The following is a 48,353-nucleotide window of genomic DNA, read 5'->3' as shown; positions in this document are numbered from 1 at the left end:
GCGTCGAGGTGCGGCCGGTTCTGCCGCCCCCGACGAACGCCCCTGCATGAGCGACGGCGCGGCGGCGGCGGCGGCCGAGCGCGTCGCTCGTGAGAGCTACGGCCGTCTCGTCGCCCGCCTCGCCTGGCAGTGGCGCGACCTGGCCGCCGCCGAGGACGCCCTGGCCGACGCCTTCGCCGCCGCGCTGCGCCACTGGCCCGAACAGGGCGTTCCGGATGCGCCGGAAGCCTGGCTGGCTGCGGCGGCGCGGCGGCGTCTGTTGCACAACGCCCGCCACGTCCGGCTGACACTGGACCCGCGCGTCGTCGCCGTGCTCGACGACATCGAACCCGAGGCGGCCGGGCGCCAGGCCGTACCCGACCCGCGACTTCAGTTGATGTTCGTCTGCGCCCATCCGGCCATCGAGGCCAACGTCCACGCGCCTCTGATGCTGCAGGCGGTGCTGGGGCTCAACGCCAAGGTGATCGCCAGCGCCTTCCTCGTCTCGCCCGCGGCGATGGCCCAGCGCCTGGTTCGGGCCAAGACGAGGATCCGCGAAGCCGGGCTGCGTTTCGAGGCGCCGGACGCCCGCGAGCTGCCCGCACGCCTGGCCGCCGTGCTGGAGGCCGTCTACGCCGCCTACACCCTGGGTCGGCACGCACTGGACACCCCGGCCGAGGACCTGCGCGAAGAGGCCTTATTCCTGGCGCGCCTGGCGGCGCAGCTGCTGCCCGGGCAGGCCGAGGCCCTGGGGCTTCTGGCCCTGCTGCTGCATGCCGAGGCGCGACGGGCGGCGCAGTTCGACGCCGAGGGCCGCTTCGTGCCCCTGGCGGCGCAGGACCCGGCCAGTTGGCGCGACGACCTGATCCGCGAGGCCGAGCGGGCGCTGTGGACCGCCGCCGAACTGCGTCAGCCGGGCCCCTTCCAGATCGAGGCGGCCATCCAGTCGGCCCATGCCCAGCGCCGCGCCACGGGACAGACGCCCTGGCGCGCCATCGCGCACCTCTACGGCCTGCTCGTGCAGCACCACCCCAACCTCGGCGCGCGCGTGGGCCAGGCCGTGGCCCTGGCCGAATCCGGCGAGCCCGCGGCCGCGGTGGCGCTGCTGGACGCCCTGCCGCCCGAGGCCGCCGGCTACGCGCCCTACTGGGTGGCGCGCGCCCATGTGCTGGGTCTGGCCGGAGCCCCCGGCAGGCAAGCCGCCGTCCAGCGCGCCATCGGCCTAACCGACGATCCGCGTCTGCGCGACTTCCTCGTGGCCCAGCTGGACTGAAACGCCTCGCTCGCCGCGGACGGCGGTCGATCAGGTTCCGGAGACCTCGGGGCGTCGCACCGTCCCGATGCGCAGGTTCTCGCAGAGGACATGGGCGGCGATGCCGCTGGCATGGGTGCGCAACAGGGCCTCGGCCTCGATCAGGGCCTCGGCGTCGGTCTCGGCGGCCAGCGGCTCCATATGGGGCGTGCCCAGGATGTCGCGTTCGATGAAACAGAAATAGGTCTTCACGCCGCGCCCTCCTCAGCGAGCTTGGGCATAGCACAACCGGTCTCACGGCTAAGCCCGCCCGCCGACACAGGCGGAACAAGATCGCCCTTCCGCAGCCAAGCGGAGCCTTGAGCGTTGCAGGGGGATGCAGCATCCCGATCCCCAGCCCGACAATCGCTTCCTCGCCACGCTCGACGCCGAGGAGGCCGCCGCCCTGCGCCCGCTGCTTCGTCGCGTGTCCGTGACGGTCGATCGGATCGTCGTCGACCAGGGCGCCGCCATCACCGAGGTCCATTTTCCGATCGACGCCCAGTTCGCTAATCTGGTCCGCTTCCCCGACGGGGGCGCCATCGAGACGGCCGTGGTCGGCCATGAGGGACTGACGGGCCTGGCGCCTTTCATGGCCGATCGCCCCAGCGCCTGGGAGATCGTCTGTCGGGCCTCGGGCGAGGCCTGGGTCGCCAGCGCGGCCGCCCTGCGCGCCTTGGCGGCGGAACGTCCGGCCCTGATGACCCGCCTTCTGGCCCTGACGGACCTCTATCAGGCCCAGGCCGCCCAGACGGCCGCCTGCAACGCCCTGCATCCCATCCCCGCCCGGATCGCCCGCTGGATCCTGACGGCGCGCGACCTGTCGCCCAACCCGACCCTGATCTTCCGGCAGGAGGAGCTGGCCCGGCTGATCGGCGCCCGGCGTTCCACCGTCAGCGAGGCGGCGTCCCAGCTGAAACGCCGCAAGTTCATCGCCTACGGCCGGGGCGTCATCCGCATCATCGACCGACCCGGTCTCGAGGCGGCCGCCTGCGACTGCTACCGCATGCTGCGCCCCCGGCTGGACGACCTGATCGGCATGGAAGGGCGGAGCTAGGTCGCCTTCCCGACATAGGAACCTCCGTTCTCCGAGGGGCTTCCTGTGGCCTGCCTCAACGGAGAATCCTCATGGCCGACAAGACCCTCGACACCCTGTTCCACGACACGCTCAAGGACATCTATTACGCCGAGCGGAAGATCCTGAAGTCCCTGCCCAAGATGCAGCGCGCGGCCCAGTCGCCCGAGCTCAAGGCCGCCTTCGAGAAGCACAAGAGCCAGACCGAAGGCCAGATCGAACGCCTGCAGCAGGTGTTCGAGATCATCGGCAAGCCCGCGCGCGGCAAGACCTGCGACGCCATCGAAGGCATTCTGGCCGAGGGCGACGAGATCGCCGAGGAATACAAGGGTTCGCCCGCGCTAGACGCCGGCCTTCTGGCCGCCGCCCAGGCCGTCGAACACTATGAGATCACCCGCTACGGCACCCTGAAGCGCTGGGCCCTGGTGCTCGGCCTGAACGACGCCGCCGCCCTGCTCGACGAGACCCTGCAGGAAGAGAGCCAGACCGACGAGGACCTGACCGGCATGGCCGACGCCGCCGTCAACGCCGAGGCGATGAAGACCGCCGCCTGATCCACCGGCGTTGGTTTGGCTGTGAGGCGCGCTCCGAAAGGGGCGCGCCTTTCGTCTTTCAGATCATCAGCCGCGCCGGCGCATGAGGGCCCAAACCGTGACCGCCACCGGCACGGCCAACAGCCCCGCGCCGATCCAGTCCCACGCCCCGTCATCCAGCAGGGCGCCCACGAGCCCGATCAGGCTGAGCGCCGCTACGACCATCGGGATGGCGAAGATCGCCCACAGCGACAGGCCGCGCCCGGCGCCCCTGCCCTCCTTCGGGCCCCTCATGCCCTGCGCCTCCGCTTCGCCACCCAGAGGTAGAGGCCCGAGATCAGGATCACGATCATCGCCAGATCCAGGATCGCCCACAGGATCTTGAGCGGCAGACCGCCGTAGTCGCCGAAATGCAGCGGCTGCGACAAAGACAGGGTCTTCACATACCAGGGCATCTGAGCCACCGCCGCCAACTCGCCCGTGCGCGCGTCGATCAGGGCGGGAGTGGTCATATGGGTCGTCAGCGGCGTGTCGCCGTGGAAGAAGACGGCGTAGTGATTGTCGGTCGAATAGGTCGAGCCGGGGAAGGCCACGAACTGCAGGGTCATGCCCGGCAGGGCGTGCTTGGCCCGCTCGACGGCGGCGTCCAGCGAACTGCGCCCGGTCAGGGCGACCGGGCCGTCATACTGCCGTGTCAGCGCCGCCAGCGACGTGTCCTTCCAATAGGCGATGATCGGCACGGCCAGGGTGTTGACCACCCCGGTCACGCCCACGACCAGGACCCAGGCGGCCGTCACGATCCCCAGCAGGTTGTGATAGTCCAGCCAACGGGTCCGCGCCGCCTTCGACGCCCGGACCGTGCCGAACGGCAGCCTCCGCATGAAGGGCGCATAGAGCACCATGCCGGACACCAGCGCCGCGACCAGCATCAGCCCCATCAGGCCGAGGAACAGCATCCCCGTCAGACCCAGGAACATGTCGGTGTGCAGCTGGAGGATGAACTCCATCACCGGGTGCCCGGCGACGGGCGGGGCGGCCGCGCCGGAGATCTGGTCGATGGGCTGGAAGGTGTAGTTTTCGGCGGGACCGCCGGCGTCGATGGTCGTGACGTTCACGACCGGCCGGTCCTCGTCGAAACTCATGAACATCGGCACGCCGCCCGCATGGCGCGCCAACGCGACGTCCAGCACCTGATCCAGGTTCAGACGCGGGCCATCCGCCTGCATGGGCCGCTCATCGTGGCCCAGCAGGAGATGATCCAGCTCATGCGTGAAGACCAGAGGCAGGCCGGTCAGGCACAGCATGAGCAGGAACAGGGTCGAGACCAGGCTCGACCAGGTATGGACCCACGACCAGGCGCGGAGCGTCGAAGCCTTCATCCGACGTCAGAAATCAGCGGAGACCGAAAACAGCAAGGTCCGGGGGGCGCCGAGGGTCAGATAGTTGGCCCCGGGGTATCCCCCCGTCGCCGCCCAGTAGTCCTCGTCCGCCACGTTCTCGACCCGGGCGCGGAAGGTCACGGGCCGACCGGAGATGTCCATGGCATAGCGGGCGCCGACATCCAGCCGGGTCCAGGCGTCGATGTGGGCGGCGCCGGCCGTGTCGATCGGCTGTTTGCCGGTATGGACCACACGGCCCTCGACAGTCAGACCCTGCACGGCCGGCACGTCCCACTCCAGGTTCAGATTGGTCTGGAAGTCCGGCACGCCGATGGGCTCGCGCCCCGTCCCGGCCGTCTGAACCAGTTCGCCGTCCAGCCAGGTCGCGCCGCCCAGCAGGCGCAGGCCGGGCGCGATCTCCCCGTGCGCACTGATCTCGACGCCGCTGTTCTCCTGGTCGCCGTCGGCGGTGAAGCGGTTGTTGACGATCAGGGCGCTGGGCTGGGTCGTCCGGAACAGGCTTACCGTGCCGCCCCAGCGACCCGCGTCATACTTGACCCCGACTTCGCCCTGTCTGGCGCGGAAGGGCGACAGGACCTCTCCGGCGTTCACCACCGGCACGCCGCCCGACACGGCCGGGGCCGTCTGGCCCGGCTGCAGCGCCTCGGCGTAGTTGGCGTAGAGCGAGATCTGCGGCGTGGCCTTCAGCACCAGCCCGAAGGCCGGGGTCGTCGCCTCGCCGGTATAGCCCGAGCTGAAGGCGCCGGAGTTGTAGTCATAGGTCTTGGTCTCGATCTTCTGCCAGCGCAGGCCGGCGATCGCCAGAATGCGGCCGTCCCAGAAGGACAGCATGTCCGCCACGGCGACGCTGGTGTTCTCGACCCGCTCGGTCACGTGCGGATCGTCCAGATCGCCGCCGATGAAGAAGTCGGCGGCGGGCCGGGTCGCCGCGACCGGGGCGGACAGGGTCCCGGCCGAAAACCCGGCGAAGCTGGAGAAGGCGTAGGCGTTGCGCGACGATGACCGCACCGTCGAGGCCGAGGCGACCAGGCGGTGACCCACCGATCCGGTCGTCACCTGCCCCCGAATCCCCACGTCGGCGGCGAAGACGCGGTCCTCGCGGGCGTTGTCGAACCGATAGGCCGACAGGGCGCCGGTCGCGCTTGCCGAGGGATTGGCCAGAACGTTCTCCTCGCGCCCGTCGCGACCGCCCACGGCGGCCCAGGTGGTGACGTCCGGCGTCAGGTCGAGCTCGCCGCGCGCCACGCCGAACAGCTGGCGCTCGTCCGTATAGGTCCAGGGCTGGGCGAAGTTGACGTCGCCCGACGGCGCCTCGGGCACGGCGCCGAGAGGCGTCACGCTGGGGCGCGGGGCGTCGATGCGGTGATCCTGCCAGCCCAGGTCGGCCGAGAACCGGGCCAGGTCCCCGCGCCGGTCCACGCCGAGGCCGAAGACGGTCAATTCCCGATCCTGCCCGTCCACCGAGGACTCGCCGTCGCGCCGGGCGATGTTGGCCCGCACCCCCCACCGGTCGTCGGCGAAGCGACGGGCCACATCTCCGGCCAGATAGAGTTCGCCACCGCCCTCCAGCCCGGCCGTGACGCGGTTCAAGCCGCCCGAGGGCGCGCGCTTGGGCATCAGGTTGATCGCCCCGCCGACGCCGCTGCCGCCGGGCGTGGCCCCGTTCAGGAAGGCGCTGGCGCCGTGCAGCACCTCGACCCGCTCCAGAAACTCCGCCGCCACGAACTGGCGCGGAAGGACGCCGTAGACGCCGTTATAGGTCATGTCGTCCGAATAGATCGGGAAGCCCCGGACGACGTAGAGCTCCTGGAAATTGCCGAACCCCTTGGAGACGCGGACCACCGGATCGTTCTGCAGCACGTCGGCGACGCTGCGGGCCTGCTGGTTGCGCGCCAAGGCCTCGGTGTAGCCGGTGACATTGAACGGCGTATCCAGCGTCTCCAGCGCCCCGAACAGACCGACGCGGGCGCCCGTCGCCACCTGCCCGCCCGGAGCCGGCGGCGGCAGATCGACCTGCGAGCCCGTGACCACCACGTCTTCGACCCGATCGACCGGCTGCGCGCCGCTCTGGGCCTGGGCCAGCCCCGCCGAAAGCAGGGCCGCGACGGCGACGGAGGAGGACAGGACGACACGGACGAGGGACACAGACGCACTCCAATAATGAGAATGCGTCGCACTACATAGCTAAACGACCCACCGCAAGCGCCGCAGCGTCGCAGGTCGGGTTGGGAAGGCCCATTGCCGATATTACTTGACGTTGACGTAAACGTCGGGTTTGTGGCGGGCACGCTCGAATCCGCCCGTCCCTCAAGCAGCGAGGCTCCGCGAGCCGAGCGATAGGGACAAGAAAAGGAACGCTCCATGGCCGACGCCTATATCTTCGACGCCGTTCGCACCCCGCGCGGCAAAGGCAAGAAGGACGGGTCCCTGCACGAGATCACCGGCCTCAGCCTGGCCTCCCAGGTGCTGGAGGCCCTGCGGGACCGCAACGATCTGGACACGTCCAGGGTCGATGACGTCATCCTCGGCTGCGTCTCCCCCGTGGGCGAACAGGGCGCGGATATCGCCCGCACCGCCGTGCTGAACGCCGGCTGGTCGCAATATACGGCGGGCGTCCAGATCTACCGCTTCTGCGCCTCGGGTCTGGAAGCCGTGAACATGGCCACCGCGAAAGTGAAGTCCGGCGAGGCCGACTTCGCCGTCGGCGGCGGCGTCGAAGCCATGAGCCGCGTGCCGATGGGTTCGGACGGCGGCGCCTGGCCGACCGATCCGTCGATCGCCTTCCCGGCCTATTTCGTGCCCCAGGGCGTGTCGGCCGACATGATCGCCTCCAAATACGGCTTCAGCCGCGACGACGTGGACGCCTATTCGGTCGAGAGCCACAAGCGCGCCGCCCGCGCCTGGGCCGAGGGCCGGTTCAAGAACTCGGTCGTGCCGGTCAAGGACCAGCTGGGCCTGAACATCCTCGACCATGACGAGACCGTGCGTCCCAACTCGGACATGCAGTCCCTGGGCGGGCTGAACCCCTCCTTCGCCATGATGGGCGAGATGGCCTTCGACGCCGTGATCGGACAGCGCTATCCCGAGGTCGAGAAGGTCAACCACGTCCACACCCCCGGCAACTCGTCCGGCATCGTGGACGGCGCTGCGGGCGTGCTGATCGGCAGCCTTGAGGCCGGCAAGGCCCTGGGCCTCAAGCCGCGCGCCAAGATCCTCGGCGGCGCTTCGATCGGTTCGGAGCCCTCGATCATGCTGACCGGACCCGAGTATGTGACGCGCAAGCTGCTGGGCAAGCTGGGCATGACCACCGCCGACATCGACGTATGGGAGCTGAACGAGGCCTTCGCCGCCGTCGTCCTGCGCTACATGCAGGCGCTGGACATCCCTCACGACAAGATGAACGTGAACGGCGGCGGCATCTCGATGGGTCACCCGCTCGGCGCCACCGGCGCCATGATCACCGGCATCGCCCTGGACGAGCTGGAGCGGTCCAACAAGTCGACCGCCCTCATCACCCTGTGCATCGGCGGCGGCATGGGCACCGCCACCGTCATCGAACGCGTCTGAGGATCACACCCAAGGAAAACTTCAAGATCGACGTCGACGCCGACGGCATCGCCCTCGTCACCTTCGACGTGCCGGGCCGTTCGATGAACACCCTGACCTCCAGCGTCATGGCCGAGATGCCGCAGCTGGTGGAGACCATCAAATCGGACGACGCCATCAAGGGCGTGGTCATCACCTCGGGCAAGGCGTCCGGCTTCTGCGCCGGGGCCGACCTCGGCGACATGGCCGGCGGCATGCTGGCGGGCGGTTCGCTGCAACAGGCGTTCGACGCCGGTTGGCGGATGAACGGCGCCCTGCGCGCGCTGGAGACGTGCGGCAAGCCGGTGGCGGCCGCGATCAACGGCCTGGCCCTGGGCGGCGGCCTCGAGCTGACCCTGGCCTGCCACTACCGGGTGGTCGGCGACAGCCCGAAGATCCAGCTGGGCCTGCCCGAGATCAAGGTCGGCCTCTTCCCCGGCGGCGGCGGCACCCAGCGGCTGACGCGCCTGATCGGCGTCCAGGCGGCGATGATGGCCATGAGCGAGGGCAAGTCCTTCCGCCCCAACGACGCCAAGGGTGCGGGCATCGTCCATGAGGTCGTGCCGGTCGGCGGCGAGGTCGAGGCGGCGAAAGCCTGGATCAGGAATGGCGGCAAGGCCGTCCAGCCGTGGGACGACAAGGGCTTCAAACTGCCCGGCGGCGGCCCCTACCATCCGGCGGGGATGCAGAACTTCGTGGTCGGCAACGCCATGCTTCGCAAGCAGTCCTTCGGCAACTATCCGGCGGTCGTGAACCTGATGAGCGCCGTGTTCGAGGGCGTTCAGGTGCCGATGGACGCGGCCCTGCGCATCGAGACCCGCTACTTCATCAAGACCCTGATGACGCCCCAGGCCCAGGCCATGATCCGTTCGCTGTTCCTGTCCAAGCAGGAACTCGACAAGGGCGCCGTGCGCCCGGCGGGCGTGCCGAAGTCCGATCCCAAGAAGGTCACCGTCATCGGCGCGGGCATGATGGGCGCCGGCATCGCCTATGTGCAGGCTCTGGCCGGCATCGAGACCATCCTGATTGACCGCGATCAGGAGGCCGCCGACAAGGGCAAGGCCCATGTCGAGGAGCTGCTGAAGAAGCGCCTGTCGCGCGGCCAGATCGATCAGCCGAAATACGAGGCCCTGCTCGGCTCGGTCACCGCCACCACCGACTACGATCTCATCAAGGGCTCGGACCTCGTCATCGAGGCGGTGTTCGAGAACCGCGAGATCAAGGCCGACGTCACCAAACGCGCCGAGGCCCAGCTGGCCGAGGGCGCCGTCTTCGGCTCCAACACCTCGACCCTGCCGATCACGGGCCTGGCCGAGGCCAGCGTCCGTCCCGAGGACTTCATCGGCATCCACTTCTTCTCGCCCGTCGACAAGATGATGCTGGTCGAGATCATCATGGGCGAGAAGACGTCCCAAGAGGCCCTCGCCAAGTCGCTCGACTATGTCCTGAAAATCAAGAAGACCCCGATCGTCGTCAATGACTCCAGAGGCTTCTACACCTCGCGCTGCTTCTCCACCTTCCTGATGGAGGGCATGGCCATGCTGGAAGAAGGCTACGGCCCGGCCCTGATCGACAATGTCGGCCGCATGACCGGCATGCCGCGCGGCCCGCTGGAAATGCACGACGACGTGGCGCTCGACCTCTCCTACAAGATCGCCAAACAGACGGCGATCGACCTGGGCGACAAATACGTCCCGGCCGAGGGCGCCGACATCGTCGCGAAGATGGTCGAGGGCGGGCGGTTCGGCCGCAAGAACGGCATGGGCTTCTACGACTACGCCACCAAGCCCAAGACGATCTGGGCGGGCCTGGCCGAACTGGCGCCCACCACCAAGGGCATCGACCGTCCCGAGGAGCCGACCGCCTTCGCCCAGATCGACGAGCTGAAGACCCGCCTGCTCTATCGTCAGGCCGTCGAGGTGGCGCGCTGCTGGGAAGAGGGCGTCATCGACGATCCGCGCGAGGCCGACCTCGGCGCCATCCTGGGCTGGGGCTTCGCGCCCTGGACCGGCGGCCCGATCACCCTGATCGACCAGACCGGACTGGCGAACTTCGTGGAAACCGCCGACCGTCTGGCCGCGACCTACGGCGACCGCTTCAAGGTTCCGCAACTGCTGCGCGACATGGCGGCCCAAGGACGCACCTTCTATGGTGACTTCGCCGGCAAGCAGGAGGCGGCGGCGTAAGCCTTCGCGACAACACAGACGGAAAAGGCCGGGAGCGATCTCGGCCTTTTTCTTTTTTCCTTCTCCCGGCGGGAGAAGGTGGCTCGCGAAGCGAGACGGATGAGGGGTTGGCGGGTCAGTCGGCGCGAGCCGTCACCCGGGCGCGCGTGCACCTTTCATGCCCGCCTCAGACGCCAACCCCTCACCCTTTCGCCTGGCCGATCGCTTCGCTCCCGGAGGCTCAAGCCCTCTCCCGCCGGGAGAGGGAAGGTCAGATCATATCCAGCGGCTGGGCCGTCTCCGGCGGCGGGAAGGCCGCGTCCAGCCGCTCCAGATCCTCGGCGTCGAACTGAATCTCCAGCGCATCGGCGTTCTTCTCGACATGTTCGACGGACGACGCCTTCGGTATGGCGATGACCCCGTCGTGCAGCAGGGTGAAGGCCAGGGCCACCTGGGCCGGGTCGGCGTCGTGGCGGTCGGCGATGTCCACGATCAGCGGGTGCTGCAACAGACCGCCGCGCCCCAGCGGCGAATAGGCCATGACCGGCATGTCCCGCGCCCGCATCCAGGGCATCAGGTCATATTCGATGCCGCGCGAGCCCAGATTGTAGAGCAACTGGTTGGCGGCGCAGAGGTCACCGCCGTCCACGGCCTCCAGCCTCTGCATGGCGTCCAGATCGAGGTTGGACACGCCCCAGCGGACGATCATCCCCTCGTCCACCAGTTCCTGGAACGCCTCGACGGTCTCCTCGATCGGGACGTTGCCTTCCCAGTGCAGCAGATAGAGGTCCAGCCGGTCGGTCCCCAGCCGCTCCAGCGACCGCTCGCAGGCCAGCATCATCTTCAGCTCCGAGGCGTTCTCGGGCCGGACCTTGGAGACCAGAAAGACCTCGTCGCGGCGACCCTTGATGACCTCCCCGACCAGTCGCTCGGACCTCCCGTCGCCATACAGTTCGGCCGTGTCGATCAGGGTCAGGCCCAGGTCGATGCCGCGCGACAGGGCCGCCTGTTCGGCGTCGCGCAGGGCAGGGTGATCGCCGATCTCCCACGTGCCTTGGCCGAGGGCGGGAACGGTCGTACCGTCAGCGAAAGAGACGAGGCGGGTCATGCCGCCTCAAATGCGCGCCGGATCGAATGGCGCCAAGGGGGGATGATGCGGACGCGGAAAATCACCACCGACGGCCTGACCCAACAGGTGCTCGAGGCCGGCCCCGAGGACGGCGAACTGGTCGTCCTGATCCACGGCTTCCCCGAACTGGGCATCAGCTGGCGGGCGCAGGTCCAGGCCCTGGCCGAGGCCGGCTATCACGCCGTGGCCCCCGACATGCGCGGCTATGGCGGCACGGACCGGCCCGGGGCGCGCGAGGACCACACCATCCTGCATCTGGTCGGCGACATGGTCGATCTCGTTCGCGCGCTCGGCAAGACCCGCTGTCATGTCGTCGGCCATGACTGGGGCGCCCCGGTGGCCTGGCACTGCGCCCTGACGCGGCCTGATCTGTTCCGGTCGGTGATGGGCCTGTCAGTCCCCTTTCAGCCGCGCAGTCCCAAGGCCCCGCCGACGGTCCTGATGCGCGCCCTGTCGCAGCGGCTGGGCCTGGGCGACTTCTACATCAACCAGTTCCAGGCGCCGGACGCCCATCTGGAGTTCGAGTCCGATGTGGCCTCAGCGCTCAGGCGCGGCTTCCATGCCTATGACGGCGCGACGCCCGACGACCGGCGCTCGACCGGCTTCATGCGCGAGGGCAAGACCTTCCTCTCCTCGGTCGCGGAAGACGCCGCCCTGCCGCCGTGGATGAGCGAGGCCCATTTCGGCGAATACGTCGCGGCCTTCACCGCTTCCGGCTTTCGCGGCCCGCTGGACTGGTATCGCTGCATCGACCTGAACTGGCGCCTGACGGCCCACCTCCAGAACAAGCGCATCGCCGTGCCCGCCGCCTTCCTGGTCGGGGACAAGGATCCCGTGCGCGTCTACGCCGGCCAGCACGAGGCCGGCCTCAAGGACTGGGCCCCCGACCTGCGCAGCCAGACGGTTCTGGAAGGCGCGGGCCACTGGATCCAGCAGGAACAGCCTGACGCGGTCAACGCGGCCTTGCTCGGGTTCCTTGCAACCCTCTGACCGATGCGGCGCAGTTGCCCGGCTTGCCAAGCCTTGTGATCCGTGATGCCCTCCATCGGACAAGAGGAGAACGACATGCGCGCCCTGATCCTTGTTTCCGCCCTGGCTGTTTCCGCCTGCGCCACCCAAACCCCGCCCTCCGCCGCAACGGCGCGTCTGGCCGAAGAGTCCCGGGCCTGTGCACAGCGAGGCGGCGCCTGGGTGGCTTCGATCGGGGGCCGGTCCGGAGAATACATCTGCCGGGCCCTCGGCGGGGCGGCGGACGACACGAGGTCCGTCGGCTACTGAGCCCGACCCGGTGCTGGGCCGGAACGATCTCGGCCCGCCCTTCACACCGTCCGCGATCTCGCCGTTCGACGTCCAGATTGCTTTTCCGTCCATTGTGCGGTGCAACTGAACCGGGGATCGCGCCGGGGACGTCATGAACACCGAAGCCAGACTGGAGATCGCGGCGGGCTTCGCCTCGGAGCGGGGGCCCAAGGCGGACAACCAGGATTTCGGCGGCGTCCACATCGGCGACGACGCTGAGCAGAGGATCAACGGCGTCATCGCCGTGATCGCGGACGGGGTGTCGGGCGGCAAGGGCGGGCGCGTCGCCTCGGAGCTGGCGGTCCGCAACTTCATCGACGGCTATCTGGACCAGAACCCCATGGCGGGGGTGGCGGCGGCCGGACTGAACGCCCTGCGCGCCTATAACCGCTGGCTCCATTCGCGCGCGCGCAGCGATCCGGCCATGGAGGGGGCGGCGACCACCTTCACCGCCGTGGTCATGCGCGGGCGCGAGGCGACGGTGCTGCATGTCGGCGACAGCCGCGCCTGGCACCTGCGCGACGGCGTCCTGAGCCGCCTGACTGAGGATCACGCCCTGGACCGACCGGGGGTGAAACACGTCCTCTATCGCGCGGTGGGGATCGAACAGGACATCCGCCTGGATGTGCGCACGGTCCAGTTGGAGCCGCACGACCGCCTGCTGCTGACCACCGACGGCGTTCACGGCGTTCTGGATGAGGCGACCCTGACGCGGCTGTTGGCACGGCGCGGCTCGCCGGATGCGGACGCCCGGATGCTGGTGCAGGCCGCGACCGCTGCGGGCACGGCCGACAACGCCACGGCGGTTCTGGTGGATGTCGTCCGCGTCGGCGCCGTGGACTGGGACAGTCTGGGTGACGAGGCCCAGCGTCTGCCGGTCGAGTCGGTCCCGGAGGCCGGGGCCAATGTCGACGGCTTCCGACTGGAGCGGGTGCTGTCCGACGGCCGCTATACCCGCATCTTCCGCGCGCGGGACGAGCTGGAGGGCGACGGTGCGCGCATCGGCGGCCCGCTGATCCTGAAGTTCCCCAAGCCCGCCGTCCTGTCGGAAAAAGGGGCGCGGTCGGCCTTCCTGAGGGAGAGCTTCATCGGGCGCCGCATCGACAGCCCCCTGGTCGGCCGGGTGCTGGACCTGCCGGCGGGACGCCAGAGCCGCCTCTATATCGTCCAGCCCTTCTATGAGGGCGGAACCCTGCACCGCCGTCTGGCCGAGGAGGGGCCGTTCGAGATCCAGCCGGGCGTGGCCCTGGCCATCAAGCTGGCGCGCGCGGTCTCGGCCCTGCACCGCCTGGGCGTGGCCCACCGCGACATCAAGCCGGACAATGTGGTTCTGGAGAAGGACGGCGGGATCAAGTTGATCGACCTCGGGGTCGCCCGCCTGCCGCGCGTGGAGGAGTTCGCGGAGTCTGAGGCGCCCGGCACCCCCGGCTTCATGGCCCCGGAAATGTTCGACGGCGCCGCCGGAGACGCGAAGACAGACCAGTTCGCCCTGGGCGTGACCCTCTATCGCCTGTTCACCAAGACCTATCCCTGGGGCGAGGTGGACGCCGAGAGCCGTCCCCGGTTCGACCACCCGCCGACGCCGGCGACGAAACATCGCCCGGACATGCCGGCCTGGCTGGAGGCGGCCCTGGCCCGGACCATCGCCCTGGATCCGGCCGATCGCTACGCCGACGTCGATGACCTGATCCAGGTGCTGGAAGGCGGATCGGCCCTGGCCGTCCAGCGACATGAACCCCTGTCCCTGATCGAGAAGAACCCCGTCCGGTTCTGGCAGGGGGTCTGCATCCTGCTGCTGATCGCCCTGCTGGTGTCGCTGGCGACGCGGTAGGCCCACATCAAAATCCATCACCCTCGGGCTTGACCCGAGGGCCGGAGGGTCAGCCTATTGTGCGCCTCGAAAGGCGCCCCCTCATCACCACCTGCATTACGGCGCCGCGCGCCCTTAACGCCGGCCCTCGGGTCAAGCCCGGGAGTGACGGAGTTTGTCTATGGCGGCGGCAGTCAAACCGGATCGGTCGGCTTGGGCGGGACGGGCGTCGGCTCGTCCGGCAGGGGAATGAACTCCAGGTCGTCCTCGGTCGGCAGCTTCATGCGGCCGGCCTTCCAGTCGGCCTTGGCCTGATCGATCCGCTCCTGACTGGAGGCGACGAAGTTCCACCAGATCAGCCGCTCGCCGACCGGCTCTCCGCCCAGGGCCATGACGGTCGACTGGGTCAGGGCCTTCAGCGTCGGCTCGGCCTGGGGTTCCAGCACGATCATCTGGCCGGCGTGGAACTCGCGGCCGGCCACCTCGATCGCCCCCTTGGCGACATAGAGGGCGCGTTCGGTCATGCCGCCCTGCCCCTTGCCCGGAGGCGGCGCCGTACGCACCCCCGCCTTGAGCTCCCAATGGACATAGAAGAGTGGGGACGAGGTCTTCACCGACGACTCGGCCCCGTAAGCCTCGCCCGCCACCAGCCGCGCGAACAGGCCGCCGGACTCATACGACGGCAGATCGGCCTCGCCATGGTGGAAGAAGCCGGGGTCCATCTCCTCGGCCTCGGTCGGCAGGGCGATCCAGGCCTGCATGCCGTGCATGGGGCCGCCCTGCGACTTCTTCAGCGGATCGGTGCGCTCGGAATGGACGATGCCCTTCCCCGCCGTCATCCAGTTGACCTCGCCCGGACGGATGGCCTGGGTGTAGCCCAGGTTGTCGCGGTGCATGATCTCGCCCTCGAACAGATAGGTCAGGGTCGACAGGCCGATATGCGGATGCGGGCGCACGTCGATGGCGGTCGAGCCCGGGGCGAACTCCGCCGGTCCCATTTGATCCAGGAAGATGAAGGGCCCCACCATCCGCCGCGAATGGAAGGGCAGAACCCGCCCCACCTCGAACCCGCCCAGATCCTTGCGACGGGCGTCGATCACCATCTCGATCATCGGGCGGGCCTTTCGTTCAGGAGGATGAGCCGACTAGCGGATATGCGGCGTGATGATGCCGAGCGGCAGGGTGGTCACATTCTTCACGCCGCGGGTCACGATGTGGCTCTCGCAGTCGGAGACGATGCCGAGGGTCAGCAGTTTCTCGCGCAGGAACTGGTCGAAGGCGTGCATGTCGGAGGTGACGATGCGCAGCACATAGTCTTCGCGGCCGGTGATGGTGGCGCACTGGACCACCTCGGGCCAGCCGTCCACGGCGGCCTCGAAGATCTTCAGGTTGTCGCTCGACGGCAGGTTCAGCTTGACGATGGCGTAGACCTCGAAGTCCAGACCCAGCAGGGTGGCGTCCAGCAGGGTGACCCGCTTGCGGATCAGGCCGGAGTCCTCCAGTCTCTTGATCCGGCGCCAGCAGGGCGAGGCCGACAGGCCCACGCGATCGGCGACCTCGGCGACCGACAGTCCGGCGTCCTGTTGCAGGATGTCCAGTATGCGGGCGTCGATAGGATCAAGTTCGTCGGCCAATGCGTTTCTCCCGAAATCGTTATTGCGCAATAAAATAGCCGAAAACCGGAGAAAGCAAGGCGGATTTGCACAAGCCTTGGCCCGGACGGTCTGCTATCAGGGGGTTACACAAGAAAAGTCGGGCGGACTAGCCGAACCGACGGGTCCAGCGGTTGGAGACTTTAGGTTGACCAGGAACACGCGACCCCTGTCGCTGCGCGTCCCCGAACCGGCCGGCCGGCCGGGCGATACGCCGGATTTCAGCCATCTGAAACTGGACGCCGCCGGCGCCGTGGACCGTCCCGAGGTCTCGACCACTCCTTACGACATGCGCGATCACGCCTTCCGCCTGATCCGGGTGCTGGACGACGAGGGCCAGGCCGTCGGACCGTGGAACCCGCGTGTCGATCCCGAGACCCTGCAGCGCGGCCTGAAGGCCATGATCCTGACCCGCGCCTTCGACGACCGGATGCACCGGGCCCACCGTCAGGGCAAGACAAGCTTCTATATGAAGTGCACGGGCGAAGAGGCCATCGCGGTCGCCCAGGGCATGATCCTGAGCCGCGAGGACATGGGCTTCCCCACCTATCGCCAGCAGGGGCTTCTGATCGCGCGCGGCTATCCGCTGGCGACCATGATGAACCAGATCTATTCCAACGCCGAAGATCCCATCAAGGGCCGCCAGCTGCCGATCATGTATTCGGCCAGGGACTACGGCTTCTTCACGATCTCGGGGAACCTCGGCACCCAGGTCCCGCAAGCGGTCGGCTGGGCCATGGCCAGCGCCTACAAGGGCGACGACAAAATTGCGGCTGCCTGGACCGGCGACGGCGCCACGGCCGAAGGCGACTTCCACAACGCCCTGACCTTCGCGGCCGTCTATCGCGCGCCGGTGATCCTGAACATCGTCAACAACCAGTGGGCCATCTCGTCCTTCCAGGGCATCGCCGGGGGCAATGAGACGACCTTCGCCTCCAAGGCCATCGGCTACGGCCTGCCGGCCCTGCGGGTGGACGGCAACGACTTCCTGGCCGTCTGGGCCGCGACCCAGTGGGCCGAAGAGCGCGCCCGCTCGAACCAGGGCGCCACGGTGATCGAGCTCTTCACCTATCGCGGCGCGCCCCACTCGACCTCCGACGATCCGGGCAAGTACCGCCCGGCGGACGAGCACGACAAATGGCCGCTCGGCGATCCGATCGAACGCCTGCGTCAACATCTGACCGTCATCGGCGAATGGGACGACGAACGGCACCACGCCGCCCTTCAGGAGGCCGTCGAACAGGTCCGCCAGGCGGGCAAGGAGTCCGAGGCCATCGGCACCCTGGGCCAGTCGCGCCCCTCGGTGAAGGAGATGTTCGAGGAGGTCTATGCGACCGAGGATTGGCGCCTGACGGAGCAACGTCGCGAGGTGGGGATCTGACATGACCGACACCTTCACCGAATCCGACCGCACCGACGGGATCGAGCCCGACATGGCCGATCGCATCGAGAACACGCCCGCCGGCGCGACCCCGGCCGCCGCCGCGACCACGCCGATGAACATGATCCAGGCCCTGAACTCGGCCATCGACGTCAAGATGACCGAGGACGCCAACGTCCTGTCGTTCGGCGAGGACGCCGGCTATTTCGGCGGCGTATTCCGCGTCACCGACCAGCTGCAGCAGAAGCACGGCCTGACCCGCAGCTTCGACGCCCCGATCAGCGAATGCGGCATCGTCGCCGCCGCCATCGGCATGGGCGCCTATGGCCTGCGTCCTGTCGTGGAGATCCAGTTCGCCGACTACATCTATCCGGCCTACGACCAGATCGTGTCGGAGGTGGCCAAGCTGCGCTATCGCTCGGGCGGCCAGTTCTCGGCCCCCATCGTGGTGCGGTCCCCCTATGGCGGCGGCATCTTCGGCGGCCAGACCCACTCGCAGAGCCCCGAGAGCCTGTTCACCCACGTGGCGGGTCTGAAGGTGGTCATTCCGTCAAACCCCCATGACGCCAAGGGCCTGCTGATCTCGGCCATCGAGGACGACGATCCCGTCATCTTCTTCGAGCCCAAGCGCCTCTACAACGGCCCCTTCGACGGCTGGCACCAGAAGCCCGTCAGCCCGTGGAAGGCCCAGCCCGAGGCCCAGGTCCCGACGGGCAAATACTCAATCCCGCTGGGCGAGGCCAAGGTCGTGCGCGAGGGTTCCGACGTGACCATCCTCTGCTACGGCACCATGGTCTGGGTGTCTCTGGCGGGCGCCGAACATGCGGGCGTGGACGCCGAGGTCATCGACCTGCGCACCCTCGTGCCGCTCGACATCGCCACCATCGAGGCCAGTGTGAAGAAGACGGGCCGCTGTGTCGTGGTGCACGAGGCGCCGAAGACGTCCGGCTACGGCGCCGAGCTTTCGGCCCTGGTCCAGGAGCGCTGCTTCTATCATCTGGAGGCGCCGGTCACCCGCGTCACCGGCTGGGACACACCCTATCCCCACGCCTTCGAGTGGGAATATTTCCCCGGCCCCGAACGGGTCGCCGACGCCCTGAAATCCGTCATGGCGGGAGGTCGCTGATGGGCCGCTACGTCTTCAAACTGCCCGACGTGGGCGAAGGCACCGCCGAGGCGGAGCTGGTCGGCTGGCACGTCAAGATCGGCGATACGGTCGCCGAGGACCAGATCGTCGCCGACGTCATGACCGACAAGGCCACCGTCGAACTGACCAGCCCGGTCTCCGGCGTGGTCACCGCCCTGCACGGCGACCCCGGCCTGATGGTCCCGGTCCGCGGCCCCCTGATCGAGTTCGAGGTCGAAGGGGAAGGGAATGCGGAGGCGGCCACAGCCGCGGAGTCAACTCCCTTCCCGTTGGCGGATGGGGGAAGGGCCGGGGATGGGGGTGAAGGCTCCGGCCGTCAGGACGCCGCCCGTCCCTCATCGACGGACGAATCCTCTGCTCCTGCCGCTGTCACCCCCACCCAACCCTCCCCCCTCGAGGGGGAGGGCTCCGTTGAAGCGACCGCCAACTACGTCTTCAAACTGCCCGACGTGGGCGAGGGCACGGCCGAGGCCGAGCTGGTCGGCTGGCGCGTCTCGGTCGGGGATGCGGTCGAGGAAGACCAGCTCCTGGCCGAGGTCATGACCGACAAGGCCACCGTCGAACTGACCAGCCCCGTCGCCGGAACCGTCATCGCCCTGCACGGCGAGGCGGGCCAGCAGGTCGCCGTCGGCGGACCGCTGGTGAGCTTCACGGTCGATGGGGCGGGGAATGTTCCCCCCGCACGGTCGGCTCCCTTCCCCCTTGATGGGGGAAGGGCTGGGGTTGGGGGTGAAAGCGGTGGCGGTCAGAACACCGTCAGCGAAACGATCACAGCCGCATCGTCGTCGGTGTCCTCTGTTGCAACCGCCGTCACCCCCATCCCAACCCTTCCCCCATCCGCCAACGGGAAGGGCTTGAGCGTCCCCGCCCTCACCGGCCGCGCCGCCGGCGAACGCCCCCTCGCCTCCCCCGCCGTGCGCAACCGCGCCCGCGATCTGGGCATCGACCTGACCTTCGTGCCCGGCTCGGGCCCGGCGGGTCGCATCACCCACGAAGACCTCGACGCCTTCGTCGCCCGCGGCGGCGCCCCGTCGCAGGGTTCGGCGCCGGTCGCCACGGGCGGTCTCTACGCCCCGGCCGAAGGCACGACCGAGGTCCGCATCATCGGCCTGCGCCGCAAGATCGCGGAGAAGATGGCCGAGAGCGTCCGGCGCATTCCCCACATCACCTATGTGGAGGAGATCGACGTCACGGCGCTGGAGGAGCTGCGCGCCCACCTGAACGCCCAGGCGAAGACGACGGGCAAGGCAAAGCTCAACGTCCTGCCCTTCATCGCCCGCGCCATCGTGGTGGCCCTGCGCGACCAGCCGCAGATCAACGCCACCTATGACGACGAGGCCGGGGTCCTGACCCAGCATGCCGCCGTCCATCTGGGCATCGCGGCCCAGACGCCGAACGGCCTGATGGTGCCGGTGGTCCGCCACGCCGAGGCCCGCGATCCCTGGGACACGGCGCAGGAGATCGGCCGCGTCTGCGGCGCGGCCAAGGACGGTTCGGCCAAACGCGAGGAACTGTCGGGCTCGACCATCACCATCACCTCCCTGGGGACATTGGGCGGGGTGGTCCACACCCCGATCATCAACCACCCGGAGGTCGCCATCGTCGGCCCCAACAAGATCGCCGAACGGGTCGTGGTCCGCGACGGCCAGATGGTGGTCCGCAAGATGATGAACCTGTCCTCCAGCTTCGATCACCGCATCGTGGATGGGCACGACGCGGCAGTGTTCGTGCAGCGGATCAAGGGCCTGCTGGAGCATCCGGCGACGTTGTGGATGGGGTGAACGGGTTGAAAGCCGCCGGGCCCGTCCTCGCATTGGTGTTGCTCGCCGCTTCGGCGGCTCCGGCGCTGGCGTGCACCTATGTGGACCTGCCTCCGGAAGTCGAGGCGCGCCTGGAGCTTGAGCGCGAGAACGCCATGGTCGACGGCGCGGACCTGATCTACTTCGGCAGTCTGTGGAGCACCGGCGGCCCGGCGCGAAATCGCTATGCGATCCGGGGGGTGCACACGATCCGGGGCGGCCATGCGCCCGTCTACGCGGAGACCGCGCCCCGGTACGAGACGAGCTGTGGTCGAGGGCCCACCTATTCTCTTGACGGTGTCCGACGCCTTCTGCCCGGCCAGCAGGTTATCGTGGTCGCGAGACGGCGTTCCTGGTGGCGGATCGAGATCGTCGAGGTCGCGCGCAGAGAAAGCGTTCGTGGCCGCCGCATCTATAGCCGTGCGCGATCTCGCGCCGCCCAACATTGACTGGATACCATGACCCAGACTCTCAAAACCAAAGTCCTGATCATCGGCGCCGGCACTGGCGGGTATGTCGCGGGCATCCGCTGCGGCCAGTTGGGCCTCGACACCGTTCTGGTGGACGGCGGTGATGGCCTCGGCGGCACCTGCCTGAACGTCGGCTGCATTCCGTCCAAGGCCATCATCCATGCGGCGGGCAAGTTCGAGACGGTATCGAAGGCCGCCGGGGACGGGACGTTGGGCATCACCGCGTCGGAGCCGGCCATCGATCTGTCGAAGACCATCGCCTGGAAGGACGGGATCGTCAAAAAGCTGAACGCCGGGGTCGGCGCCCTGCTGAAGAAGTCCAAGGTCAAGGTCATCAAGGGCTGGGCGACCTTCAGCGACGCCAAGACCTGCGTCGTGAAGACCGACGACGGCGACATCCGCATCACCGCCGAACACGTCATCCTGGCCACCGGGTCTGAGCCGGTCGAACTGCCCTTCCTGCCGTTCGGCGGCGACGTCATCTCCTCGACCGAGGCGCTGTCGCTGAGCGCCGTGCCGAACAAGCGGGTCGTCGTCGGCGGCGGCTATATCGGGCTGGAACTGGGCATCGCCTATCGCAAGCTGGGCGCCCAGGTCGCCATCGTCGAGATGGCCGACCGCATCCTGCCGCTCTACGACAAGGCCCTGACCGATCCGGTCATGAAGTGGCTGGAGACGCATGGCGTCGAACTGCACCTCGGCGCCCGGGCGGGCGGCTTCGGCGACGGAAAACTGAACGTCACCACCCGCGACGGCGAGCCCCTGCAGCTTGACGCCGACAAGGTGCTGGTCACCGTCGGCCGTCGTCCCCGGACCAAGGGCTGGGGTCTGGAGAACATGGGCGTGGCCATGGCCGGGCCGTTCGTGAAGACCGACAGCCGGTGCGCGACCTCGATGAAGAACGTCTGGGCCGTCGGCGACCTGACCGGCGAACCGATGCTGGCCCACAAGGGCAGCCGCCAGGGCGAGATCGTCGCCGAGATCATCGCCGGCAAGGACCGGGTGTTCGATCCCGTCACCGTCGCCGCCGTCTGCTTCACCGAGCCGGAGATCGTCTCGGCCGGTCTGGGACCGCAGGATGTCGAGGGCCGCGACGACGTCATCACCGCCGTCTTCCCCTTGGCCGCCATCGGCCGGGCCCTGGCCATCGAGGCGGGCGAGGACGGCGGCTTCGTACGGGTTCTGGCGTCGAAGTCCGACCATCGCCTGCTGGGCGTCCAGGCCGTCGGCCAGCACGTCGCCGAACTGTCCAACAGCTTCGCCCAGATGCTGGAAATGGGGGCGGTGCTGGAGGATGTCGCGGGGACCATCCACGTCCACCCGACCCTCGGCGAGGCCTTCCACGAGGCGTCCCTGCGCGCGCTCGGCCACGCCATCCACATCTAGGGTGACGGATCAGGCGGCGTGGCACACCGCCTCGATGTTGAAGCCGTCGGGATCGAACACGAAGGCCGCATAGTAGTTCGGCCCATAACGGTCCCTCAGCCCCGGCCCGCCATTGTCGCGACCGCCCGCCGCCAGGGCCGCGGCGTGGAAGGCGTCGACCTGATCCCGGGTCGCGGCGCGGAAGGCGACGTGGTTGCCCTCCCCGGGCCGCTCCCTGTCGGCGATCACGAAGTCGGGCTCGCCCCCGACGCCGAACATCACCACCGTGCCGCCGATGTCGTTGGTCAGGGGGGCGCCGATGACCGCATAGCCCAAGGGCTTCAGCGCCGCCTCATAGAAGGCCCGCGACCGTTCGATGTCGCTGACCGCCAGTCCGATGTGATCCAGCATGAGAGGCTCCTGTTCGCGGTTTCAAACGCGCGAGCCCCAGAAAAAGCCTATCGCAGCGTCTCCCACGCCAGAGGATGCACCCGGTCCTTGCCCAGGGCCGCCGCCATCGGGGCCGAGGCGAACAGGCCGGCGATGGCGGGGTCGCGCACGTTCAGCCCGCCGGTGAAGGCGCCGAAGGCCGGCAAGATGATGCGGCTTCCGTCGGTGATGAAACACGGCCGCCGCACGCCCCGGCCATAGGCGGCGACGCGGGCGGCGGGGTGCAGGTGGCCCGCGACCTCTCCCGGCTGATCCCCCGGCTCCGGTTCGTGGACGAGGCGCAGGCCGCCGACCGTCATCTCGCCGATCACCCGGCCGGGCAGATGAAGCGCGTCCGACTCCAGCGCGGCCTTGTCGTGGTTGCCCTCCAGCCAGATCCAGTCACGGCCGAAGGCCATCCGCTCCAGCCGGTCGCGGTCCTCGGCCGACAGGCGGGGCACGGCGGCGCGGTCATGGAAGCTGTCGCCCAGAAGCACGACCCGCGCCGGGTTCAGGTCGGCGATCTCGTCCTCCAGCCGCATCAGGGTCGCGGCGGTGTCATAGGGCGGCAGCATCTGGCCCCGCACGGCGAAGGCCGAACCCTTCTCCAGGTGCAGGTCGGCGACGATCAGCAGGTCATGGACCGGGACCAACATCGCCCCCGAACAGCGCAGCACGCAGGCCTCGCCCGCCACGCGCACGGCCAGCCCACCGCAGGGGTTGCGTCGCGGCGTCAGGTTCACGCGCCAGCCTTCGATGTCGTTTGTTCGTGCACGCGCCGTCATGCCGCTTCCGGTTCGTCCTCGTCCAGCACTTCGGCGATCAGGGCCTCGGCCGAGGCGTCCAGGATCATCTCCGCCGCGTCGCCCGGCGCCCGTTCACGGCCGATCTGGACCATGACCGGCACGGCGAAGGGCGAGGGTCGGGTCATGGCCACGGGGCGGATGTGTCCGGCGATCCGGGTCAGAAGCTGGCCCAGCCGCGCCACGTCCAGCAGCCCCGCCGCCGCATCGGCCCGCGCCGTCTTCAGCAGCAGGTGGTCGGGCTGATGCCGCCGCAGCACGTCGTAGATCAGGTCGGTGGAGAAGACGACCTGACGGCTGGTCTTCTCCGCCCCCGGCCGCCGCCGGTCGATCAGACCCGAGATGAGGGCGCAGTTCCTGAACGTGCGCTTCATCATAAAGCTCTCCTCCAGCCAGGCCTCGAGGTCGTCGCCCAGCATGTCCGGCTGGAACAGGGCCTCCCAGTCCAGCCCCTCCATGGATTTGATCGACCAGATGCAGACCGAATAGTCGGTGCAGACAAAGCCCAGCGGCCCGACGCCCAGCCGGTCCAGTCGTCGGGTCAGCAGCATGGCGAGTGTGCCGTGGGCCAGCCCGCCCTCGAACGGATAGGCGACCATGAAGTGGCGATTGCCGCGCGGGAAGGTCTCCACCAGCATCGACCCGGCGTCGGGAATGGCGGACCGGCTCTCCTGCAACTCCAGCCACTCCTGCACGTCGGGCGGCAGGACGCGCCAGTGATCACGGTCCTGGATCAGGTTGCGCACCCGGTCGGCCAGGGACGTCGACATCGGAAACTTCGACCCACCCCAGGACGGAATGCGCGGATCCTTGTCTTCGGCGGGGGTGACCAGGGCGTCGGTCCCGTCGATGTCACGGAAGGCCCAGACCCGACCGGCGAAGACGAAGGTGTCGCCGGGCGTCAGCTGTTCGAAATACCACTCCTCGGCCTCGCCGATCTTGTGCCCGCCGACCCAGCCGCCCGCCGCCCCGCCCCTTCGCCGGGCGCTGCGCACGTTCAGCGTCCCGGCCGCCACGATGGCCCCGACGTTCATCCGGTGCTGCTGGGCGATCTGGGCGGTGCGGACCTTCCAGCGGCCCTGCCGGTCCTTTACGATCCGGGCGAACCGGTCATAGGCGCGCAGCGCATATCCGCCGGTGGCGACGAAATCGACCACCTCCTCGAACCCCTCCCAGGACAGGTCGCGATAGGGGCCGCAACCGGTCACCTCGGCATAGAGGTCGTCCATGCGGAACGGCTCGGAACAGGCCACGCCCATGACATGCTGGGCCAAGGTGTCCAGCGTCCCGGTGTGATGCGGCTCCCAGTCGAAGGCGTTCTCCGCGACGGCCTCCCGCGCCGCCTGACATTCCAGCATCTCGAACCGGCTCGCGGGCACCATCTGGGCCCGGGACGGCTCATCCAGCCGGTGATTGGCCCGGCCGATGCGTTGAACCAAGCGACTCGCCCCTTTGGGCGCGGCCAGCTGGATGACCAGATCGACGTCGCCCCAGTCGATGCCCAGATCCAGCGTCGAGGTGCAGACCACGGCCCTCAGGTCGCCCCGCGCCATCGCCGCCTCGACCTTGCGCCTCTGCTCCGCCGCCAGCGACCCGTGGTGCAGGGCGATCGGCAGGTTCTCGTCGTTGATCTCCCACAGGCGCTGGAACACGAACTCCGACTGCCAGCGGGTGTTGACGAAGATCAGGGTCATGCCCGCGCCCTTGATGGCGTCGTAGACCTCGGGGATCGCATGCTGGCCGGTATGCCCGGCCCAGGGGACGTGGCCCTCGCTGACCAGCACATCCACCACCGGCGGCGCGCCGGGATCGCCGCGAACGATGACGACGCTTCCTTCTCCCCTCGTGGGAGAAGGTGCCCGGAGGGCGGATGAGGGGGCTGCGTCATCAGACTGGCTGACAACCGATCCGTTTCCGGCATTCCCCTCATCCGTCTCGCTCCGCGAGCCACCTTCTCCCACAAGGGGAGAAGGACCGGGAGCCAACCACTCCGCGATCATGGCCGGATCGTCCACCGTCGCCGACAGCGCCACCCGCCGCAGCCCCGGCGCGAAACTCTGCAACCGCGCGAGCCCCAGGTTCAGCAAATCCCCCCGCTTGCCCGACCAGATGGCGTGGACCTCGTCCAGCACCACGCATTTCAGGTCCGCGAACCAGGCCCGCGCCCCGTCCCAGGCGCAGAACAGGGCGAGCTGCTCGGGCGTGGTCAGAAGGATGTCGGGCGGAAACTGCTTCTGGCGCGCCTTCTTGGACACCTTGGTGTCGCCGGTGCGGCTCTCGACATGGATGTTCAGCCCGATCTCGCGGATGGGCGTCATCAGGTTGCGCTCGACGTCGGTGGTCAGGGCCTTGAGCGGCGAGATGTAGATCGTGTGCACCCCGCTCCCCGGCCCGCTCTCCGGCCTCGGCCCGCGCTCGGCCAGATCAATCAGACTGGGCAGGAAGCCTGCAAGCGTCTTGCCCCCGCCCGTCGGCGCGACCAGCAGCGCATGCGCCCCCGCATTCGCCGCCGCGACCATCTCCATCTGATGCCGCCGCGCGGCCCAGCCGCGACGGGCGAACCAGTCGGCGAACAGGGGGGGAAGAGCCGTCATCCGCTCCACGGCGACAGGACGCGACAGCCGCTGTGCTCGAAATGGCGGAGGTTGCGCGTGACGACGGTCATACCCTCGACCAGCGCGGTGGCGGCGATCAGTTCATCGACGACGCCGACTTGCCGTCCCGCGCGCTTGTTGGCCAGGGCCAGGTCGGCCCAGACCTGGCCGACGGCGATCGTCACCGGCAGAATTTGCGAACGCTGGGTCAGGAGGAGAACCGTCTGAACCGCTTCAAGATCGGCGCGTCGTCTGCCTGGCTCCATCGCCTCCGTGCCCCGGCGCAATTCGCCCAGCGTCATCACGCTCGTGAACTGCAGGGGTTCGGGCGTGGCGTCGAACCACGCCAGATAGCCCGGATCCGGCCGGGGACGCCCCGGCTCGCTGATGGCGCTGGTGTCGAGCAGGAACACTAAAGATCGACGTCGCGGGCGGGAGTTTGGTCGCGCTCCAGATCGACCCCGTCGAAGTTCATCGCCCGCAAAAGGTCCTTGAACCCCAGTTTGGCGTGGGGACCGATCATGGCGTCGAACTCGGCGGGCGACAGCAAGATGCCCGCCCGCTCGCCATGGACGGTGATGGTCTGCGGACCATCGCTCGCCGCGCGGCGCACCACCTCCGAAAGGTTGTCTTTCGCCTTGGCGAGGCTCCAGTTCATGGCGGCGCTCCATAGCCAGATAATCTAGCCATATCACGACGGCCTCAGGCGGGCAATGAAATGTTCTCGTTCCGTTTCTCTCTGACAGCCGCTATTTGTGCAAGGTGTCCGACGATTCCGTCATCGCCACCCGTCCTCTGACTGGCGCCGAGCCCTGGCTCGACCTGCCGCCGGCGCTCGCCGTGCCGCCGGGCGCCGGGGCGGTGTGCGATGATCAGGGCGCGCGAAAGATCGGGCGCGGCGCGGCCGAGGGGCTGTTCACCGGCGGCCCGGTCATGGTGGCTCACGCCAGCCTGACGGCGCGACGCCTCGGCCTCACGCCGCCGCCTCGATCGCCGGACCTGATGGATGTGCTGGAGCTGTTCGCCTTCGTCCGGCCCGCCCGGTTCTGCGCCCCGTCCCCGACCGGCCTGGCCCTTTCGATGGGGCTGGAGGAACCGAAGGGGGCGGAGCAGCAGGCGACGGCCCTGCGTCAGGCGGCGGGACTGCTGCTGACCGAACTGGCCGATCCGGCCTATCCCGGACGCGAGGACGCCTTCACCCTCAATGAGACCCTGTCGAGGGCCGGGTGGCCCTGGGCCGACCGGGTGGCGGCGGCGCTGCAGTCGTCACCCCTGCGCGCCCGTCAGTATCGCGGCTCCGGCCTCGACGTCTGGTCCCGCCTGCCCGAATGGGAGGACGAGGCCCCGCGCGGCGAGGCCGGCTCGGCGCCGGTGGATTCCGAATCCGCCCGCATCCGGCTGGAGAAACTGCTTCAGGCCTCGGGTCTGGACGAGGCCCGGCCGACCCAGAGCGACTACGCCGCCGAGGCCGCCTACGCCTTCTCGCCCCGCAATGACGAGAACCGGCCGCGCGTCCTGCTGGCCGAGGCGGGCACAGGCACGGGCAAAACCCTGGGCTATTTGGCGCCCGCCTCGGTCTGGGCCGAGCGCAACGCCGGGGCGGCCTGGATCTCCACCTACACCCGCGCCCTGCAGCGTCAGATCGACCGTGAGGCCCACGCCCTTTGGCCCGATCCGGCCGAACGCAAACGCAAGGCCGTGGTGCGCAAGGGGCGCGAAAACTACCTCTGCCTGCTGAACCTTCAGGAGATGGTCCAGGCCGCCCAGCTGGGGAACGGCGACCTGATCGGCCTGGCGCTCGCCAGCCGCTGGGCCCTGCACAGCCGGGACGGCGACATGACCGGCGGCGACTGGCCGGGCTGGCTGTCGGGCCTGTTCGCGGTCGGGGCGGGGCAGCAGGCCTCGGCGGCCAATCTGGTCGACCGGCGCGGGGAATGCGTCCATGCAGGCTGCCCCCACTACCGCCTCTGCTTCGTGGAGAAGACGATCCGCGCCAGCCGCCGGGCCGATCTGGTCGTGGCCAACCACGCCCTCGTCATGACCCAGGCCGCCTTCGACGGCGCCCGCTCGGCGCGCGGCCTGAAGCAGGACGGCGAGACGGCGGCCCTGAAACGCATCGTCTTCGACGAAGGCCACCACCTGTTCGACGCCGCCGACAGCGCCTTCTCCGCCTGTCTCTCGGGTCAGGAGGCGGCCGAGCTGCGTCGCTGGATCCGGGGGCCCGAGGGACGCGGCCGTCGCGGGCGCGGGCTTGAACAGAGGCTGGGCGATCTCTGCGCCGACAACGAGGCCGCACGAAAGGCCCTGACCGACGCTCTTCGCGCCGCCGCCGCCCTGCCCGGCGAAGGGGTGTCGGGCCGCATCGCGCCCCCCTCTGGCGAGGTCAACCCGGTCGGGCCGATCGAACAGTTCCTGATGGCCGCGCTCGAACAGGTCCGCGCCCGCACATCGGACGCCGCGACGGGCGGGGCCGAGTTCGGCGCCGAATGCGCGGTCCGGCCCGCGACCGAACCCCTGCTGGAGACCGCGCGCGGCGCCGCCCAGGCCCTGGCTGCCATCGAGGCGCCCCTGCTGGCCCTGTCGCGCCATCTGGAGGACGTTCTGGATGAAGAGGCGGCCGAGCTGGACCCGTCCGCCAGCGCCCGTATCGAGGGCGCGCTGCGCGGCCTCGACCGTCGCGCCCGCATGACCCTGCCCGGCTGGCGCTCCATGCTGGCGGCCCTGCAGGAGGGGTCGGACGAACCCGACCCCGATTTCGTCGACTGGCTGTCAGTCGAGACCGCCTTCGGCCGGGTGCACGACGTGGCCCTGCGTCGTCACTGGATCGACCCGACCGTGCCGCTGGAGGCGGCGGTCATCTTGCCGGCCCATGGGGTTCTGGTCACCTCGGCCACCCTGTCGGACGCCGGATCGCCAGGCACGACGTCCGAGACCCGCGACCCCTTCGATCTGGCCCGGATGCGCACCGGCTCGGCCCGGCTGATCGACCCGGCCCGGACCCTGAAGGTTGAGAGCCCGTTCGACTATGCCGCCAACACCCGCATCATCGTCGTCAACGACCTGACCAAGGACGACCTGCGTCAGACGGCGGCGGCGATGCGCGAACTGTTCCTCGCATCCGGCGGCGGGGCGCTCGGACTGTTCACCGCCATCCGCCGGCTGAAAGGGGTGTATGAGCGGCTGGGGCCGGAGTTGGCGCGGGCGGGCATCCCCCTCTACGCCCAGCATGTCGATCCGCTGGAGGTCGGCGCCCTGGTCGACGTCTTCCGCGCCGAACAGGACAGCTGCCTGCTGGGCACCGATGCGGTGCGCGACGGGGTGGACGTTCCGGGCCGGTCCCTGCGCCTGCTGGTCTTCGACCGCGTGCCCTGGCCCCGCCCGGACCTGCTGCACAAGGCGCGGCGGCTTAAATTCGGCGGAGAATCGGCCTCGGGCCGCGCCTATGACGACGCCCTCGCCCGCGCACGCATGGCCCAGGCCTTTGGCCGTCTGATCCGCCGCGCCGACGACAAGGGGGTCTTCGTCATGCTCGACGCCGCCGCCCCCACCCGCCTGTTCGGCGGCCTGCCGCCCGGCACGGAGGTTCTGCGCATGGGCCTGGCCGAGGCCGTGGAGACGACGCGGGGGTTCCTAGAAGGGACCAAGGATTAGGGCAAGCGCATGTGTGGCTTCGTCAGCGCCCCTAACGCGTCTTCTCCTAATCCCTAACCCCTACCCCTCGAACGTCACCACCACGCTGTCGGCCGACCGCTCGGCCGCGCCGTGGAACACCGCCTCGATATTGTTGCCGTCGGGGTCCAGCAGGAAGGCGGCGTAGTAGCCGGGGTGATAGGGCCGTTCGCCCGGCGCGCCGTTGTCGGTTCCCCCGGCCGCCAGACCCGCCCTGTGAAAGGCCTCGACCATCGCGCGATCCTTCGCCTGGAAGGCCAGATGGCAGCGGCCGGTCAGATCGCCCAGCGCCGCCTCGCTATCGGCCGAGGAGACGAACAGTTCGTCGGCCCAGAAATAGGTATCCGCCTCGCCGCCGATCGGCACGCCCAGAACCTCGAACACCGCGCCATAGAAGCGACGGCTGGCCGGAAGGTCGCGCACAACCAGGTGCAGGTGGTCGATCAGCCGGCCGCGGTGAAGTTGCTGGGTTTCCATGCGCGCATTTCCTGTCGTGTCGTCTTTGGAACGGGCTTCACCATGTCATGTTCCTGTCCCCCGGGGTGTCAGCAGCCGTCGGCGCCCGCGACATCCCCCGAACCCCCTGCTAAAGCGCGCCCATGACCGATGACGCTCCCGCTCCCGCCCGCCGCAAGAGCCGTGCGGGCCTCTATGCGCCCTTCATCCTGCTGCTGATCGCCCTGGCGGTCTGGACCGGCTGGTGGTTCTATCTGGCGGGTCAGGTGCGCGAGCGCATCGACGCTCAGGTCGCCAACCTGAACCGGGCGGGCTGGACCATCCAGCGCGCCCGCACCGACATCGGCGGCTGGCCGTTCCGGGTGCGCGTCTCGACCGGCCAGACCCGCATCGCCGCCCCCTCGGGCCACGCCGTCTCTGCGCCCGATCTGGTCGCTCAGGCCAACGCCATCGACCCGTCCAAATGGGTGATCGTGGCGCCGCAGGGCCTGACCCTGACACGGGCCGCCAAGGGTGACGTCGCCGTGGCGGGCCAGATGCGGATGAGCCTGCACGGCCTGACCCAGCGCTGGCCGAACCTCGCCGTCGAACTGATCCGCCCGACCTTCACGGCCGCCCCCGGCGCCGAGCCCTTCCCCCTGTCGAAGGCGGGGCTTGTCCAGTTTTACGCCCGCCCGCACATGGCGCCCGCCGGCTCGCCTGGAGCCGACACCAGCGTCGATGTCCTGTTCCGGCTGGTCGATGGCGAGGGCCGTCCCGGTGGGCCGGTCCAGGCCTTCGCCCAGAACGGCAAACTGACCGCCCAGGTCGAGACCGTCATCGAACGCGCCGACCGTATCCGGGGCGCCGACGCCGCCGGGATCTTCTCGGCCTGGAGCCGCGACGGCGGCCGGTTCAGCCGCGTACGGGGCGAGATCACGGCCGGGGAGAGCCGCGCCCGCCTGTCCAGCGAGCTCCTCCTGGCCGACGCCGACGGACGGCTGGACGGCGACCTTGCGGTGGACGCGGTCAAGCCCCTGCCCGCCCTGATCGGCCTGCTGCGTTCCAGCGGTGCGACCGGCGGCCTGCTCGACACGCCCATGGGTCAGGCGGCCCTGTCAGGCATGGCGGGCGGCGGTCCGACGCCGGCGGGCGCGCCGCCCGCATCGGAGGATGTGCGCCTCAGCCTCTCGTTCCGCGACGGCCGCAGTTGGCTCGGGCCCTTCGCCCTGGCCCCGGCGCCCAAGCTGTTCTGATGCTTACCGAGCCGAAGCTCGACGCCGCACGACAGGCGCTGGATCAGAGCCTGGTTCAGGCCCTGACGGCGGCGATCGCCCATCGTTCGACTTCGCCGGAGCCCACGCCGGACGCCGACGCCCTGATGCTGCGCGACCTGCTGGGCCGGGCTGCGGACTATCGCCAGCGCACGATCCTCAAGGCCCTGCACGGCCGGATGGCGGCGCTGAACGGCCCGGCGATGCTCGCCTGCGGGCCCGAGGCCGGGGTGCTGGTGGCCGATCGGTTCGGCCGGGCGCGGTCGGTCGAGACTTCCGACGCCGCCCTGGCCGAGGCGGCGCGGGGCGTGCGCGCCGTCATCGACATCGCCTCCAGCCGCCCCTGGTGGGGCAGGCTGCTGGCCCGCCCCGACCTGCGCGTCATCGGCGCCCTGGAGGACGACCGCAATGGCCTGCCCCGGGCCCTGATGATCTCGACCGAGCCCTCCGGCCCCACGGGCGACGACCGCAGCTTCTGGGTCACCGATTCCACCCTGGCCGACGCCCGGATCGGCGAGGCCCTGGCGGCCGTCGGACTGGCCGGCCATCTCCTCACGGCGACGGGCGGCTTGAAGCTCTTCATGCTGGCGGGCTATGTGCAAGCCGACGACGGGCGGCTGGACCAGACGCCCGGATCGCTGAAGGGCGTCATCGGCGCCGCCCCCGTGTTCTGATTTCCGAGGATCCCATGACCGACGCGACCCCGCAGTCCGGCCCCGCCCCCAAGCCCGGCATCCTCGACATCGCCCCCTATGTCGGCGGCAAGTCGGCCATCGCCGGCGTCGCCGAACCGATGAAGCTGTCCTCCAACGAGAACGCCCTCGGCGCCGGGGGCAAGGCGCGCGCAGCCTATGAATCGGCGCTGAAGAACATCCACATCTAACCCGACGGCCGGGCCACGAAACTGCGCGCCGCCGTCGCCGACCATCACGGGCTGGAGCCCGAACGTCTGATCTTCGGCAACGGGTCGGACGAGGTCTTCGCCCTTCTGAACCAAACCTAACTGACGGCGGGCGACAACATCGTCTGCGGCCAGTACGGCTTTCTGGCCTATCGCCACTCGGCGAAAGCCTGCGAGGCCGAGGTCAAGCTGGCCCCCGAGCCCGGCTACAAGGCCGAGGTCGACGCCCTGCTGGAACAGGTCGATGACCGGACGAAGATCGTCTACGTCTCCAACCCGTCCAACCCGACCGGCAGCTACAATTCGGGCGAGGAAATCCGTCGCCTGCACGCCGCCCTGCCCGCCCACGTCATTCTTGTGATCGACGAGGCCTATGCCGAGTTCGTGGTCGAGCCGGACTGGGAGACGGCCTTCCCCCTGGCCCGCGACGCCGCCAACATCGTCGTCACCCGCACCTTCTCCAAGATCCACGGTCTGGGCGGCCTGCGCATCGGCTTCGGCTATGCGCCGGTCGCGGTGGCCGAGGCGGTGGACCGCATCCGCCTGCCCTTCAACGTCTCCGTCCCCGGCCTGGACGCCGCCGCCGCCGCCCTGTCGGACGAGGCGCACCAGAAGGCGTCCCGCGATCTGGTCACCACCTGGAAGCCGCGCCTGACCCAGGCCATCAAGGGCTTCGGCTTCGAGGTCCTGCCCTCGGCCGGCAACTTCGTCCTGGTCCTGTTCCGGGACGCCGAACAGGCGACCGCCGCCAGCGACTATCTGAACCAGAAGGGCATCATCGTCCGCCCGGTCGGCGGCTACGGCCTGCCCCAGGGCCTGCGGATCACGGTCGGCACCGACGACCAGAACCGCGCCGTCATCGACGCCCTCAGCGAGTTCGCGGCGGCGTAGTAGTCTCTCTACCTTCCCGTCACCCTCGGGCTTGACTCGAGGGTCGGATGGTCAGCCGACCCTGCGGATGGGCAGACGTCCGTTCGCCTCCGTCTATGATGTTCGACACGGGGCGGCGGAGCGCCCGATCCTCGGGTCAAGCCCGAGGATGACGGAGGGTCACGTCAGTCAGTCCGCGCTGATTCGCGCGGCGGGGTCCGCCTCCAGCAAGGCCATCGAGGCCGGTTCGATCCGGCTCTCGATCAACTGCATGAAGGCGCCGCGCTTCAGGCCGGCGGGGGCGGGCTCGAGGAACTCGAACACCACCTTGCCCGGATAGCGCTTGAAGCCGTGGGCGGGCCAGTGGACGCCGGAGTTGGTGGCCACCAGAGCGCAGGACGCCTCCAGATCGCGATAGATGGCCGCCACCCCGGGTTTGTAGGCGCCGGGCGCGCCCGGCGCGGTGCGGGTGCCCTCGGGGAAGATGATGATCTGACGTCCTTCGGCCAGCCGGGCGCGCGCCTGACGCGCCATGTCCTTCAACGCCTTGGCGTGGCCCTCGCGGTCCACGGCGATCATACGGGTCTTCCACGCGAACCAGCCGAAGAAGGGCAGAGGCATCAGCTCCTTCTTCAGCACGAAACAGGGGTCAGGCAGAAAGGCCAGCAGGGCCACCACATCCAGCATCCCCTGATGCTTGGACGCGACCAGGGCCGCGCCGGTCGGCCGGTGTTCCAGCCCCCTGACCTCGACCTCGACCCCGGCGATCCATTTCAGCCCGAACAGGACAGCGCGGGCCCACGCGCGCACCACCTTCAACGCCACCGGCACGGGCATCAGCAGGGCCGGCGACAGGCCGATCGCATAGACGGGCATCGACAGATAGAGCCACAGGGTGAACAGCAGGGAGCGCAGGGTGGTCACGAGGTCGCCCCCAGCGGCGTGGCGGTGTTGGTCACCACCGGCGGGACGTCCCGCTCCGGGTGGCGGCCGGTGATCCTGTGCAGGCCCTCACGGCCCAGGACGGCGAGATACTTCATGTATTCCAGTGTCATCCGCCGCGCCGTCACCGCCGCCCGCCACCAGCGGGAATTGTCCAGCGACGGCGTCTCGATGGCGTAGGGAATCAGGGTCACCCCCGGCGCCACGCTGCGGATTTCCAGCAGGGCCCGCTTCATGTGGTAGTCCGAGGTCACCACGATCAGGCTCTTGTAGCCCCGCCCGTCGGCCCAGGCGGCGATTTCCTGGGCGTTGCCGATGGTGTTCTCGGCCTCGAAGCCGAGGTCGACGCAGCAGGTGAACAGGCCCGAGGAGCCCGGCGTCAGGGCCTGCAGCTCGCGCCGCTTGACCTCGCGATTGACGCCCGAGATCAGCAGCCGCTCGCCCTTGCCCTGTTCCAGCAAGCGCACCGCCATATTGACCCGCTCGGCGGCGGGTCCGGTCAGGGCGACGATGGCGTCGGCGCGCGCGGGCTCTGGCGCCGGGGTCAGGCTGCGCACCTCCCCGGCGAAGACGAACAGGCCGACCAGCCACATCAGGGCGATGACGCCGATGAGGGACAGGAACTTCATGCGTCCTTCCTACCGGCGTCCCAGGGTCACGCCAAGCCGGCGTCCGCCCAGCATGGTCCGGCTGCCGATCCAGGCCGCCGCGAGCGCCACCGCCCCGGCCGCGACAGGACAGAAGACCAGCAGCCACAGGTCGCTCCAGGCCACGGGCAGGGCCGCCGTCACCCCGCCCTCCCCGCCGAGGAAGCGCAGGACCGCGACCAGCAGTGCGGCCCCCAGGGCGCCCGCCGCCCCGGCGCCCGCTGCCAGCAGGCCGTAGCGGCGCTGGAACAGCCAGGTCACGGCCCCGTCGGTGGCGCCCGACAGGCTCAGGGTCTCGATCACCGGCCTCTGGGCCTGGAAGCCCGCGCGGGTCGCATAGACGACGGCGGCCCCCGCCGCCCCGCCGATCAGGATGAAGGCCGCCAGGGCCAGAGCGGACAGGGCGCCGGCCGACCGCTCGACCTCGCCGCGCCAAAGCTGATGGTCGTCCACGCTGGCGTCCAGTCCGGCCTCGGCCAGGGCGCGGCGCATCACCACCGCGCTGGCGGGCGCGTCCGGGTCGAGCCGCACCGTCACCAGGAACGGCAGGGGCAGGTCGGGCAGGACCGCCTCCCCCATCCACGGACGCAACAGGGCCTCGGCCGTCTTGCGGTCCATGGCCTCGGCCTCCTCGACGCCCGGCACCCCGGCCAGGGTCTCGGCGGCCCGACCGGCGGCGGTCACGCCCGTCTCGTCCACCCTCGGCCGTATCTGGACCGTAGCCTCGGCCCTCAGCCGCCCGGCCCAGCCCTGCGCCGCCCGATCCGCCGCCGAGGCCCCCACGGCCGCCAGACAGGCGATGAAGCACAGGACGGCGATGACCGCCGCCAGCCAGGTTTCGCCCGCAGCGTCCCGCGGCAGCAGGTCGGATCGGGAGGCGAAGGGCGACTTCACGCCTCGCCTCCCCGCAAGACGCCGCGATCCAGCCTCAGCCGTCGCGCGCCCGAGAGGTCGGCCAGCATCTCGTCATGACTGGCGATGAGGACGGTCGCGCCCAGTTTGTTCAGCGACTGGAACAGCTTCAGCAGACGATCCGCCATGGCCTTGTCCACGCTGCCGGTCGGCTCATCGGCGATGATGAGCTCGGGACGGCCCATGACGGCGCGGGCGATGGCCAGTCGCTGCTTCTCGCCGCCCGACAGGGCCGTAGGTCGCGCGTCCATCCGGTCGCCCAGCCCCACCCAGCGCAGCATCTCCTCGACATCGGCCGCATAGTCGCCGGTCCGGCCGCCCGCCACCCTCAGGGCTAGAGCCGCGTTCTCGAACAGGTCCAGATGGTCCAGCAGGCGGAAATCCTGGAACACCACCCCCATCCGGCGGCGCAGAAGCGGGGCCTGGCGCCGCGGCAGGGTGGTGACATCCTGACCGAACAGATGGATCGTTCCCGCCGTGGGCCGTTCGGCCAGGGTCAGCAGGCGCAGCAGCGACGACTTCCCCGCCCCTGACGGCCCGGTAAGGAAATGGAAAGAGCCGCGAGGCAAAACAAGGTTAACGTCCCGCAGCACCTCGGGCGAATCGGCATAGCCGAAACCCACCCCGCTCAGGCGGACGGTTTCGGCGGCGGGTTCGGCGACAGAGACGCGGCGGGGCGGTGAGGACATCAGGCTTTTAGCGGGACCGGGGCGAAAGCGCCGCGACAGGAGGGGGCGGATCAAGCCTCACAGTCAGACGACATGATACTGACCTGCCCGTCCTGCGCCACCGGCTATTTCGTCCCCGATGACGCCATCGGCGCCGACGGCCGCAAGGTGCGCTGCAAGTCGTGCAGCCATGTCTGGCTGGCCCGGCGCGACGACGAACCCCTTGATCTGTCCACCCCGCCGGAAGCGGCGTCCGACATCGCCCAGATCGAGACTGCCGCGACCCATCACCTCGCCGGCCTGCCGCCCGAAGCCCTGGCCGAGGCGCCGGCCGAGGAGCTGCCCAAGGCCTTCCGCGCCCGCGCCGAACAGACCCGCCGTCTGCGCCGCGCCGCCGCCCACGGCGCCGTCTGGGCCGGCCTGGCCAGCGTCTTCGCCGGCATCCTGGCCTCCGCCTGGCTGTTCCGGGTCGAAGTGGTCGAGCTCTGGCCCCGCGCCGCCGCCGCCTACGCCGCCGTGGGATCACCGGTCAATATCGTCGGCCTGCAGTTCGAGGCCGTCGGCGCCCGCCCCCTGCGCAACGATCCGGGTCAGGTCGTCGTCTCCGGCGCCCTGCGCAACATCCGCGAGAAGGAGGTGATCGCGCCTGCCGTCCGCGTCGCCCTGCTGGACGCCCACGGCGCCGAGATCGAACACCGCATCGTGCCGATACGCGCCGCCCCCGTCCTGCCCGGCAAGCTCCAGGGTTTCGCCGTCGTCATGCCCGACCCGGGCGCCCGCGCCGCCGGGGTCGACGTCCAGTTCGTCAAGCCTGAGCCGAAGAAGGCGTCTCACGGCGCAGAAGACGGGCCCGCGCCCGCCGACGCCCATGCCGCGCCCGCCGCCGGACACGGCGACCCGCACAGCGCCCCGGCCCCGATTGTGGCCCATCCGGAGGAGGGCGGTCTGCGCCCCGCCATCGGCGACCTCGGCGTTTCGGCGCCGCCGGGCCCGGTGGACGCCCACCCCGTCGCCGAGACGCCCGCTCAAGCGGACCATCCGCCGGCACCGGCCAAGGCCGCAGCCGCGCATCATTGAGCGCCGATCGCTCGTAGCCTTGTCGGCGAGACAGAGCCCGGCTCTACTGGTCTCATGAACGCCCTCGCGACGGCCACCCGGGTCGATAAGCTGGAGACCGTCCTGGCCGCCGCACTGGAGCGCGACGGTTATCTGCTGCTGCGCGGCGCGGTGCCCGAACCTTGGCGTCAGGGCCTGCGAGACGCCTTCGACGTCGGCTCGAACCACCTGTGGTCCCCGCCGAGAGGCCCGGGCTGGCGACACGCCCTCGTCGATCTCGATCCTGTCGTCCAGCGCACCTGTCGTCTGCCGGCCCTGCTCGCGGTGGCGGCCCAGCTGCTCGGCGGCCCCTTCTTTCTCAGCCAGGTCGAGGGCCGCGAGCCCCTGCCGGGCTGTGGTCACCAGCCTCTGCACCGCGACGGGGTGGGCACGAACGCCGTCGCCGCCATGGTCTTCCTTGACCCCTATGGCCCGGACAACGGCGCCACCCGCGTCGTGCCCCGTCATCTCGACAGTGGCGAACCGGACGAAGCCCTGGCCCTGATCCAGTCCGGGGAGGCGGGCGACATCCTGGTGTTCGACGCCGACCTGCTCCATGGCGCCGGCCTGAACCGCTCGGGCGCGCGCCGTCGCTCGCTGCTGGTCAGTTTCATGCCTGAAAGCCAACGCGGGGGACAGGACGCCACGCGCAGCCTTCGCAGCGTCCGCATGGACACCCGCGAGATGTTCGTCCCGCGCGCCTGAACCGCTCGACAGCGGCCCCGACGGCGCGTTAACGACTGGATCCATGGCCGACGCACCCTCCTCCACCGCCGCCACTCCAACCGTTCTGCTCAGCGAAGCCGAGGTGGCGCGTGTCGTCGCCGATCTCGCCGCCCGGATCGCCCCAGTCATCGACGACGAGACCGTGGCGGCGGTGCTGCTGACCGGGGGACTGTGGTTCGCCGCCGACCTGACCCGCGCCCTGTCGCGCGTCGGCCGCAACGTCCGCTTCGACGCCCTGTGGCTGGCCTCCTACGGCGACGAGAAGACCAGCCGGGGAAAGATCGACGTCTACGCGCCCTTCCAGCGCCCGATCGCCGGTCGTCGGGTCCTGATCCTCGACGACGTGTTCGACACCGGCCTGTCCCTGGCCGAGGCGGTGCGGATCGCCAGGGAGGCGGGCGCGTCGGAGGTGCTCACCTGCGTCTTCGCCAAGAAGCCCTGGCCCCTGCCCCGCGCGCCCGAACCCGACTTCGTCGGCTGGGAGGCGCCCAACCGCTTCCTGGTCGGCTACGGCCTCGACAACGCCGGTACCCTGCGCGGCCTGCCGGACATCTGCGCCCTGGATTGAGCTTGTCTCGCGGCGCCGCCTCCCGCAGGATCAGCCCATGCGCACCTCGTCCCTGACCCTGATCGCCCTCGTCGCCATCCCCGCCCTATCGGCCTGCACCGACAGCCGCCGGGCCCGCAATGATGTGAAATGGTCGGATCGCCCGGCCGAGATCACCTGCTGGACCTACGGCACGCAAAATTTCGCCGGCCGCTCCACCGGAAAGGTCGAATACGACGAGGGCGGCCGCATCTCCTTCGTGGACGCCGCCAACGGCCGGTTCACGACCCTCGAGGGTGACTGCCGCGTGGTTTACGCGCCCGCACCGGCCAAGAAATAAGCCCTACAGCCAGTCCGCCAGCGGCTCGCGCGCCAGCATCTCCTCATAGGTCGGGCGCGGGCGGATGACGGCCATGCGGGCGCCGTCCACCATGACCTCGGGGACCAGGGGCCGGGTGTTGTATTCGCTCGACATCACTGCGCCGTAGGCTCCGGCGCCGGTGAAGACCACCAGATCGCCCGTCTGCAGCGGCGGCAAATCGCGGTCGCGCGCGAAGGTGTCGCCGGTCTCGCAGATCGGGCCCACGATGTCATAGACGGTCGGGTTGTTGTCGCCGCCCGCCGCGCGCGGACTGACGGCCACGACCTCATGGAAGGCGTCGTACATGGCCGGGCGGATCAGGTCGTTCATGGCCGCATCCACGACCAGAAAACGCCGCCCGTCCTCGCGTTCGGTGACCTGGATCACGCGTGACAGAAGCACCCCGGCGTTGGCGGCCAGCAACCGGCCCGGCTCGAACGCGGCTTCGACGCCCAGCCCGTCCAGCACCCGGGCCGTCATGGCCACATAGTCCTCGATCGAGGCCGTGGGCGCCCCGCCCGCATAGGGGACGCCCAGCCCGCCGCCGAGGTCCAGCCGCGTCACCTCCAGCCCCCGCCCGCGCAGGGTCTCGGTCATCGACCGCAACAGCTGGAACGCGGCCTCCAGCGGGGTCAGGTCGGTGATCTGGCTGCCGATGTGGCAGGCCAGTCCCACCGGGTTCACATACGGACTGGCGGCGGCCCGGGCGTAGAGGTCCATCGCCTCGTCGGCCGGGACGCCGAACTTGTCGCCCTCGCCGCCCGTGGTGATCTTGGCGTGACCCCCGGCGCCGATCTTGGGATTGACCCGTATGGCGATGTCGGGAACCGCGCCGGCGCGTTCCGCCACGGCGATCAGCCGGTCCAGCTCGGCCGGGCTCTCGACATTGATCTGTCGCACCCCGACGCCGACGGCATAGGCCAGCTCGGCGTCCGTCTTGCCGACGCCGGAGAAGATGATCTTTCCGGCCGGAACGCCCGCCTTCAACGCCCTTCGGATCTCGCCCTCGGACACGGTGTCGGCCCCCGCGCCCAGCCTCGCCAGGGTCGCCAGCACCGACAGGTTGGAGTTGGCCTTCACCGCGAAGGCGATCAGCGCGTCCCCCAATGCGTTCCTGTGCGCCGCCACCGCCTCGGCCAGCAGGCCATAATGCCGCGTCAGGGTGGCGGTCGAATAGACATAGACGGGCGTGCCGACCTCGTCCGCCAAGGCGGCCAGAGACACGTCCTCGGCGTGAAGGACGCCGTCCTTTGAAGCGAAATGGTGCATGGCGAAGGTCCGGGGAGAGACGGTTTCGTCTCGTTAGCCGAAGGCCCCCGTTCCGTCACCCTCGCGGCGACTTACTGCGGATCCCGCCCCGCCGCCGGGCTGCCCAGCGGATTGGACGGGCCGCCGTCGATCGGCACCTGGGTGGACGGGCGGTTGATGGTCGCCGGGTCCGCCAGCTTGGGCGCCCAGCGGTCGCGCTGGGCCCGTTCCGTCTCGCGCGCGGGCGGCGCCTCGAGGTCGGCCATCTTGCCGCAGGCGGCGGTGGAGAGGGCGATGAGCGCGATGCCGCCCAGAAGGATCAGCTTGTTCATTTCAGTCGGGCCTTCCAGTCGGCGATCCGCGCTCGGACCTGTTCCGGCGCGGTCCCTCCGAAGCTCTGGCGGCTGGCGCAGGAGGCTTCGGGGGTGAGCACCTTATAGACGGCTTCGGTGACGCCGGGTTCCAGCGTCTGCAAGTCTTCCAGTGACAATTCCGCGAGACCGACGCCCTTCGCCTCGGCCATCTTCACCGCCGCACCGGTCACATGGTGCGCCTTGCGGAACGGCAGGTTCAGCTCGCGCACCAGCCAGTCGGCCAGATCGGTGGCGGTCGAGAAGCCCGCGCCCGCCGCCGCCGCCATCTTCTGGGTGTTCGGGATCAGGGCCGAGACCATGGCGGTCATCGCCGTCAGGGCCAGGTCGAGGGCGTCGAAGGCCTCGAACACCGGCGGCTTGTCCTCCTGCATGTCCTTGGAATAGGCCAGAGGCAGGCCCTTCATCACGGTCGACAGGGCGACGAAGGCGCCGAGGATCCGCCCGGTCTTGGCCCGTACCAGCTCGGCCGCATCCGGGTTGCGCTTCTGCGGCATGATCGAAGAGCCGGTCGTCAGGTCGTCGGGCAGGGCGGCGAAACCGAACATCGGCGTCATCCAGACCACGATCTCCTCGCCTAGCCGCGACAGGTGGCCGGCGGTGATCGAGGCGGCCGCCAGACTTTCCAGGGCGAAGTCGCGATCCGACACGGCGTCCAGCGAATTGCCCATCGGCCGATCGAAGCCCAGCGCCGCCGCCGTCGCATGACGGTCGATTGGGAAGGGCGACCCGGCCAGGGCCGCGGCCCCCAACGGGTTCTCGTTCATCCGGGCCCGAGCGTCGGCGAACCGGCCCGCGTCGCGTCCGAACATCTCGACATAGGCCATCAGGTGATGGCCGAGGGTCACCGGTTGGGCGGTCTGGAGGTGCGTAAACCCGGGCATCAGGTCGCCCGCATGCTGCTCAGCCCGGACCAGCAGGGCCGATTGCAACGCCTTCAGCTGATGCACCGACCGGTCGCAGGCGTCGCGCACCCACAGGCGGAAATCGGTCGCCACCTGGTCGTTGCGGCTGCGCGCGGTGTGCAACCGACCTGAGGGCTCGCCGATCAGCTCCGACAGCCGGGCCTCCACATTCATGTGGATGTCCTCATAGGCGTCACGGAACGGGAAGGTCCCGCCCGTGATCTCGCCCTCGATGGTGTCCAGCCCCTTCAGGATCGCCTCGCCGTCGGCGGCGGCGATGATCCCCTGGGCGATCAGCATGCGGCAATGGGCGCGCGATCCGGCCAGATCCTGGGCCCACAGACGCTGGTCCACGCCGATCGAGACGTTGATCGCCTGCATGATGTCGGCCGGGCGCGACGAAAAGCGCCCGCCCCACATGTCTTGACCTGCAGCCTCAGGCTTGGTCTGGGTCGCCCCGGATGAACTGGAGTGGTCGTTCATGGACGAACCCCCGAAGAAAAAAAGATGGTCCGCGTGGCGGATAGCAGTGGTTTCTGGACTGGGGCTGCTCGCCCTGGCCGTTGCCGCGCTGGTGCTATCCGTTTCTCTCGGTCTTACCAAGTTCGAGATCAAGCAGGTGGCCTACGAGGATGAGGGATTTGAGATCCCGCTCATCCCTCCCGCGCCACAGCCATCGGCTGAAAGCAGCCTGTCCCGCTTCGCCGTCGGCGCGATGGCGAAGCTCCAGACCCCTGCCGAGGTCGTTACCGCCACCGACTACCGCTTCCTCGACGCCGCCGGCGCCGACATCGGCTTCGACGCCTTCAAGGGCAGGGTGGTCGTGGTCAATCTCTGGGCCATGTGGTGCGCGCCCTGCCGCGAGGAGATGCCGACCCTCGCCGCCCTCGCCGCCGCCTATGCCGGCAACGATCAGGTCGTGGTGGCGCCGGTCAGCGTCGATCTGCCGGATCAGGTTCCGGACGCCCGCGCCTTCATCGCCGACCACGCCCCCCTGCCCTTCTACAACGATCCGAAGTTCCGCCTGCCGTTCGAATTCGCCGGCAAGGGCGCCATGCCCCAGACGATCGTGCTGGACCGCCAAGGCCGCGTCCGCGCCCACCTGACCGGCGGCGCCGACTGGTCCGGGCCCGAGGCCAGGGCCCTGATCGACGCCCTTCTAGCCGAACCTACCTGACCATCCCCGCCATCATCAGGGCGGCGCCGACGGACCTCAGCGGACGCATTCCGGGAAACGGCCGGGTCCCATTGCAGACCAGCCTCATGACCTGCAGCCCCTCTGGGTAGACGATGGGCCGGAAGCCGTTGCTGAACATGCCGTTGCTGACGATCTCGACGGGGCCATAGCGCACGTCGCCGTCGATCGCCGCCTCGGCGCGCCTGTTGTTCATCTCGGTGCGGCAGTCGGTTTCGCTGAGGGTCCAGCGGCCATAGGCCCCGCTCTGCCCTGCCCTTTCGCGCGGGAGAAAGGTCGTCAGCTCCCAATAGGTGACCCGATCGCCCGCCCGGCGCAGCGACGTCATGTCGATCCACGACGCCGCCCGCGACGGCCCGCCGCGCGACTGGATCAGGCTGACCGTCTCTGGGGCCGGCGGCGTCGGCGTCTGCGCCGTCGCGGCGCCGGGCGCGGCGCTGACCGCAAGGGCCGCCAATGCGGCCTTGGCTCCGGCGACCAGGGCCGCCCGTTTCATCGATTTCGCCATCTCATCCTCCGCCTGCAGTCCGAGCATGGATGCAGACGGAGGACCAGTGACGACGCCTGACGTCAGTTGGCCGGGACGCGCTGGTCCGTGGCGGGGTCGATCGCCCCGGCCTTGCCCTCGGCGGCGGCTTCGGCCTGTTCGGCCTCCAGCTTGTCGGCCACCTTGCCGGCGCCGGTCTCAACGGCCTGGGCCGCCTTCATGGCGCCGGCCTCGACGACTTCGCCGGTGCGGGCCGCGAGCTCTTCGGCGGTTTCGCCCGCATTTTCGGCGTGGGCCTCGGCCTTTTCGGTCTCGGCCTCGGTGCAGGCTGCCGCGCCCAGCGACAGGACAGCCAGGGCGGCAAGCATCGGGATGCGAACGGACATGGGTCGAACTCCGGTTGTTTCCAGCCCGATCAACGCTCCGGCAACGCTTGGGTTGCGCGGCGCGTCAGCCTGACCGTCCGGCCGTCAGCCCGCCGCCTTCACCTTGCGCCGCCAGGCGTGCAGCAGGGGCTCGGTATAGCCGTTCGGCTGCAGAACGCCTTTGAACACCAGATCCCGCGCCGCCTGATAAGCCGCGCTGTTCGCCGGACCGGTCGCCATCGGCCGATAAAGGGGGTCGCCCGCGTTCTGACCGTCCACCTTTGCCGCCATCCGCAACAGGGCCGCATCGACCTGTTCGGGCGTGCAGACGCCGTGCAGCAGCCAGTTGGCGATGTGCTGCGAACTGATCCTCAGCGTCGCCCTGTCCTCCATCAGGCCGATGTCGTGAATGTCCGGCACCTTGGAACAGCCCACGCCCTGATCGATCCAGCGCACGACATAGCCGAGGATGCCCTGGGCGTTGTTGTCCAGTTCGTCGGCGATGTCCTGTTCCGACCAGTTGGTCCCCTCAGCCAGAGGCGGGGTCAGCAGATCGGCCAGTCCGGGGATCGGCCGCTGGGCCACTTCCTTCTGGACCTCGAACACATCGACGGCGTGATAGTGCAGCGCGTGCAGGGTCGCGGCCGTCGGCGACGGCGTCCAGGCGGTATTGGCGCCGGTCTTCGGATGGCCGATCTTCTGCTCCAGCATCTCGGCCATGCGGTCGGGCGCGGCCCACATGCCCTTGCCGATCTGGGCCCGGCCGGACAGGCCGTGCTTCAAGCCGATGCCGACGTTGCGCGCCTCATAGGCCGCGATCCATTTCGAGCTCTTGATCTCCGCCTTGCGGACCACCGGCCCGGCCTGCATGGCGGTGTGGATCTCGTCGCCGGTGCGGTCGAGGAAGCCGGTATTGATGAAGACGATCCGGTCCTTCACCGCCTGGATACAGGCCGCCAGATTGGCCGAGGTGCGCCGTTCCTCGTCCATCACTCCGACCTTGACCGTGTGGCGGGGCACGCCGATCAGATCCTCGACCGCGTCGAACAGATCGTTGGTGAAGGCGGCTTCAGCGGGCCCGTGCATCTTGGGTTTGACGATATAGACCGAGCCCGTGCGACTGTTCCGCTGCGTCCCCAGACCGCGCAGGTCGAAGAGGGCGATCAGACTGGTGACGACGGCGTCCAGAATCCCCTCCGGCGCCTCGGTCCCGTCCGCGAACAGGACTGCCGGATTGGTCATCAGATGGCCGACGTTCCGCACGAACAGCAGCGACCGGCCCTTCAGGGTGACCGTCGATCCGTCTGGGGCCGTGAAGTCCCGATCCGGGTTCAGCCGCCGGGTCAGGGTCTTGCCGCCCTTGTCGAAGGTCTCGACCAGATCGCCCTTCATCAGCCCCAGCCAGTTGCGATAGGCGGCGACCTTGTCGTCCGCATCCACCGCCGCCACCGAATCCTCCAGATCGCAGATGGTCGACAGCGCCGATTCCAGCACCACGTCGGCGATCCCGGCCGGATCGGTCCGGCCGATCGGATGGGTCGGATCGAGGGTCAGGCCGATGTGCAGGCCGTTGTTGCGATACAGCAGGCCCTTGGGCGAATGGCCGACGAACTGCGACGGATCCTTCAGCGCCGTGGCCGGCGAAACCTCGGTCAGGTCCGCCCAGGAACCGCTCGCCAGCGGGATCGCCTCGTCCAGAAACGCCTTGGCCCGCGCCACGACCCGCGCCCCGCGCGCGGCGTCATAGGGCCCTTCCGGCGGCAGGTCGCCCAGCGCATCCGTGCCGTAGAAGGCGTCATACAGGCTGCCCCAGCGCGCATTGGCGGCGTTCAGCAGGAAGCGGGCGTTGAGGATCGGGACCACCAGCTGCGGCCCGGCCAGCCGCGCCAGTTCGTCGTCGACATTCTCGGTCGCGATTGTGAAGTCGCCGGGCTCATCGACCAGATAGCCGATCTCCCTCAGGAAGGTCTCGGTCGCCGCCGGATCGTTGGGCTGGCCGCGACGGGCATGATGCCAGGCGTCGATCTTCGCCTGCAGGTCGTCACGCACGGCGAGCAGGTCACGATTGCGCGGCGTGAATCGCTCGAACACCTCGGCGAACCCGGCCCAGAACCCCTCGGCCTCGATCCCCAGACCCGGAAGCACCTCCGTCTCTATGAAGGCCGACAGGGGCTCGGCGACGGACAGGCCGGCGCGGGTCGAATAGGCGGTCATGAGAGGTCCTCGGGGAAGGGAGGGAGATCGGACGCCTCTCGCCTGTAACATTACGTGATCGGTGATGTGAAGCTTCGATTTCGCCGGATCGGTCGGCGCCGCATCGCCGCTGGCGTCACGGCCCCGCGCGGATCACAATCGCCAGATGACCGCCCTGCCCCGCCCGCTTCGCCTGCACCTGCCGCTGCTGATCGGCCTGGCCGTCGTGATCGGCGCCGGCCTGATGACGCCACCGGACTGGCGGCTGCCCACGCGGGCGGCGGCGGGCTGGAACGCCGGGGTCGCCGTCTATCTGCTGCTTCTGGCGATCCGCATTCTGCGCATCCGCTCCACCGACCAGATCCGCGCGCGGGCCGCCGAACTGGATGACGCCGGGGCAGGCGTCCTGCCGCTCAGCCTTCTGGCCGCCGCCGCCAGCGTGGCCGTGGTCATCGGCGAGGCCGCCTCGGCGCCTCAGGCCCAGGCCGGGTCCACCAGCCTGCTCGTGCTGCTGACCCTCGTCCTGTCCTGGACCTTCATCCACCTGATCTTCGCCCAGCACTACGCCCACGCCTTCTACGCCCCGGCCGAGGACGGCAAGGATCGCGGCGGGCTGCTGTTTCCCGGCGAGGACGAGCCCGACTACTGGGACTTCATCCATTTCGCCCTCATCATCGGCGTCGCCAACCAGACCGCCGACGTCCAGATCGCCGACCGCCGCCTGCGCCGCATCGGCTCCCTGCACAGCCTGACAGCCTTCGTCTTCAACACGGTGATCCTGGCGCTCGGCGTCAACTTCGCCATCAGCCTGATCGGCAACTGAGCCTTTCCACGCCACGAAAAGAGGGGATGTGTTCTCCGATGGAAATCAAGAATCCCGCGCTCGGACTGGCCTTCATTTACGCCTGCTGCGGACTGGTGGCTTTCCTTGTTTCCCAGCATTGGGAAGGACGAGTGTTCGCCTTTGTCATTCTGGCGACGGTGAATACGGTGTGGATCATTCTATACATTAAGAAGCGAAACAGACGCTGAGCGTCGCGACTGACGCCGGAACAGCCCACCACATTGCTATCGCCTTGACTTCGCCGCCATTTGCGCCCATCTGGCCTGCGTCGCACAACTGCGATCTCCGGCGTCTCCAGCGCGTGTGGGTCTTCCTCCCAATGAAGACCTGACTGTAGCAGCCGCCGGCTCCTCAAGTTTCATTCGCTGCCCGGACACGCGGGGCGGCGCCCGATCCACCCCGAAGGCGCCATTCAGGCGCCCCGTCGGGACTGGCGGAGCGCGGCCCTATCGGCATTGAGCCACGGCTGTTTGCGCGCTGCCGCATACGCGAAAGAACACCTCCGTGAGCACACTCACCTTCGACACCATGGGCCTGAACCCGGCCCTGATGACCGCCCTCAAGGCCTCGGGCTACGTCACCCCCACCCCGATCCAGCAGAAGGCCATCCCCGATGTCATGGCCGGCAGGGACCTCTTGGGCATCGCCCAGACCGGCACCGGCAAGACGGCCGCCTTCGCCCTGCCGATCCTGCATCGCCTGGCCGAGAACCGCATTCCGCCCAAGCCGCGCACGACCCGCGTCCTGGTCCTGTCGCCGACCCGCGAACTGGCCACCCAGATCGGCGACAGCTTCAGGGCCTATGGCCAGCACCTAGGCTTCCGCGTCGCGGTCATCTTCGGCGGCGTGAAATACGGCGCCCAGGAACGCGCCCTGCAACAGGGTCTCGACATCCTCGTCGCCGCCCCCGGCCGTCTGCTGGACCATATCCAGCAGAAGAATCTCGACCTCTCGACCTGCGAAATCTTCGTCCTGGACGAGGCTGACCAGATGCTGGACCTCGGCTTCATCAAGCCGATCCGCCAGATCGTCAGCCGCATCCCGGCCAAGCGCCAGAACCTCTTCTTCTCCGCCACCATGCCCAGCGAGATCGGCAAGCTGGCCGGCGAACTGCTGAAAGACCCGGTCAAGGTCCAGGTCACGCCGCAATCGACCACCGTCGAGCGCATCAACCAGTCGATCATCTGGGTCGAACAGGGCAAGAAGCGCGCACTCCTGACCGAGATGTTCAGTGACCCCGAGTACAAGCGCTGCCTGGTCTTCACCAAGACCAAGCACGGCGCCGACAAGGTCGCGGCCTATCTGGAGGCCGGTGGCGTCGAGGCCGGCGCCATTCACGGCAACAAGTCCCAGCCCCAGCGCGAACGCACGCTCGAGGCCTTCAAGAAGGGCAAGCTGCGCGTCCTGGTCGCCACCGACATCGCCGCGCGCGGCATCGACGTGGACGGCGTCTCCCACGTCGTGAACTTCGAGCTGCCGCACGTGCCGGAAAGCTATGTCCACCGCATCGGCCGTACGGCCCGCGCGGGCAAGGACGGCTCGGCCGTCAGCTTCGTCGCCGGCGACGAGATGAAGTTGCTCAAGGAGATCGAGAAGGTCACCCGCCAGAAGATCCCCGCCATCGACCGCCGCAACGACCGCCAGCTGGCCCAGTTGGACGCCTCCATCATGGCCTCGGGCGTCGGCAAGAAGGCGACCCTGCCGGAACGCGAGGGCGGCGAGCGCAATGACGGCGGCCGGGGCCGTCGCAACCCGCGCCGCGACGGCGTCAAGCTCGAGGGCGGCGGTCAGC

Annotated in this window: 46 protein-coding genes and 1 pseudogene; 24 read left to right on the top strand and 23 right to left on the bottom strand. The window is 69.3% G+C overall.

Going from position 1 to position 48,353, the window contains the following annotated elements; genetic code table 11:
- Window positions 1–1,252, top strand: a 1,252-nt coding sequence (locus tag ACT6QK_RS06025; RefSeq protein ID WP_444596910.1) for an RNA polymerase sigma factor, incomplete at its 5' end; no start/stop codon positions are given.
- Window positions 1,253–1,282: 30 nt separating this feature from the next.
- On the opposite strand, the gene ACT6QK_RS06020 is transcribed toward ACT6QK_RS06025, so the two are convergent.
- Window positions 1,283–1,483: a hypothetical protein gene (locus ACT6QK_RS06020; protein ID WP_444596909.1), complete on the bottom strand. Its 201-nt coding sequence runs from the start codon at window positions 1,481–1,483 to the stop codon at window positions 1,283–1,285.
- Window positions 1,484–1,607: 124 nt separating this feature from the next.
- Here ACT6QK_RS06020 and ACT6QK_RS06015 point away from each other — a divergent pair, with 124 nt between their 5' ends.
- Together ACT6QK_RS06015 and ACT6QK_RS06010 are read left to right on the top strand one after the other, a co-directional pair.
- The gene (locus ACT6QK_RS06015; protein WP_444596908.1) at window positions 1,608–2,327 is read left to right on the top strand and encodes a Crp/Fnr family transcriptional regulator; all 720 of its coding nucleotides are present in this window, start codon (window positions 1,608–1,610) and stop codon (window positions 2,325–2,327) included.
- Between the two features lie 71 nt (window positions 2,328–2,398).
- Window positions 2,399–2,899: a YciE/YciF ferroxidase family protein gene (locus ACT6QK_RS06010; RefSeq protein WP_444596907.1), complete on the top strand. Its 501-nt coding sequence runs from the start codon at window positions 2,399–2,401 to the stop codon at window positions 2,897–2,899.
- Between the two features lie 66 nt (window positions 2,900–2,965).
- Here ACT6QK_RS06010 and ACT6QK_RS06005 read toward each other — a convergent pair whose 3' ends face one another.
- From ACT6QK_RS06005 to ACT6QK_RS05995, 3 genes are read right to left on the bottom strand one after another with little or no spacing between them, the layout of a single operon-like run.
- Entirely contained in the window at window positions 2,966–3,172 is a 207-nt protein-coding gene (locus ACT6QK_RS06005; RefSeq protein ID WP_444596906.1) for a hypothetical protein, read from the bottom strand.
- Window positions 3,169–4,257, bottom strand: a complete 1,089-nt coding sequence (locus tag ACT6QK_RS06000) for a PepSY-associated TM helix domain-containing protein (protein ID WP_444596905.1) — start codon at window positions 4,255–4,257, stop codon at window positions 3,169–3,171. The genes ACT6QK_RS06005 and ACT6QK_RS06000 overlap by 4 nt, the downstream gene beginning before the upstream one ends.
- Window positions 4,258–4,263: 6 nt before the next feature.
- Window positions 4,264–6,423: a TonB-dependent receptor gene (locus ACT6QK_RS05995; RefSeq protein ID WP_444596904.1), complete on the bottom strand. Its 2,160-nt coding sequence runs from the start codon at window positions 6,421–6,423 to the stop codon at window positions 4,264–4,266.
- Window positions 6,424–6,639: 216 nt separating this feature from the next.
- Between ACT6QK_RS05995 and ACT6QK_RS05990 the strand changes: the two genes are divergently transcribed.
- Both ACT6QK_RS05990 and ACT6QK_RS05985 read left to right on the top strand, forming a co-directional pair.
- Complete coding sequence (locus ACT6QK_RS05990) at window positions 6,640–7,845, top strand: acetyl-CoA C-acetyltransferase (RefSeq protein WP_444596903.1); 1,206 nt, start codon at window positions 6,640–6,642, stop codon at window positions 7,843–7,845.
- A gap of 2 nt (window positions 7,846–7,847) precedes the next feature.
- Window positions 7,848–10,049 carry a 3-hydroxyacyl-CoA dehydrogenase NAD-binding domain-containing protein gene (locus ACT6QK_RS05985; RefSeq protein WP_444596912.1) on the top strand — a complete coding sequence of 734 codons (2,202 nt, stop codon included), beginning with the start codon at window positions 7,848–7,850 and terminating at the stop codon, window positions 10,047–10,049.
- A 250-nt stretch (window positions 10,050–10,299) separates the two neighbouring features.
- Here the strand turns inward: ACT6QK_RS05985 and ACT6QK_RS05980 are convergent, their stop codons facing one another.
- Window positions 10,300–11,136 carry an aldo/keto reductase gene (locus tag ACT6QK_RS05980; protein WP_444596902.1) on the bottom strand — a complete coding sequence of 279 codons (837 nt, stop codon included), beginning with the start codon at window positions 11,134–11,136 and terminating at the stop codon, window positions 10,300–10,302.
- 45 nt (window positions 11,137–11,181) lie between these two features.
- Here ACT6QK_RS05980 and ACT6QK_RS05975 point away from each other — a divergent pair, with 45 nt between their 5' ends.
- The 3 genes from ACT6QK_RS05975 to ACT6QK_RS05965 all read left to right on the top strand — a co-directional run bounded on the left by ACT6QK_RS05975 (window position 11,182) and on the right by ACT6QK_RS05965 (window position 14,287).
- The gene (locus tag ACT6QK_RS05975) at window positions 11,182–12,147 is read left to right on the top strand and encodes an alpha/beta fold hydrolase (protein WP_444596901.1); all 966 of its coding nucleotides are present in this window, start codon (window positions 11,182–11,184) and stop codon (window positions 12,145–12,147) included.
- Window positions 12,148–12,222: 75 nt separating this feature from the next.
- On the top strand, window positions 12,223–12,435 hold the full coding sequence (locus ACT6QK_RS05970; RefSeq protein WP_444596900.1) for a hypothetical protein: 213 nt from the start codon (window positions 12,223–12,225) through the stop codon (window positions 12,433–12,435).
- Between the two features lie 133 nt (window positions 12,436–12,568).
- Complete coding sequence (locus tag ACT6QK_RS05965; protein WP_444596899.1) at window positions 12,569–14,287, top strand: bifunctional protein-serine/threonine kinase/phosphatase; 1,719 nt, start codon at window positions 12,569–12,571, stop codon at window positions 14,285–14,287.
- A gap of 173 nt (window positions 14,288–14,460) precedes the next feature.
- Here ACT6QK_RS05965 and ACT6QK_RS05960 read toward each other — a convergent pair whose 3' ends face one another.
- Together ACT6QK_RS05960 and ACT6QK_RS05955 are read right to left on the bottom strand one after the other, a co-directional pair.
- Entirely contained in the window at window positions 14,461–15,378 is a 918-nt protein-coding gene (locus ACT6QK_RS05960) for a pirin family protein (RefSeq protein WP_444596898.1), read from the bottom strand.
- Between the two features lie 33 nt (window positions 15,379–15,411).
- Window positions 15,412–15,900, bottom strand: coding sequence for an Lrp/AsnC family transcriptional regulator (locus ACT6QK_RS05955; RefSeq protein WP_444596897.1), 489 nt, complete (start codon window positions 15,898–15,900; stop codon window positions 15,412–15,414).
- Window positions 15,901–16,066: 166 nt separating this feature from the next.
- Between ACT6QK_RS05955 and ACT6QK_RS05950 the strand changes: the two genes are divergently transcribed.
- From ACT6QK_RS05950 to lpdA, 5 genes are read left to right on the top strand one after another with little or no spacing between them, the layout of a single operon-like run.
- Window positions 16,067–17,299 carry a 3-methyl-2-oxobutanoate dehydrogenase (2-methylpropanoyl-transferring) subunit alpha gene (locus ACT6QK_RS05950; protein WP_444596896.1) on the top strand — a complete coding sequence of 411 codons (1,233 nt, stop codon included), beginning with the start codon at window positions 16,067–16,069 and terminating at the stop codon, window positions 17,297–17,299.
- 1 nt (window position 17,300) lies between these two features.
- A complete protein-coding gene (locus ACT6QK_RS05945; protein ID WP_444596895.1) occupies window positions 17,301–18,425 on the top strand; it encodes an alpha-ketoacid dehydrogenase subunit beta in 1,125 nt (374 codons plus the stop codon).
- Entirely contained in the window at window positions 18,425–20,227 is a 1,803-nt protein-coding gene (locus tag ACT6QK_RS05940) for a 2-oxo acid dehydrogenase subunit E2 (protein ID WP_444596894.1), read from the top strand. Before ACT6QK_RS05945 ends, ACT6QK_RS05940 begins: the two co-directional genes overlap by 1 nt.
- 5 nt (window positions 20,228–20,232) lie before the next feature.
- The gene (locus ACT6QK_RS05935) at window positions 20,233–20,694 is read left to right on the top strand and encodes a hypothetical protein (RefSeq protein WP_444596893.1); all 462 of its coding nucleotides are present in this window, start codon (window positions 20,233–20,235) and stop codon (window positions 20,692–20,694) included.
- Between the two features lie 9 nt (window positions 20,695–20,703).
- Window positions 20,704–22,101 carry a dihydrolipoyl dehydrogenase gene (gene lpdA / locus ACT6QK_RS05930; RefSeq protein WP_444596892.1) on the top strand — a complete coding sequence of 466 codons (1,398 nt, stop codon included), beginning with the start codon at window positions 20,704–20,706 and terminating at the stop codon, window positions 22,099–22,101.
- 9 nt (window positions 22,102–22,110) lie between these two features.
- Here the strand turns inward: lpdA and ACT6QK_RS05925 are convergent, their stop codons facing one another.
- The 5 genes from ACT6QK_RS05925 to ACT6QK_RS05905 are packed head-to-tail and all read right to left on the bottom strand — an operon-like array spanning window position 22,111 to window position 26,564.
- Entirely contained in the window at window positions 22,111–22,491 is a 381-nt protein-coding gene (locus tag ACT6QK_RS05925) for a VOC family protein (RefSeq protein ID WP_444596891.1), read from the bottom strand.
- Window positions 22,492–22,538: 47 nt separating this feature from the next.
- Window positions 22,539–23,294 (bottom strand): ligase-associated DNA damage response endonuclease PdeM, encoded by a 756-nt coding sequence (pdeM, locus tag ACT6QK_RS05920; protein WP_444596890.1) that lies wholly within the window; start codon window positions 23,292–23,294, stop codon window positions 22,539–22,541.
- Window positions 23,291–25,906 carry a ligase-associated DNA damage response DEXH box helicase gene (locus ACT6QK_RS05915; RefSeq protein ID WP_444596889.1) on the bottom strand — a complete coding sequence of 872 codons (2,616 nt, stop codon included), beginning with the start codon at window positions 25,904–25,906 and terminating at the stop codon, window positions 23,291–23,293. Before ACT6QK_RS05915 ends, pdeM begins: the two co-directional genes overlap by 4 nt.
- The gene (locus ACT6QK_RS05910) at window positions 25,903–26,319 is read right to left on the bottom strand and encodes a type II toxin-antitoxin system VapC family toxin (protein WP_444596888.1); all 417 of its coding nucleotides are present in this window, start codon (window positions 26,317–26,319) and stop codon (window positions 25,903–25,905) included. Before ACT6QK_RS05910 ends, ACT6QK_RS05915 begins: the two co-directional genes overlap by 4 nt.
- Entirely contained in the window at window positions 26,319–26,564 is a 246-nt protein-coding gene (locus tag ACT6QK_RS05905; protein WP_444596887.1) for a type II toxin-antitoxin system Phd/YefM family antitoxin, read from the bottom strand. Before ACT6QK_RS05905 ends, ACT6QK_RS05910 begins: the two co-directional genes overlap by 1 nt.
- A 104-nt stretch (window positions 26,565–26,668) precedes the next feature.
- Between ACT6QK_RS05905 and ACT6QK_RS05900 the strand changes: the two genes are divergently transcribed.
- A complete protein-coding gene (locus ACT6QK_RS05900) occupies window positions 26,669–29,557 on the top strand; it encodes an ATP-dependent DNA helicase (RefSeq protein ID WP_444596886.1) in 2,889 nt (962 codons plus the stop codon).
- A 60-nt stretch (window positions 29,558–29,617) separates the two neighbouring features.
- On the opposite strand, the gene ACT6QK_RS05895 is transcribed toward ACT6QK_RS05900, so the two are convergent.
- On the bottom strand, window positions 29,618–30,052 hold the full coding sequence (locus ACT6QK_RS05895) for a VOC family protein (protein WP_444596885.1): 435 nt from the start codon (window positions 30,050–30,052) through the stop codon (window positions 29,618–29,620).
- A 122-nt stretch (window positions 30,053–30,174) separates the two neighbouring features.
- On the opposite strand from ACT6QK_RS05895, the gene ACT6QK_RS05890 reads away from it, so the two are divergent.
- The 3 genes and pseudogenes from ACT6QK_RS05890 (at window position 30,175) to hisC (ending at window position 33,076) form a co-directional block, all read left to right on the top strand.
- A complete protein-coding gene (locus ACT6QK_RS05890; RefSeq protein WP_444596884.1) occupies window positions 30,175–31,266 on the top strand; it encodes a DUF2125 domain-containing protein in 1,092 nt (363 codons plus the stop codon).
- Window positions 31,266–31,958 carry a hypothetical protein gene (locus ACT6QK_RS05885; protein WP_444596883.1) on the top strand — a complete coding sequence of 231 codons (693 nt, stop codon included), beginning with the start codon at window positions 31,266–31,268 and terminating at the stop codon, window positions 31,956–31,958. Before ACT6QK_RS05890 ends, ACT6QK_RS05885 begins: the two co-directional genes overlap by 1 nt.
- Before the next feature lie 14 nt (window positions 31,959–31,972).
- A pseudogene (gene hisC, locus ACT6QK_RS05880) lies at window positions 31,973–33,076 on the top strand (histidinol-phosphate transaminase).
- 168 nt (window positions 33,077–33,244) lie between these two features.
- Here the strand turns inward: hisC and ACT6QK_RS05875 are convergent.
- From ACT6QK_RS05875 to ACT6QK_RS05860, 4 genes are read right to left on the bottom strand one after another with little or no spacing between them, the layout of a single operon-like run.
- Window positions 33,245–33,979 carry a lysophospholipid acyltransferase family protein gene (locus ACT6QK_RS05875; protein ID WP_444596882.1) on the bottom strand — a complete coding sequence of 245 codons (735 nt, stop codon included), beginning with the start codon at window positions 33,977–33,979 and terminating at the stop codon, window positions 33,245–33,247.
- On the bottom strand, window positions 33,976–34,626 hold the full coding sequence (locus ACT6QK_RS05870) for a YdcF family protein (RefSeq protein ID WP_444596881.1): 651 nt from the start codon (window positions 34,624–34,626) through the stop codon (window positions 33,976–33,978). Before ACT6QK_RS05870 ends, ACT6QK_RS05875 begins: the two co-directional genes overlap by 4 nt.
- 9 nt (window positions 34,627–34,635) lie before the next feature.
- A complete protein-coding gene (locus ACT6QK_RS05865) occupies window positions 34,636–35,538 on the bottom strand; it encodes a cell division protein FtsX (RefSeq protein WP_444596880.1) in 903 nt (300 codons plus the stop codon).
- Window positions 35,535–36,245: a cell division ATP-binding protein FtsE gene (locus tag ACT6QK_RS05860; RefSeq protein WP_444596879.1), complete on the bottom strand. Its 711-nt coding sequence runs from the start codon at window positions 36,243–36,245 to the stop codon at window positions 35,535–35,537. The genes ACT6QK_RS05865 and ACT6QK_RS05860 overlap by 4 nt, the downstream gene beginning before the upstream one ends.
- A 72-nt stretch (window positions 36,246–36,317) precedes the next feature.
- Between ACT6QK_RS05860 and ACT6QK_RS05855 the strand changes: the two genes are divergently transcribed.
- From ACT6QK_RS05855 to ACT6QK_RS05840, 4 genes are read left to right on the top strand one after another with little or no spacing between them, the layout of a single operon-like run.
- On the top strand, window positions 36,318–37,301 hold the full coding sequence (locus ACT6QK_RS05855; protein ID WP_444596878.1) for a DUF3426 domain-containing protein: 984 nt from the start codon (window positions 36,318–36,320) through the stop codon (window positions 37,299–37,301).
- Between the two features lie 54 nt (window positions 37,302–37,355).
- On the top strand, window positions 37,356–38,024 hold the full coding sequence (locus tag ACT6QK_RS05850; protein ID WP_444596877.1) for a phytanoyl-CoA dioxygenase family protein: 669 nt from the start codon (window positions 37,356–37,358) through the stop codon (window positions 38,022–38,024).
- 43 nt (window positions 38,025–38,067) lie between these two features.
- Complete coding sequence (locus ACT6QK_RS05845) at window positions 38,068–38,613, top strand: phosphoribosyltransferase (RefSeq protein WP_444596876.1); 546 nt, start codon at window positions 38,068–38,070, stop codon at window positions 38,611–38,613.
- Between the two features lie 37 nt (window positions 38,614–38,650).
- Window positions 38,651–38,932: a hypothetical protein gene (locus tag ACT6QK_RS05840; RefSeq protein WP_444596875.1), complete on the top strand. Its 282-nt coding sequence runs from the start codon at window positions 38,651–38,653 to the stop codon at window positions 38,930–38,932.
- Window positions 38,933–38,935: 3 nt separating this feature from the next.
- Here ACT6QK_RS05840 and lysA read toward each other — a convergent pair whose 3' ends face one another.
- The 3 genes from lysA to argH form a co-directional block, all read right to left on the bottom strand.
- The gene (gene lysA / locus ACT6QK_RS05835; protein ID WP_444596874.1) at window positions 38,936–40,222 is read right to left on the bottom strand and encodes a diaminopimelate decarboxylase; all 1,287 of its coding nucleotides are present in this window, start codon (window positions 40,220–40,222) and stop codon (window positions 38,936–38,938) included.
- Between the two features lie 71 nt (window positions 40,223–40,293).
- The gene (locus ACT6QK_RS05830; protein ID WP_444596873.1) at window positions 40,294–40,533 is read right to left on the bottom strand and encodes a hypothetical protein; all 240 of its coding nucleotides are present in this window, start codon (window positions 40,531–40,533) and stop codon (window positions 40,294–40,296) included.
- Window positions 40,530–41,960 (bottom strand): argininosuccinate lyase, encoded by a 1,431-nt coding sequence (gene argH / locus ACT6QK_RS05825; protein WP_444596872.1) that lies wholly within the window; start codon window positions 41,958–41,960, stop codon window positions 40,530–40,532. The genes ACT6QK_RS05830 and argH overlap by 4 nt, the downstream gene beginning before the upstream one ends.
- 136 nt (window positions 41,961–42,096) lie before the next feature.
- Here argH and ACT6QK_RS05820 point away from each other — a divergent pair, with 136 nt between their 5' ends.
- A complete protein-coding gene (locus ACT6QK_RS05820; protein WP_444596871.1) occupies window positions 42,097–42,654 on the top strand; it encodes a TlpA family protein disulfide reductase in 558 nt (185 codons plus the stop codon).
- Here ACT6QK_RS05820 and ACT6QK_RS05815 read toward each other — a convergent pair.
- From ACT6QK_RS05815 to ACT6QK_RS05805, 3 genes are all read right to left on the bottom strand, one after another.
- Complete coding sequence (locus ACT6QK_RS05815; RefSeq protein ID WP_444596870.1) at window positions 42,647–43,180, bottom strand: hypothetical protein; 534 nt, start codon at window positions 43,178–43,180, stop codon at window positions 42,647–42,649. The two genes, ACT6QK_RS05820 and ACT6QK_RS05815, sit on opposite strands and share 8 nt — an antisense overlap.
- A gap of 62 nt (window positions 43,181–43,242) precedes the next feature.
- The gene (locus ACT6QK_RS05810; RefSeq protein WP_444596869.1) at window positions 43,243–43,545 is read right to left on the bottom strand and encodes a hypothetical protein; all 303 of its coding nucleotides are present in this window, start codon (window positions 43,543–43,545) and stop codon (window positions 43,243–43,245) included.
- Window positions 43,546–43,629: 84 nt separating this feature from the next.
- The gene (locus tag ACT6QK_RS05805; protein WP_444596868.1) at window positions 43,630–45,738 is read right to left on the bottom strand and encodes a malate synthase G; all 2,109 of its coding nucleotides are present in this window, start codon (window positions 45,736–45,738) and stop codon (window positions 43,630–43,632) included.
- A 145-nt stretch (window positions 45,739–45,883) separates the two neighbouring features.
- Here ACT6QK_RS05805 and ACT6QK_RS05800 point away from each other — a divergent pair, with 145 nt between their 5' ends.
- A complete protein-coding gene (locus ACT6QK_RS05800) occupies window positions 45,884–46,540 on the top strand; it encodes a DUF1345 domain-containing protein (RefSeq protein ID WP_444596867.1) in 657 nt (218 codons plus the stop codon).
- A gap of 549 nt (window positions 46,541–47,089) precedes the next feature.
- The coding region (locus ACT6QK_RS05795) for a DEAD/DEAH box helicase (RefSeq protein WP_444596911.1) at window positions 47,090–48,353 on the top strand (1,264 nt) is incomplete at its 3' end.

Source organism: Brevundimonas sp. (genome assembly GCF_052436175.1).
Lineage (GTDB): Bacteria > Pseudomonadota > Alphaproteobacteria > Caulobacterales > Caulobacteraceae > Brevundimonas.
Note: the sequence above shows the minus strand (reverse complement) of the source record. Positions and strands in the feature narration are given on the sequence as shown.

Coding starts and splice junctions, on each gene's coding strand:
- ACT6QK_RS06015 (WP_444596908.1), top strand. CDS start 1,608: ATGCAGCATCCCGATCCCCAGCCCGACAATCGCTTCCTCGCCACGCTC.
- ACT6QK_RS06010 (WP_444596907.1), top strand. CDS start 2,399: ATGGCCGACAAGACCCTCGACACCCTGTTCCACGACACGCTCAAGGAC.
- ACT6QK_RS06005 (WP_444596906.1), bottom strand. CDS start 3,172: ATGAGGGGCCCGAAGGAGGGCAGGGGCGCCGGGCGCGGCCTGTCGCTG.
- ACT6QK_RS06000 (WP_444596905.1), bottom strand. CDS start 4,257: ATGAAGGCTTCGACGCTCCGCGCCTGGTCGTGGGTCCATACCTGGTCG.
- ACT6QK_RS05990 (WP_444596903.1), top strand. CDS start 6,640: ATGGCCGACGCCTATATCTTCGACGCCGTTCGCACCCCGCGCGGCAAA.
- ACT6QK_RS05980 (WP_444596902.1), bottom strand. CDS start 11,136: ATGACCCGCCTCGTCTCTTTCGCTGACGGTACGACCGTTCCCGCCCTC.
- ACT6QK_RS05975 (WP_444596901.1), top strand. CDS start 11,182: ATGCGGACGCGGAAAATCACCACCGACGGCCTGACCCAACAGGTGCTC.
- ACT6QK_RS05970 (WP_444596900.1), top strand. CDS start 12,223: ATGCGCGCCCTGATCCTTGTTTCCGCCCTGGCTGTTTCCGCCTGCGCC.
- ACT6QK_RS05965 (WP_444596899.1), top strand. CDS start 12,569: ATGAACACCGAAGCCAGACTGGAGATCGCGGCGGGCTTCGCCTCGGAG.
- ACT6QK_RS05960 (WP_444596898.1), bottom strand. CDS start 15,378: ATGATCGAGATGGTGATCGACGCCCGTCGCAAGGATCTGGGCGGGTTC.
- ACT6QK_RS05945 (WP_444596895.1), top strand. CDS start 17,301: ATGACCGACACCTTCACCGAATCCGACCGCACCGACGGGATCGAGCCC.
- ACT6QK_RS05940 (WP_444596894.1), top strand. CDS start 18,425: ATGGGCCGCTACGTCTTCAAACTGCCCGACGTGGGCGAAGGCACCGCC.
- lpdA (WP_444596892.1), top strand. CDS start 20,704: ATGACCCAGACTCTCAAAACCAAAGTCCTGATCATCGGCGCCGGCACT.
- ACT6QK_RS05925 (WP_444596891.1), bottom strand. CDS start 22,491: ATGCTGGATCACATCGGACTGGCGGTCAGCGACATCGAACGGTCGCGG.
- pdeM (WP_444596890.1), bottom strand. CDS start 23,294: ATGACGGCGCGTGCACGAACAAACGACATCGAAGGCTGGCGCGTGAAC.
- ACT6QK_RS05915 (WP_444596889.1), bottom strand. CDS start 25,906: ATGACGGCTCTTCCCCCCCTGTTCGCCGACTGGTTCGCCCGTCGCGGC.
- ACT6QK_RS05905 (WP_444596887.1), bottom strand. CDS start 26,564: ATGAACTGGAGCCTCGCCAAGGCGAAAGACAACCTTTCGGAGGTGGTG.
- ACT6QK_RS05895 (WP_444596885.1), bottom strand. CDS start 30,052: ATGGAAACCCAGCAACTTCACCGCGGCCGGCTGATCGACCACCTGCAC.
- ACT6QK_RS05890 (WP_444596884.1), top strand. CDS start 30,175: ATGACCGATGACGCTCCCGCTCCCGCCCGCCGCAAGAGCCGTGCGGGC.
- ACT6QK_RS05885 (WP_444596883.1), top strand. CDS start 31,266: ATGCTTACCGAGCCGAAGCTCGACGCCGCACGACAGGCGCTGGATCAG.
- ACT6QK_RS05870 (WP_444596881.1), bottom strand. CDS start 34,626: ATGAAGTTCCTGTCCCTCATCGGCGTCATCGCCCTGATGTGGCTGGTC.
- ACT6QK_RS05860 (WP_444596879.1), bottom strand. CDS start 36,245: ATGTCCTCACCGCCCCGCCGCGTCTCTGTCGCCGAACCCGCCGCCGAA.
- ACT6QK_RS05855 (WP_444596878.1), top strand. CDS start 36,318: ATGATACTGACCTGCCCGTCCTGCGCCACCGGCTATTTCGTCCCCGAT.
- ACT6QK_RS05850 (WP_444596877.1), top strand. CDS start 37,356: ATGAACGCCCTCGCGACGGCCACCCGGGTCGATAAGCTGGAGACCGTC.
- ACT6QK_RS05845 (WP_444596876.1), top strand. CDS start 38,068: ATGGCCGACGCACCCTCCTCCACCGCCGCCACTCCAACCGTTCTGCTC.
- ACT6QK_RS05840 (WP_444596875.1), top strand. CDS start 38,651: ATGCGCACCTCGTCCCTGACCCTGATCGCCCTCGTCGCCATCCCCGCC.
- lysA (WP_444596874.1), bottom strand. CDS start 40,222: ATGCACCATTTCGCTTCAAAGGACGGCGTCCTTCACGCCGAGGACGTG.
- ACT6QK_RS05830 (WP_444596873.1), bottom strand. CDS start 40,533: ATGAACAAGCTGATCCTTCTGGGCGGCATCGCGCTCATCGCCCTCTCC.
- argH (WP_444596872.1), bottom strand. CDS start 41,960: ATGAACGACCACTCCAGTTCATCCGGGGCGACCCAGACCAAGCCTGAG.
- ACT6QK_RS05815 (WP_444596870.1), bottom strand. CDS start 43,180: ATGGCGAAATCGATGAAACGGGCGGCCCTGGTCGCCGGAGCCAAGGCC.
- ACT6QK_RS05810 (WP_444596869.1), bottom strand. CDS start 43,545: ATGTCCGTTCGCATCCCGATGCTTGCCGCCCTGGCTGTCCTGTCGCTG.
- ACT6QK_RS05805 (WP_444596868.1), bottom strand. CDS start 45,738: ATGACCGCCTATTCGACCCGCGCCGGCCTGTCCGTCGCCGAGCCCCTG.
- ACT6QK_RS05800 (WP_444596867.1), top strand. CDS start 45,884: ATGACCGCCCTGCCCCGCCCGCTTCGCCTGCACCTGCCGCTGCTGATC.